The sequence below is a fragment of the Pseudomonas lini genome (assembly GCF_030812475.1).
In the GTDB taxonomy this organism is placed as follows: domain Bacteria; phylum Pseudomonadota; class Gammaproteobacteria; order Pseudomonadales; family Pseudomonadaceae; genus Aquipseudomonas; species Aquipseudomonas lini_A.
This window is the reverse complement of record NZ_JAUSSR010000019.1, coordinates 54,803-112,473: the sequence shown is the minus strand read 5'-3', so window position 1 is coordinate 112,473 and position 57,671 is coordinate 54,803. Positions and strand designations below refer to the sequence as shown.

Genomic DNA, 57,671 nt, shown 5'->3' with positions numbered 1-57,671 from the left:
CGCAGATTTTAACATCCATGAATACGTGCCGAGTGCCGCAAATTCGACTCAAAACAACGAGAATCATGGTTGCGGCCTCTGTATAGTTACGCCTTGGGAATTAATGCAGCATCTGCGCGTCAGAAAGAGGCACCCAAACTGTGAGACTTCGCACTAATCTATATAGACCACCGACCTCTGCACTGTCCGAATCAGGTGCCCCACAAAGCAATCAAGGAGAAGACCATGCTGATACTCACCCGCAAAGTCGGTGAAAGCATAAACATTGGTGATGACATTACGATCACCATCCTGGGCGTTAGCGGCCAGCAAGTCCGGATCGGCATCAACGCTCCGAAAGACGTTGCCGTACACCGCGAAGAAATTTACCAGCGCATCCAGGCTGGCCTGACCGCCCCGGACAAGCCGCAGTCCTGAATCCTGCTGTAGTCGGTAGCCAGCCCGTTCACCCCCGGAACCATGGCTGGCTAGAGATTCATGCATTGCATCGACTTTAATTTTTTCACACCCCTTCTCGATGACCATGGCACTTATGGGCGATGCAGTCGAGAACGTGAAGCCGACCTGCGGCCAAGCTTCACCCCTGAAATCCAGACGCCTTGGGATCAACCCGAACAAGAGCGCCCTGGCCTTCGCCTAACCAAAGGTCACGCCCCGCGCCATGCCCGTGGCCGCCACCACCATCAGCAACACCAGCATCGCTTCGATATGACTGATCCGTGCAAACAGCCGCGCACGCCCGGTATCAATCACCGCGCCCCGCGCTAACGCTCTCCGCCATTTGATCAGCGCCACCATCGGTGCGATCTCCAGCAACAGAATAACCACGAAAAGTGTCATTTTGAGGTGGAACAACGGCTGGTGAAGGTAATAATCAGTGCCCTTCTCGTAGCCGCCAAAGGCTCGCATCCCACCGGTAATCAACAGGATGGCGGCGGAGATACCCCACAGATTGTCCGCGACCAAGACACTGCGCGCCTCCACCGTCCCGCCAGCCAGGCGCCGAAGCGCCGTGCCCCGGGTGAGCACCGCCCAGAAGCCCAAGGCGAACGCCAAGAGATGAACCGCCGCCAAAATCCATTGAGCCAGCATCGAAATACTCCTGTCAGGACGAAATGAATCGACCTGTCAGTAGTAGCGCATGAAACGAGGGAGCGCATCGCGCAGCAATATATTCAAACACTCAAAGCGTCAATTTTCAGGCGGATCGCGGCTAGACTTCCCCCCCCAAACGCTGGCAGCCCGTCGCGGCACCAGCCTTGATAACAAAGTCGTTCCCACCCCAAACCCGAGTATTCAAAATCATGTGTGAATCATGTGATTCAAACGCCACGCAAAACGCGAATGGTCGCCGCAGGTTTCTTCAACTTGCCGGACTGGGCGCAGGCGCCCTGCTACTGGCCGGCGCACTGCCGGACAAGGTTGCCCAGGCTGCAGAGAAAACCGCCCCGCCTCCCAAACCGCAAAACTCGATCAGCCCCGACCATGCCCTGCAAAGACTGATGGAAGGCAATCAACGCTATGTTGCCGGCACTTCCACGACCCATGACTTCAAGGATGAACGAGAAGCCCTGGTTTCCGGCCAGAACCCGTTCGTGGCGGTATTGGGTTGTTCCGACTCCCGCATCGCCCCCGAGTACGCGTTCGACACCGCCCGAGGCGACCTTTTTGCCATACGTGTCGCAGGCAACTTTGTCACGGACGAGGGCCTGGCGAGTCTCGAATACGCCGTCGCGGTGCTCGGCGCACCCTTGATCCTCGTGCTCGGCCACGAAAGCTGCGGCGCCATCGGTGCAGGCATCAAAGCAGTCAAGGATCGCACCGTATTTCCCGGCCACATCCCGAAACTGACTGATGCACTTAAACCCTCCGTGGAGAAAGTGCTCACTCAACCCGGAAGCCTTATCGAAAACGCCACCGCGCAAAACGTCAAAGACTCGGTGGAGCGCCTGAAACATGCCTCGCCCTTGCTGACCGATGCGCTGAGCAAGGGCACGTTGAAGATAGTGGGCGGCGTCTATCGTCTGGCGACTGGCAAAGTAGACTTGATCACCTGAGCCGGACAGGCCAAACGGAACGAGCCCAGCGCGACGGCCGGGCTCCGGTTATTTTCGGTTTTCCATCATCTTGTCGGCGAGGGCTTTGGCCCTTTCAATCAACAGGTTCTGCCTGTCCTCGTGCGTAGCACCTCCGACAACGGGTGCCGTCAGGTTGCTTTCTGCTATCAACGCAGCGCAGAAGTACTGATCCCAGACAGTTCGGCTATCAGCGGCCTGTTTGTTCATTTGGTCGGCGGACATATGCGGCTCCTTTTGATGAGGTAGCCTGGGTAGTTTACGCCCGAATGACCGACAAACCGTGCTCCCATACAAGAATCCGACCGGTAAAAGGGTCGGCTTCGATAGCTTTATGAACGGCAATTACGCAACGCTGATAAATGATCGGTTTAATGCTCACCTCGGAAGTTTCTCACAGCCACTTCAGAACCGCCTGATTGCGACTCCACATCATCATCATCGCCATTGTCTGTCTCCTTTCGTTTTTGCTGAATAGGAAAGGTTATGTACGACAAACTCGGCGCCCGCCAGGGTGATGCGCTTCCTCATGAAAATTGAGCATCAGGAGCCTCCTGACGAAGCTTTTGCTGCCTGTACGAATCTCCAGTAACGCTTAAGTTGCGCAATGCACCTATTTTGGTACACTCATGATTGCAATCGAACCAGTGCTCAAAGTACGTTTCTTCCGTACGGACGCCGGGAACGAGCCGGTACGCGAATGGCTGTCAGACCTGCCCCGCGATCATAGGCGAATGATCGGGACCGACATCAAAACCGTTCAGCTTGGCTGGCCGGTAGGCATGCCAGTCGTTCGCAAGCTGGATACCGGGCTATGGGAGGTCAGGATTGAACTCGGAGACACTATCGCCCGTGTGCTCTTCACCGTAGTGGGCTCCGACATGGTTCTGCTCCACGGATTCGTCAAGAAGAGCCAAAAAACACCAGCGTCTGACATGGCCACTGCCAAGCAGCGCAAAGCAAGACTATGAGGCACAGCGCATGAATAAAAATATCGGTTCTGACTTTGACGACTTCCTCGCCGAGCAAGGCCTTGTCGAGGAAGTCTCCGCAGCCGCACTCAAGCGTGTCATCTCTTGGCAGATAGCCGAGGCGATGAAGCTGCAACGCGTCAGCAAGAAAACGCTCGCGGAGCGGATGCATACCAGTCGCACTGCGGTGGATCGAGCACTTGACCAGAATGACTCAGGCATGACGCTGGCCACATTGGCCAGCGCCGCCCGCGCATTGGGGCAGCGCGTAGAGGTTCGCCTCGTCCCTGAGCACAAAGAACATCACGCATAACTGGAAAGCGATTATGTAGAGATGACTAGCTAAAAAGGAGATGGATTTATTATTCCATTCCTTTTTAGAACATAAACCTGTCTCCTTTTTTCTCGCAACACCGCAGCATGTGTAACTAGCTGAAAGACCGGCATAGTGCTACCGTCCGCGATCCCTCCGTTACTTTTACAATCAAAAGGATTTGTCGAATGACCTACCTTCGCTTGTTTTTAGCGTCAGCCCTGATTGCTCTTTGCACGGGTTGTGCCTCGCCCGCTCAAATTTCCGGCATGTCAGTAACAACTGATCAAGCCAAGTCAAACACCTATGATTCCCGGCTGCGAAATAATGTCCAGCTTTCCGAGGTGAATGGTGGAGATAAAACCAACCCTTTGTGGACTTCGGAAATCGACGCCCCTGACTTCGGCGCCGCACTCAAACAATCCCTCGCCAATGCTGATTTGCTTGGCAACGAGTCCGCCCCTTATGCTCTGCGCGCCAACCTGCTGCGCGTTGACCAGCCGATATTCGGACTGGATTTTGAAGTGACCAGCGAAGTTGAATATACCTTGATCGAATCGAGCACCAACAAGGTGGTTTTGCGTGAAATTATCCGGACCCCTTTCACTGCTGGAATGGGTGATTCGGTGATAGGAATCAAACGACTACGCTTGGCCAATGAGGGATCCGCCCGAGTAAACATCACTGCAATGCTCAAGCGCCTCAGTGACCTAAAAATCGAAGCCAAACAAGTTTCGTTAAAGAACTGAGACTCTTTCCAATACCCTCTCCCGCGCAAATCTGAGAAGCATTGGGCAGCTCCCTCCTCTGTGAGAGAGGGGAGGCTGACCAGGTGATTCTCAGGTCTATTATTCCGTTCCTTTTCGGATAATAAACCCGTCTCCTTTTTTCGCAGGGAGCACGTGTTCATCAAGGTTCAGCCGATCCAGCACCAGCAACGGGGGCCCACCAAAGCGCGCCACCTCTCGCAAAAAATCTGCCGACGAACGGTCTTGAAAGTCCCCCTTCCAAGCCTAAGCTCACCTCATGTCGCAACGACTTTGGGGCCCTGGAAAAACCCCTTCCGGCTGGAAGGAGCCGATCTAAAAATAACAACTTCATAACTCATGCGTTATTGCTTTCTGTGGGCTGCGAGAAAGAGGACTTTTCCAGAGCTTCCTTGGGGTAATAAAAATGAAAAAAAATATTTTAGCTGCCGCACTTATCTCTTGTGCGGCACCGCTTGCACACGCTGATATTGGGGTTTTTGCTGGATTGACTTATGCCTTTGGCGCAAATACTGGTATAGGCTTTACACTTCAAGCCACGTCCACCCGGGATGAAAATAGCGGCATTGCATCGGCAGGTGTTAGTTACTATCCCTTTGCCGTAACCCCAATGTTTGGGCTCCCCGTGGGTGTAGGCTACCAAGGCAAAAATATGGCCGCTATCGTTAGTTATGACCTCCTGGTTAAAGAATTTGCCATTGCCGGCGGTTACGCCAACACCCGCGATGACGATGATTCTGATGGGGATGCTGCCAGCACATCGACCCTCGGTTCCACATCAGGAGCGTCCCAGGCAGGAACGGGATCGGGATCGGGAACAGGAACCGGCGGAGGATCTGGAGGCGGATCTGGAACTGTAGGTGGCGGTGGCGGTGGCGGTGGCGGTGGCGGTGGCACCATAGGCGGAGGTGGAGGATCAATAGCAATTATTCAATAGCGGGAAAGACGGGCTATCGAGGAAGAATCGCAGCCAGGGACAGGACGCTTCAGGCGTTCACATTGGCCAGCGTGAACCTACCCGATATTTTTTGAAGGCTCTGCATAAATTCAAGCCAACAAATAAGCACCCACCGAAAGGTGGGCAAAAACGACGAGACGGATTAATTTATCCGTTTCTTTTCTGGAAAATAACCCTCCCCTTTTTTCGTGGCCCCTTTTTCCGTGCGGGCACTGCAGAATGCTTACAATGACCAAGAAACAGCCCACAGACACCCGTACCGCAACCTCTGCTGAAATAGAGAGATCCATCCAGGCCCTGAACAAAATGGCTGAACGACTTTGGGGAGAGGGTCGGGAAACCGAGGCAAAAGCCCTCCTTGATGCCCTGGATTCTCTGAATCGGGCGCTGGACCGGATCAGGATCGGCGAAAGTCGCAGGGTCAAGACGCTTCATTGAAGCGGTACAGCGGTCTATCTCGCACACGGTAGTCCCGGCCGATCCGGAACGAGGGCTTATGGCATGGCACACTCACTTCAATACCAGATAACCGAATCCGTTCGCGTCATTGAAATCGAGGTAGGGAAGCTGCTCGATTTGGCAGCCATGTTGAAAGACGCCGGAAATGATCCGTTGGCAACTGCTGTCACGAGCCAGGCGAACAAGCTGCTTGAAGCTGCGGTAGCACTGAGAATCGCGATGGCCGGCTGAAGTGATGGACCAAACCGACAGCTTACGCAGTGAAGGCGGTGAGGGTCGTGCGGACTACAGATTGCATCGCCGCACAATCCGGCAACCTGTCATGAACTTGCCACACCTGCCATGCACAATGCACTCAGCCAAACGGATTTGGCCACGTGTATGGAAAGCCCGCCTTGTGCGGGCTTTCTTGTTCCTGACTTGCCCCTGTTCATTAAACGGAAAGCGTGGGGTGTTGATGTCACAAACTTCATTTGAAGCCGCTCACAAGCGGTTTTTTCGCCTGCTACGCTTTCCTCACGCAAAGGAGGAATCAGCCATGCCCACCCACGACCTCGTACCTTCGCTGATATTCACGCTCAGCGAAAACCAGCTCGCCATTGCGGAGTCCGTCGAAGCGCTCTCCATCTGGATCGAGCAGCTGCACGGCCCCACCGAGCATGCCGTCAGGATTCGAAACTCCCTGACCAAACTCGATGAGAACCTGGAATTCATCACGCGCGGGGTCGCCGAACTGCTGAATGATCGGTGACAGCCTGGTCCTCGATTGCTGAGTACGTGGACATATCAAGCAAGATCGTCCAAGCGACGCCTGAAGGCGAAAGGCACGGACTGACACGGTGCCCGCCCCCCGCGCCCCTCAATCGAATCAATCCTCAGCGCCGATGAGATTTTTGAATCGACCACAAAAAAGGGCCCACCTTTCGGTGAGCCCTTCTAGACCGCCCAGCAGAGCGGATTTTGTTTGGTAGGCGCGATTGGACTCGAACCAACGACCCCCACCATGTCAAGGTGGTGCTCTAACCAACTGAGCTACGTGCCTGCTGTGTGGCGGCATTCTACGGAATTCCGGAGGGGTGTCAACACCTTTTTTCGAGCTAACCCTATGAATATGCAAAATATTTAATTTTGCTGCTGCAAAGAAGCGTTTGCGGTGGCTGGCGGTCGATTTTTAACTCGGGTAGGATCGATGCACTCGTAAAATATATTAAACAGAGGCTGCAGGATGGCGCACACACCCTACCCCGAGTCTTACTATGCCGCTTCGGCCAATGCAGTTCCGCCGCGCCCGGCCCTGCAGGATGATGTGGAGACTGATGTCTGTGTGATCGGTGCCGGTTATACCGGTCTGTCCTCTGCCCTGTTTCTGCTGGAGAACGGTTTTCGGGTAACGGTCCTGGAAGCGGCCAAAGTAGGTTTTGGCGCGTCGGGGCGTAATGGCGGGCAGATCGTCAACAGTTATAGCCGTGACATCGATGTGATCGAGCGCAGTGTCGGGCCCAAGCAGGCTCAGTTACTGGGGCAGATGGCGTTCGAGGGCGGGCGGATCATTCGCGAGCGGGTTGCCAAATATAATATCCAGTGCGACCTGAAGGATGGCGGTGTGTTCGCGGCGATCACCGCCAAGCAGATGGACCACCTGGAATCCCAGAAGAGGCTGTGGGAGCGTTTCGGTCACACCCAGCTGGAGCTGATGGATCAACGCCGGATCCGTGAAGTGGTGGCCTGCGATCAATACATCGGCGGCATGCTCGACATGAGCGGCGGGCACATTCATCCGCTGAACCTGGCGCTGGGCGAAGCAGCGGCCGTCGAGTCGTTGGGCGGCACCCTTTATGAGCAGTCGCCGGCGGTGCGCATCGAGCGCGGGGCGAACCCGGTGGTGCATACGCCACAGGGCAAGGTCAGGGCGAAATTCATCATCGTTGCCGGCAATGCCTATCTGGGTAATCTGGTGCCGGAGCTGGCCGCCAAGTCGATGCCTTGCGGAACCCAGGTGATCACCACCGAGCCGTTGGGCGAGGAGTTGGCGAGAGCGCTGCTGCCTCAGGATTATTGCGTTGAAGACTGCAATTACCTGCTCGACTATTACCGCCTCAGTGGCGACAAGCGTCTGATTTTCGGTGGTGGCGTGGTGTATGGCGCGCGGGATCCGGCGAACATCGAAGCGATCATCCGGCCTAAAATGCTCAAGGCTTTCCCGCAGCTCAAGGACGTGAAGATCGATTACGCCTGGACCGGCAATTTCCTGCTGACGTTGTCGCGCCTGCCTCAGGTCGGGCGCCTGGGGGACAACATCTACTATTCCCAGGGCTGTAGCGGCCATGGCGTGACCTATACGCACCTGGCGGGCAAGGTCCTGGCCGAGGCGTTGCGTGGCCAGGCGGAGCGCTTCGACGCTTTTGCCGACCTGCCGCATTATCCGTTTCCCGGTGGGCAGATGCTGCGGACGCCGTTTGCGGCGTTGGGTGCGTGGTATTACGGGTTGCGCGACAAGTTCGGGTTCTGAGCGCCCGAGGTAAAAACGCTGCTCGATGCGACCCCGCCGAATTGTGACACGCCCCCCCTGTAGGAGCCGGCTTGCCGGCGAAGGCGTCTGCATGGGCGCTGCAAGGCTTGAGGCCGCTTTCGCTGCGGTGCGGCGATCCGACAAGCCAGCTCCTACAAGGGCAACGGCGATTTGCCGACTTATGCTGGACGGGCATGGAGGCGCTGCAGGAATTCAGCTCGGCGCTTCTGGTCCGTTTCCTCTTTGAGTAATAGCTCGGGCAGAAGCTCGGCGGCCCGGCCGGGATCGAGGATGAAGACACCGTCATCGTCACCGATGGCCAGGTCGCCCGGCTGTACTCGAGCGCCACCTACAGTGATCGTGTGATTGACTTCACCCTGTGCGCCAATGCCTCGGGTGGTGTAGGCACTGACGTCGCGGCAAAACACCGGCAAGCCATGGCGACGCAAGGCGCTGACGTCGGTGACGGCACCCGACACCACCACCCCGGCCAGGCCTTTGATCAATCCCGCCAAGGTGCGCAGCTCGCCCCAGCAACCACATTCCTCGTCGCCCACGCATTCGATCACCAGCACGTCGCCCGGCTCGCTCAACAACAGGGCCTCACGCAAGATGCTGCCATCGGGCGGGAAGACTTTGACGGTGACGACCTGGCCGACCATGCGGATGTCGTTGAACAACGGCTTGATCCCGCGCAGGAAGCCGCGGTCGGAAAAATGACCAATGGTGGACGACGGGATCGACCGGTAGGCGGCGAGTAGTTCCTGGCTGACGACTGGCTGGCGAGGACTGATTTGATAGCTCATCGGCATTCCCCGGGCTTGGCAATGGACGGGTCTGGCAGCTCCCGGCTGACGAGCTGCTGGCACGGGGTATCTGAACTCATCGGCATTTCTTCCCCGGACGCAGCAATGGGCAAGTCGAGCAATATTCAGCCGGCTCGGTGGCCAGGTAGTAGAAGCAGCAGGTGCGGCGAAAGCGAATGCTGCGCTGCCCTTCGTCCACCAGTGTCGGCGGTCGGCGGAAATGGCTCAGTGGGTTGTAGTCGAGGCCGAACAGTGAAGGCTCTGCCTCGGTCAGCAACCATGTGAAGTCCGCTTCATAGCGTTCACGCACCGACGGCTCGTCGATTTTCGCCATGCGTTTTTCATACAACGAATACACGCGCACGGCGCTGTTCTCCCAGAGGATGCGTCGGGAGACACCCGTGACCCGGTTGAAGGTTTGCCACAGTGGTTTCAACAGCCCGGCAAACAGCGCCTGCACCAGGGCTTCGCGCCAGGCCTCCCGCTCACCGGGTCCATAGGTCGAGGGCAAAGCGTGAGCCAGCGGCAGCGACGACGTCCACAACCCGTCATCGTGGCCGTACTCGATCACCGTGTTATCCAGTGACAGCAGCAACCCCTTGTCATACACCGACATCGCATACAAACAGGCACCCGTCGCCAGAAACGACAGGCGCTTGCCCAGCAACGAGGCAGTGATCGCCCGGGATGGCGAGCCGATCACCGGGCCCAAGGTATCCAGCAGTTGCTCGCACACCTCCTCCTGCAACAAGTCCCGGGCCATCAGCGAGCGTAACGGATCACGCTCGCCGAAGTCCTTAAGACGCAAGCCGCCGCCAAGCACGTTCCACTCTTGCGCACTGAAGTAGCCAGCCAGACTCATTGCGGCAGTTCCCGACCGAACGGGATGCACATCGGCGTACCAAAGAACGGGTCGGGAATGATTCGACAATTGAGGTCGAACACGGTCTTGACCAAGTCCTGGGTCAAGACGTCCTCGGGCCGGCCCTGGGCAAACGCCGTACGCTCATGCACCGCGACCATATGATCGGCATAACGACAGGCCAGGTTGAGATCGTGCAGCACCATGATGATGGTTTTGTTCTCGAGCCGGTTGAGGTCGCGCAGCAGGTCCAGGACTTCGATCTGGTGCGCCAGGTCGAGAAAGGTGGTCGGCTCGTCCAGCAACACGATGCCGGTGTCCTGGGCCAGGGTCATGGCGATCCACGCCCGCTGGCGCTGCCCGCCGGACAAGGCATCCACCGGTCGATCGGCCAGCGCCTGCAGGCTGGTCTGCTCCAGCGCGCGATTGACCATGGCTTCATCCTCCACCGACCACTGCTGCATCCAGCTCTGATACGGGTATCGACCCAGGGCCACGAGCTGGCGCACGGTAATGCCCTCCGGCGCCGTCGGGGTCTGGGGCAGGATGGCCAGTTCACGCGCCACCGCCGCCGTGGATTTTTGCTGGATATCCACGCCGTTGAGAATCACCGAGCCCTGCTGCGGTTTCAGCAGCCGGGCGAAGGATTTGAGCAGGGTGCTTTTGCCGCAGCCGTTACTGCCGATCAGCACCGAGATCTTGCCCTTGGGCAGTTGCATGTCCAGCGCGTCAATAATCACCTGGCGCTGATAGCTCAGGGTCAGGCCGCGACTTGCAATCGACGTCATGCGTTAAGTTCCTTAATGACGTTGTTTAATCAACAGATAGAGAAAAAAGGGCGTGCCCAGGACCGCGACAAAAATCCCCGCCGGCAGGTCCAGGGGCAGGAACAGCGTGCGCCCGGCCAGGTCCGCCAGCATCACCAGGTTGGCCCCGACCAGCGCCGCCATCACCGCCTGACCGGCGAAACCGGGGGCCACCAGGCGCTTGGCGATGTGCGGCGCAATCAGCCCGACAAAGGCGATCGCGCCACCCCAGGCAACGGCCGCACCGGCCAATGCCACACTCACCAGCAACAGACCCGCCCGCAGCCACTGCACGCGCACGCCGATGCCCTGGGCCAGGTTGTCGTCCAGCTGTTGCACCCTCACCTGCCGGGCCAGCAGCACCAGCAACGGGCAAATGCCCAACAGCCAGCCCGCCAGCGCCAGGGGTTCGGGCCAACTGGCGCCGTACACGCTGCCGGTCAACCAGACATAGGCCGACAGGGTGGTGGTCAGCGGACTGAACACCAGAATGAAGGTGGTCGCCGCCGTCAGCATCGCCGAGACGCCGACGCCGATCAGCACCAGCCGCAGCGGCGAGGCGCCCTGCTTCCAGGCCAGCAGATAAATGGTCAGAGTCGCCAGCGCCGCCCCGAGCATCGCGGCCAAGGGCAGAAATTGTTGCCCCAAGGTCACCGACAGGAATGACAGGTACAGCACCGCGGCGGCGCTGGCACCGCTGGTGATGCCCAGCAGGTCGGGCGACGCCAGCGGGTTGCGGATGATGCTTTGCAGGATCAGCCCGGACACCGATAACGCCGCCCCCACCAATGCTGCCAACACGATACGCGGAAAGCGCAGTTGCTCGACGATCAGGGTCAGGCTGGGGTCCTGGCTGGAGAACAGGATGCGCAGCACCTCGAAGGGCGACAGGATCACCTTGCCCAGCGCCAGCGAGCCAAGCATCACCAGCGAAGTGACCAGCAGCGCCGCCGCCAGGCGCCACCAGGTGCCGAGGTTGATCTGCCGGGAATAGCCACCCCAGCGCCAGGTCATGACTTTATCCATAACGACCTCCACGCCGCGCCAGCATGATGAAGAACGGCGCGCCGAACAGCGCCGTCATGACCCCTACCGGCACCTCCTGCGGCAGGATCAACACCCGCGACAGGGTATCCGCCAACAACAGCAGAATCGCCCCCAGCAGCGCACAACCGGGCAACAGCCAGCGATGGTCGATGGACAGGCCCTTGCGCACCATGTGCGGGACCAGCAGGCCGATGAAACCGATGCTGCCGGCCAGTGCCACGGCGCTGCCCGCCAGGCAGATCACCAGCACGCTCATCAGCAGTCGGATCAGGCCGGTGCGCTGGCCCAGCCCGGTGGCAATCTCTTCCCCGGCGTTCAGTACGTTGACCTGACCGCCCAGCAACAGCGCCCCCGACAAGCCGAGCACCGCGCACAGCAACAAGGGCGCCGCGGTCGACAGGCTGCGTTCGGTCAAGGAACCGGCCATCCAGAACAGCACCGTGTCCAGGCCATCCTGGTTGACCACCAGCAACGCCTGGCTGAAGGCGGAGAACAGCGCGGCCATCGCCGCCCCCGCCAGCACGATGCGTAGCGGACTGAGACTGCCCTGCCCCATGTTGCCGATCAGCCACACCAGGCAGCCCGCCACGGCAGCGCCAAGAAAGGCACACCACAGCCAGGCATCCGGCGACGCGAGGGAGAAGATCGAGGAAAACAGGATGATAAAAAAGGTCGCACCGGCATTGATCCCGAACAAGCCAGGGGACGCCAGCGGATTACGCGTCAGGGCCTGCATCAGCGCGCCCGCCACCGCCAGGCTGGCCCCGACGGAAATCGCCATCAGGGTCCGCGACAGGCGCGTGGTGGTCACCAGCACATGATCGATACTCAGCGGGTCGGGATGGACAAACGCCGCTGCAATCTGCGGCAGCGGAATCCAGGTCGCACCGACCGCCAGGCTCAACACGCAGCACAGCAACAACATGACACCGGCGCCGCACAGCTTTGCACCAGGACTCATGAGGCCACCTGCGCGGCAGCCACGCGAGCCACGTCGTCGAGCATCAGGTTCGCCCCCAGCATGCCGCCCGACAGACTCCAGGCGATGCCATCGACCTGCCACACCTGCCCTTGCTGCGGGGCACGCATCTGCTGCCACAGCGGGTGTCGCACCAGGCTCTCGTAGTTGCGTTGCACCGCCGCGTTCTGCGCCCGCAGAAACACAAAAAAGATGTCGGCATTCACCACCCCAAGGCTCTCTTTGCTGGTGAGCTTGATCGACACCCCGCTCGCCTCCCGGCTGCCGTCACTCCAGTTGAAGCCCAGTTCGCTGAGCACCGAACCGGGGAAGCTGGCAGGCAGATAGCTGCGGATGTGGTCTTCGCGGATATCCAGGATCGACACCGTCGGCGGCCAGCGCCCGGCAAAGGTCTGCTGCAATTGCTGACGCAGTTGCGCCACACGCTGCTGCCAGCGGTCGAGCATGTCGTCGGCCTGTTGTTGCCGCTGCAATGCAGCGCCCATCAGGGCCAGGGTCTTCTTGAATTCAAACACTTCCTCCAGCATCAGCACCGGGGCGATCTGTCTCAGCAAGGGTGCGATGCGTTCATGGCGAAAGCGCGAGGCCACGATCAGGTCCGGCTTGAGCAGCGCGATGTCCTCGAGGCTCGGTTGGGTTTCCAGCCCGACATGGGGCACATCGCCCAATGCTTCGCGCAGATAGCGATAGGTCGGTTTCTCGCTCCAGGAATCCACCACGCCACAGGGCGTCACGCCCAGGACCACGGCGCAGTCGGTGGCCCCCTGAAACAGGGTGATCACCCGCAACGGCGTGGCGCCGGTCTCGGCCCATGCCGGCGCGCAACACCTGAGGGCGAGCGCCCCCAGGGACAGGCGCAGCAGCGTGCGCCTGGAAGGATGATGTCGCAGTTCAGGCATCGTGATCGAGCCTGTGGAACGGGTTGACCACCTGGCCTTTGCCAAACGGCATGCTGCCAGGGCCGCCCGCCCGCTCGATCATCGGGGTCAGCAGCAACTTCTGTGGCCAGTGTGGCGCTTCGAACAACTGGTGCTTGATCATGGTTCGCGTCTCGGCATCAAACTCGATGGTGTCGATCAGCTCGTTGAGCACCTCGCCCATTGCTTTCCACAACCGGGTCGCAGGCAATGCGTAGACCTCAGCCAGCGTATCGATGATGGCGCGGAGGTTGACCTGAATACCCAGGGTCTGCAACCAGAACAGCAAGTCTTCGGGGCGATCGTGGTACAGGGTGTTGGCGTGGCCCTTCTTCAGCCGGTAGGCCGGGTCGGCCAGGTCGTTGCGTTCCAGCCACGGCACGTAGATGCGCAACGAATCGTGATCGCGCAACAGCAGACCCTGGGCGTAGCCGGCCTTCCACACCAGCACCGCGTTCTGGCCGTGGATTTCCCCGAGCATGCCGAGGCGCAGCATCCGCAGGTTGATGTCGAAGAAGCTGTGGCACAGTTCGCGGAACAGGGTCATCACCGATGCGGCACTGGCTGGCATTTGGCGGTAAGCCATCCAGTCATCGAAAAAGTGCCGGTTGCTGCCGGGCAGTGGCGTTCCGAGCGCCGCCATGGGCACCAGCCGGGTGTCCGGATCTGCCAGCAGCGCCGGTGGATAACCACGGACCATGGCCGAGAGGTGACGCGGCGCCTCGTCGAACAGCGTCGCGTCCGGCGGCATGAACGCCCACCACTTGGTTTCATCGCACAGGTGCAGCGACTCCTGCAGGACCTCATCCTTGCCCAGCGCCTGACGCAGCAACGCTTCGCTCAGGCCGCCATTGATCATCTTCACCGCAGGCAGGTAACGCGAAGCGCCCAGAGAATAGATCGCCATCGGCAGCTTGAGGTAGTCGGCGCTGTTGAAGCACGGCGTCATCGAGCGCAAGGATGAGGTGGCGAAAAAATCGCCGTCCTTGAAGTCCAGTCGCTGACAGTCGCCGCGGGCAAAAGCATCGCCCAGCTGCGCCTGCAGAACATGCTCGAACTGCCACGGATGCACCGGCAGCGCGACATGGCTCTGGGCAATGCCCCGCTGTTGCAACTCCTGTTGCAAGTCGGCCTGCAACAGCGGCGGCAACAGGTACTGCGCGGGATAGCTCTGCGCCAGGTCCGTCACTCCGTCGCCGCATTGCAGCAAGGTGCGATCGACCGCCACCCAGTGCAAGGCCACCGGTTGAGCGAACTCGGCCTGATACTGCTGGTATTCATAGTCGTTCAAACCCTGCTTGGCCTTGGCCAGCGGGTGATAAGGACGATCACGCAGCGACGCCCACTGCTCCATGGTCAGGAAGAAGTCGGCGTTGCCTTTTTCCAGCAAGCGTTCGCTGTCGACCCCATGGCTCAGGGACAACCCGGTTTGCCGCACGCTGGTGCGCAGCACATCGAGAAACAGGGCAAAGCCCTTTTCATTGTCCGGGTAGCGCTCGGTCATCCCGGCCAGCACCCGGGTCGTGAAGGCTTCGGGAGACAGCTCGGTCAGTTGCTCATCCTGTCGCGCCCATACCGGCGTGCCCGGTACTTTTTCCCATTGCTGGGTGATGCCGGGACGCAGGGCAATGACGATGCAGCCCTGGGGACCGCAGGGCCATTCCCAGATCCGTTGCCCGGCGCTTAATCCGGTAAATGGTTGCTCTACCGATGACGAAGGCGCTACCAGGTTCAGCGGTTCGGTGCCGAAAAAATGTTCGGCCAGCAGACAGTCGACCAGGTCCTGCATCACTTTGTCGGCGGCCATTGCGGTGAAATTCATCCGATTATTTTCCTTCTGCTGAAGTGGCGGCCAATCTGGCCTGGAGGGCACGAAAAGCGATGCCACGCTCATCACCCAAAACAAAACTGTTTACCCCGCGGGCCAGCCAGCGTTCGTGGTCGCCCGGCTGCCGGGGAATCGCGCAATACGGCACGCCGGCGGCACTGGCGGCCTGCCAGCTGGCGAGCAGCGCCTGCTGCACCTCGGGCCGGTCGATCTGCCAGGGCGTGCCCAGCGATTGCGACAAGTCCGCAGCGCCTTCGAGGATCATGTCCAGGCCAGGCACCGCGGCAATCTCGGCCGCCCGGCGCACGCCTGCGGCGCTTTCGATCATCGCCACCACCATGATTTGCTGGTTGGCCAGCCCGATGTATTCGGCCAGGCTGTGCTTGCCGAACGCCCCGGGGCGCCCGGCATTCAGGCTGCGAGTGCCCTGGGGGTGGTACTTGCAGGCCCGGATGCTGTCGGCCAGGGATTCGGCGCTTTCGATCATCGGCAGCACGATGCCCTGGGCGCCGCCATCGAGCAGGCGCAGCAAGGTTTTCGGGTTGAGGTCCGCCACCCGCACCAGGGGTGTCAGCGCGTAACTTTCGGCAGTGCGGATCATGTTCTCCACGGTTTCGGGATTGATCAGCACGTGCTCCATGTCGATGATCACGAAATCGAAACCGGCCTCGGCAATCAATTCGATGGCGGCCGGGGCCGGAATCGAACTGATCAGGCCATAGACCGGCTCTCCGGTCGCAAGCTTCTGCTTGAGCAGATTGGTCCTCAGCATGATTGCGGCCGGAAGGCGTGCAGCGGATTGGGCACCGATTTGAACCGACGCTCGCCGTCGCCCAGCAGGCGGCGCTTGGTCAGTTCCTCGACTTCATAGAATGACGCGAACACATCAAACGCCGCATAACGCGCACGGTGTTGCGGATGGTCGGCCTGGTAGCCACTGATCACTTCAGCGGTCATCTGCCAGAACAGGCTTTCTTCCAGCTGGTAGTGCTGGTGCAGGAAGATCGCCATCTCGGCCAGGGCAATGAAAAAGAACGAGTCACAGGAAAAGTCCCGCACCGCATCCAGGTCGTCGGTGAGGATGAACGAGTTGCGGTTGAGCCTGGCGTGGCTGGCGGGCAGCGGCACCAGGGTCGGGCACAGCTCGGGGCGGCCCAGGTGCTGCGGTGAATAGCGCACGCCGTCGTGGAAATCTTTCAGGGCAATGCGTTGCGGCCAACCCTGCTTGACGATCAGGACGATGTTCTGTCCATGGGATTCCATGCCGATGCCTTCGGCGTAGAGCATGTGGATGATCGGCAACACCGCCACCTGCAACAGTTGGCGCGTCCAGGCCTGCAGCCCGTGTTGCGCGATCCAGGCATCGATGAACGGTTTCTGCTGACCCGAGGCGTAGCGATTATCCACCGAACTCAAGCCATTGAACGGCACGGCCTGCTCGTCGTCTTGCAGGTACTGGTGAATGCTCTCCCGCCACAGGGTGCCCAAGGTGCCGTAGGCCTGGGACATCCGCGTGGCGGGCAGGTGATCGTAGTCAAAACTGACGCCGACCACCTCACCGAGAATCACAAAGCCAAGATCACGGGCAGTGCTGTCGCTGTCGATCAACTGTTGCAGCCAGTCGGTGATGATCGGGCCGTTCATCACCGTGTGCCGCGCCAGGATACGGGTGCTGGAGGTGTTGGTCATGCTCAGGGCGAGCTTGACGTACGGCCGCTGTTTTTGCGTGACGTTGGCCAGGGTGCGGATCGACTGCTGTGCCTGATAGCGATCATCCGTGGTGCCCAGATGGATCACTTCACCGCTGACCAGTTCCGGATAGAACACCGGCACGATGACGTTTTCCCACTGCCACGGGTGCACCGGCATCAGCCAGTAATCGTCCATGGACTTGCCTTGATCACGCAGATTCGCCGCGAGCTGCTGCCAGCGCTGCAGGCCGAATTCCTGCTGGATGAATGCGGGGTAATCCAGGTGCCGCGAGATGTTCATCGCCCCGCAGGTCTTGGCCACCGCCAGCCAGACAATGGCGATCGGCGCGGCAAATTCCGGCCCGAAACGGGCGTTGTCCTTGAGCGAGAAACCGATGCGCGACTTGTAGCAAGGGTGATAGCTGTGGGCGTCCATGAAGTGCTGTTCCAGCGCATCGACATCCAGCTGATGGCTGGGTTGGGCCGCTTGATAACCCTGGCTGCGCGATTGCAGGTCCTTGAGCAGGGTCTGTTCCAGCTCATGGGTGAAGCGTGGCAGGTGCGGGCTGTCCTGAAGTTCGCCCAGCAGTTCCGCCAAGGCCTGATGCAGATGCGGCCGGTGGTGCTCGCCCGCGGCATCCACACGTTCGAGGCTGGCATAGTCGAGGCGGATCAGCGCGAAGCTGGCGCTGAGCAATCCGTTGCAGCGGTATTCCACCGGCTGTTGCCGGGCATCGAGGCCGCTGACGACGAAACGCTGCTGGCCGTCCTTCAGGGGCGACTGGCGAAATGGCAGGACGTTTTCATACAGCAGCGTTTGCAGCAGTTGACCGACCACGCGCTGTTCCACTTGTCGATAGTGGCGGGGATCGGCCGTCGCCAGCCAGACGCCTGGCACTGCGTCCGTCGCCTGGTGTGTTGCCTGTGCAGAAGTCGTCATAGTCACGAACCTTGTAGGTAAAAAGAATTAACGCTGTTCGAGGGCCGAAGGCAGTGCCTCGGCCGGCTCGTCGGGTACGGGAAGCGGGAACCGCCAGGCACAGGGCAGTGCCAGCAGGATGAGGATGCCGGTGGCCATGAACACTTCGCTGATCGCCCCGGGACTGGCCATCGAAACCACTCCGCCCCCGGCCTCGCCCGCCAGGCGGAATTCCAGCCACAGCGAAGCGACCACGATGGCCAGCGACGACACGAGGCGCCGGGAAATGTTGTTCATCGCCGCGCCCTGGGTGACCATCGGTTCCGGCAGCGCATCGAGCCCGGCGGTGGTGATGGGGAGATAGGACAGGCCCAGCCCGGCGCCGCGGACCATCATCAAGAAAAACACCACGGCGATTGAGGCACTGGCGTCGAGCAGGCCCAGGCCCAACGTGGCGCCACCGGTCAACAGCAACCCCCAGAACACCACGCCGCGGGGGCCGTGACGGTCCAGCCATTTGCCGCCGAGATGACCGAACAGGCTGGCGAACAGGGCCGTGCACAGCAGCGAGAGGCCGGTCCAGATCGCGCTGTAGCCCATCACCATTTGCACCAGCAGGGGCAGCAGCACCAGGCACTCGAACATGCCCACCGACTGCACCACGGCGATGATCACGCTCAGGCGATAACCGCGCAGGGCAAAGATGCGCAGATTGAGCAGCGGCGCGGCGCGGTTCAGTTCCAGGCGCACGAAGGCCACGAGGCACAGGATCGCGACCAGTAACAGACCGAGGTTGAAAGGATCGGCCAGGGCCTCGGCGTGACGCAGGCGGCCCACGGCGACCATCAGCAGGCCGATGCCCGTCGCGATCAGCAGGTAGCCCGCCAGGTCGAAGGGCTTGCGTTCCGACGCGGCGGAAGCCGGCAGCACGCCGACACCAAGGATCAAGGCCAGCAGGCCGATGGGCACATTCATCAGGAACAGCGACCGCCAGCTGAACCACTCCAGCATCAGGCTGCCGCACAACGGCCCCAAGGCCGGCGCCAGCATCACCGCCGCGCCCCACAGACCGGTGACCCGGCCCCGCTCGCCCTTGGCGTACACAGAGAAAATGATCGCCAGGGACAGTGGAATCATCAGCCCGCTGGCGACGCCTTGCACCACCCGTGCGGTGATCACCAGCGCGATGGAGTTGGCCAGCGCCCCCAACAGCGAACCGCAGACAAATAACGCCACACCCCACAAATACAGGGATTTGCGGCCCACGCGCTGGCTGAGAAAACTGGTGAGGGGCATGGTCATGCCCATGCTCACCATGAACGCGGCGACGATCCAGGTGGCCAACAACGGACCGATGTCGAAGGCCTCCATGAACGCCGGCAACGCCGGATTCAGCGAGCTGTTGTTCAGGCTGACCGTCAGCGTACCCAACAGCACATTGACCACCACCAGCCAGCGCGGCACGGCAAAGGTCAATCCCACGATGCGACTCCGGCCTCTTGCACGAACACCTGCGACGGTCGCGGATGGCAGAGGAAATCGGCATGGGAAATGTTGTAGCCATAAGCGCCCGCCAGCGGCAGCACCAGCATGTCGCCGATCTCCACCCCGGTCAGCGGGCAGTCACGGCTGAGCACATCCTTGGGCGTACAGAGCTGCCCGACGACGGTCCATTCCTGCTGTGTCGCCGCCGATGTCAGGCGCTGCCGGGGCAGGTGAATGACCGGGTGATCGTGCCCCTGGGCCACCGGCAGACGGAACTGATGGGTGCCGCCGCGACAGACCAGGAAGTGTTTGCCGTGACTGGTTTTGCTGTCCAGCACTTCGATGGCGTAATAGCCGCAGAAGGCGCTGATGAAACGACCGGGTTCGAAGCGCACGACGGGCGCATCGGCACAGGCCGCCAGGCTTCGTCCCAGGTGCGCGCACAGGCGCTGCCAGTCGAATTGCTGCGGGCCGAGGTAATTGACCCCCAGGCCTCCGCCCACATTGAGATGGGTGATGGTCGCCGGTTGCGCCGACAAGGCCTTCCATTGCGGCCAGCGCTGCAGGTACAGGTCGAGCAATTGCTCATGGCGCTCCACCTGCGACTGGTGGGACATCGCGTGCACGTGGAAACCCTTGAGCCGCAGATGGCTGGCGTTATCGACCCAGCTCACCGCCCGGGCCAGTTCCGACTCATCGATCCCGAATGGCGTGGCGGTGCCGGCCATTGCCAGCTTGCTCGACAGCGGCGACGGCAGCTCGGGATTGATCCGCAACAACACGTCCTGCACCCGCCCCGCTTCCAGTGCCAACCGTTGCAGACGGACGATTTCATTGAGGCTTTCGATGTGAATCGCTTCGACCTGATGCAGAAGCGCAGCACGCAGATCGGAATCCAGTTTACCGGGGCCGGAGAAGATGAACGGCTTGCGCGTCGGGCAGGCCTGGAGGCGATCGATCTCGCCGCCGGAGGAAATCTCGAACCCGTGCACCAGCGGCGCCACGGTGGCAAGGATCTGTGGTTCGCTGTTGGCCTTGATCGCGTAGTAAAGCTCCACGCCCGCAGGCAGTGCCGCCATCACCTGCGCCACGTGCTGGCGCAGCGCATCGAGGTCATAGAGGAACAGGGCCAGGGGATCTTCCTGCCGGGCGCGGGCTTGATCGATGGCGGCCACGACCGTTGCGGGCAGCTTATCCATGCTGGACCTCCTTGCCCCACGGGGACACCAGGTTGACGTAACTGGCCTGGCGATCGGCCTTGGCGGCCAGGCGCACTTTCAGATTGGTCTTGCAGGCGATCGGCTGGCCGGCGATCAACGCGTCCAGCTCCGGCGCGGCACGGGTCAATTCGGCGCGGATGCTGATCAATTGCTGCTCGACGCTTTGCCACATCAGCGGCGCCAGGTGCGGCCGCTCCCAGCTCAAGGCCAGCACCGCTTCGGACAGGTTGTTGACGAACAGGCAGTAAACGATGCGGTTCCAGCCTTGCTGACGGGTATAGAGCAGCGACTCACGCACCCGGGGATGAACCTCGGCGTCGATCCGCGAGGCGCCCAGCTCACCGGTCAGCTTGACCCCTTCGAAGTCCCGCAGCAGCAGGCGTTGCGGACAACCGTTGTCATGCACCAGCACGCTGTTCTGCAGATGCGGCTCCATCACGATGCCGTGGTTGAAGAACAGCGCCAGCACCGGCCGCAGCAACAGCGCCTGATAGTCGTCGAACCAGCTCAACAGCTGTTGGTCGAGAATGTCGTCGCCGTTGAACCGGCTCAGGAACTCATGCACCAGTGGCCGCAGATGCAGGCCCCGGGCAAACAGGGTCCCGGCCATGATGCTGCAGTCGGTGCCGGTGTCGAGGCAGAAGTTCTCCCGCAGGATCGCCCCGGTCTGTTCGCGGAACCAGTGGCTGTCGGCTTCGCTGGCCTGGAGCGGCGCCCAGCTCAGCAGGCCCGGTTCGGCCACCACCGACAGCCCACCGAGCGTCTCGGGTTGGGTCAGTTGCAGGTTGCGGAAGATCCGGTCGATCATCAGCGCGCTTTCCAGTTCATACCAGGCGTTTTTCCTCACGCAATTGGTGATGCGCACGTTCAGTGAGCCCTTGATGAAAAACCCGTGGCCCTCGATGTACCAGGTGCGGATGGACGCGGTGGGATTGGCCATCAGGCCCGTGGCTCCAAGATCGACGATCGCCGCGGATTTCAGCAGGCGCTGCACCCGGGCGTCCTGCATGAACAACTGCGCCTGGACCGGGTGCATGCAGATCACCGCGTGACCTGGCCGCGCCTGGGCCTGATCGGCAAAACCGGCCAGCACCTGGGCCTTGCTCAGGCCGTTGGCGCCGACGCTGAGCCCTTCCAGCGGCACCTCGAACAGGTGCAAGGGTGTGCGGGCCTGGAATTCCGGCGCATAGGTTTCCTGGGACAGATGCGCGGGCCACAGGCGCGCCTTGGGTGCCGGGTGATTCGGATGGCCGAACCACAAGCCCTGCTCGCTGGCCAGATAGCCGCTGAGCGGGTCGGCGTCCATCGGCGAGTTGTGGCCGACGATGGCCGCGGTCAGCAATTGGCTTTGCAGCACCTGGTCCAGCAATTCGTCGTTGCTGGCGCGGGTCATGTGTTCGCACGCCGCGAGCATCTGCTCGACGAATTCGGCAAACCTCAGGCTCGACCAATCGCCGTCACCGCGCCGGGCATAGACGTCCGACAGGTAGCGATGGCTGCCCAGACCGTCACGACGGTCCACCATGACGAAAAACTGCTGCCGGTTGGGCAGCGTGATGGTCAGGGGAATGCCCTTCCATTCCAGGCCCTCGAGATAACTGCCCGGGGCGATGCCTTGCATCTGCATCGGCCAGCTGTAACTGAGGCAGTTTTCCGGCAAGGCAAACTCTTTGATCAAGCAATTAAGCAACGCGCAGGTCGTCGCCAATTCACTGACCATGTTTGATAAAACTTTGCGATCTGGATGATTCATGGGTGCTCCACAGTAGCCCTGCGAGGTCACTGGATACGTTATAGGGCGAAAAAAACAAGTGAATGTTCGACAGATTAAACAGCCGACAAAACCCCACGTAACGAGATCACTTCACTGAACCTTTCATATAATCAGGCGACGATCAAAGTGACTGGCGCCACTGTCATTAATCTTCAATATGACTGGGGACTGATGCAACTTCGATTAGTTCATTCAAGTGCGTAACTTCACCACCGCTGCAGCCACGGCGTTATCGAAACGCCGAATGACTTGCCGGCATTGTTCGTCGTCGATAATCAACGGCGGCAACAAGCGGATGACATTGCCCTTGCGCCCCCCGCGTTCCAGTAACAGGCCTTGTTTGAAGCACTGTTGCTGGATCGCCGCGGCCAGCGCCGGGTCCATCGGGAAATGCCCAAGGCGATCGGCCGGCTGGCGCTCGTCGACGATCTCGATGCCCAGCATCAGGCCGCGCCCGCGCACCTGGCCCAAGGCCGGGTAATGCGCCTGCAACTCGATCAACCGGTCCTTGATCCACCGACCTTGGCGCTCGGCCTGGACGGCGAGGTTTTGCTGTTGCAGCACTTGTAACGTCGCCAGCCCGGCGGCCATGGCCATCTGGTTGCCCCGGAAGGTGCCGGCATGGTTGCCGGGCTCCCAGGCGTCGAATTCCCGGCGGATGCCTAGCACGGCCATGGGCAAACCGCCACCGACCGCCTTGGACATGACGATCAGGTCCGGCTCGATGTCGGCGTGCTCGAAGGCAAACATCTTGCCGGTGCGGCCGAAGCCGGTCTGCACTTCGTCGAGGATCAGCAGGATCCCGTGCTTGCGCGTCACCTCGCGGATCGCCCGCAGCCAGCTGGCCGGAGCACAGTTGACCCCGCCCTCGCCCTGCACCGCTTCCAGGATCACCGCCGCCGGCAGTGATACGCCGCTTTCCACGTCCTCGATGAACTGGGTGAAATAGTGGGTCAGGGCCTCGACCCCGGTCTCACCGCCAATGCCCAGCGGGCAACGATATTCGTGGGGGTACGGCATGAACTGCACCCCGGGCATCAGGCTGGCGATGGCATTTTTCGGCGCGGTGTTGCCGGTCAGGGCCAGGGCGCCGTGGGTCATGCCATGGTAGGCCCCGCAGAAGCTGATGATGTTGTTGCGACCGGTAAAGGTCTTGGCCAGTTTCAGCGCGGCCTCCACCGCATCCGCCCCGGACGGCCCGCAAAATTGCAGGCAATAATCACGACCCTGGTTCGGCAGCAGGCTGAGCAGGGTTTCGCTGAAAGCGTCCTTGACCGCGGTGGTCAGGTCCAGCGTGTGCATCGGCAGGCCTGAAGCGAGGAAGCTGTCGAGGCTGGCCATGACGGCCGGGTGATTGTGGCCCAGGGCCAGGGTGCCGGCACCGGCCAGGCAATCGAGATAAGTATGGCCCTCGACATCGGTGACCCAGAGCCCGTGTGCCTTGGCGATCGCCAACGGCAACTTGCGTGGGTAACTGCGCACATTGGATTCGAACTTGCTTTGTCGAGCCAGATAGTCGGCATTGGTTTTTTGCAGTGGATTAGAGTGCAATACGCCATCATTCAACATCGGTTCACCCTCGTTAAATTCGATATGCAACTTATTCTCATTAACAAGTTGTTGCAACTAATTCTTAGTAATTATTTGGATATTGATCTATAGCGACGGGAACTACTTTTAAAAACTATCAGGCACGCCAAAGACCAAGTTAATGAACCTGGTATTAACTCTGGAAAGTGCCATGGTCTAGCCATGATCTTGTCATGCAATAACAGCTTCGATAGAGGTCGCCAACAGACAGCAACTTATTCGCAAGTGTCTTGATCGTTGTTTAACTGACGGTGTGCATATGATCTTCCTCTATACGAATCCGTCCAACAAAGCGCCCCGCTCCCTGGGGCGCATGACGGGGCAAATCAGAAGTCGACAGTGGCCGAAAGCAGGTAGGTGCGCGGGGTCGACAGCGTCAAGCCAGGCTCGCTGTCATCCGAGGCGCCGGCCGAACTCCAGTAGCGCTTGTCCGCCACGTTCTCGATGTTGGCCCGCAGGGTGATGTTCTTCTGCTCGACCTTGAACGCGTAGCGTGCGCCCACGTCGAAACGCTCCCAGGCATCGATCTCCTTGTTGTTGGACTGGTCCAGGTACTGCGAGCTGGAATAGATGCCACGGCTGGTCAGGGTCAGGCCCTGGACGGTCGGTACGTCCCACTCGGCGCCCAGGTTGACGTTGTATTTGGGCGTGGCCGGCGCCCGGTTGCCGTCGAAGGTGCCATCGGTGGTCTCCTTCAACTCGCTGTCGATGTACATGACACCGCCGAGCAGGCGGAAACCGTCAAGCGGTTCGCCGAAAACGCTCAGCTCCACACCCGTATTCTCACGCTTGCCGTTGGGGCCGAAGACCCGCGTGGTGGCGTTGGTCTCGTAGGCCGGCTGCTTGATCCGGAACACCGCGGCGGTCACGGCGAAGGCACCGGCGTCATACTTGGCACCGACCTCGACCTGGCGGCTGATGAATGGCGGGAAGATCTCGTCCTCGTTCACCGAAGTGGACGGCGCGATCTTGCCCTGGCTCAGGCCTTCCATGTAGTTGGCATACAGTGACAGCTTGTCGGTCGCCTTGAACAGGACGCCGCCCGACGGCGAGACCTTTTCCTCATCGTAGGCGGTGTCGCCTTTGACATCATCCGCCCAGTCGTCAACCTGCACCCGCTGCCAGCGAGCACCGAGGGTCAGCAGCAGCCGGTCATCGAAGAAGCCGAGGGTGTCGGACAACGCCACGCCGCTGAAGCGGTTCTCGGTGTAGACCTTCGAGTCCAGCCGGGTCGGGGTGTTCGGGGTCGGCGTTTCCACCGGGTTGTAGATGTTGCTTGGGGCCGCGCCATAACGGGCACCGCCGTTTTCAAAGTCCATGTAGAAGTAGCTGGCGGCCAGGTTGACTTCGTGGCTCACCGGCCCGGTATGGAACCAGTTGCGCACCCCTGCCGTGGCCGTGCGCACATTTTCGTCGCGGGTGAAATCACGGGGCTGCACGCTGAAATCGCCGGCGTCGTTGGTAACCGCAACGGCATGGCGCAGGAAGTCATGATTACTTTTGCGCGCACCCGCACCGCCGTACAGCATCACGGAATCGTTGACGTCGTATTCGGCGTTCACGGTGCCGAAGGTGTCGTTGGTGCTCGCCTGGCTCCAGGGCTGCGCATAGTTGCGACGCACATCGCTGGCACGGGGGACCTGCGCGTTGGGACCGACCTGCACCCGCTCCTGCGGGGCATCGGTGTCACGCTCGGTGCGGCCGATGTCCGTCGACAGTCGCAGGCGTTCGCCGCGAAAATCCAGGCCGAGCACGGCCATCTCGCGGTCGACATTCTGGTGATCCCATTCGGTATCGCCGGACTGCTTCACGCCGTTGAAACGCAGACCGAACTTGTTGTCTTCGCCAAAGCGGCGGCCGACATCCACGGCACCACCGACCTGGCTGTCGGATGCGTACATGCCGGTAAACGAGGTGATGGGCTTGTCGGTCGCGCGCTTGGGCACCACGTTGATCCCGCCCCCCACGCTGCCCCGCGGCGAGATGCCGTTGATCAGCTGGCTCGGGCCCTTGATGACATCGACGCGGTCCGCCATCTCCATGTCGATGGTATAGGTCGGCAGGATGCCGTAGAGGCCGTTGTAGGCGACGTCACTGTTGAACAGGCTCAACCCGCGAATGGTGAACTGCTCATAGCGCCCGCCCGCCGGGTTGGTGGCGCGAACCGAAGGATCGCTGGCGATCAGTTCGCCCAGGGTTCGAGCCTGCTGGTTCTTGACCGCCTCACTGGTGTAGGTGGTCACGCTGAAAGGCGTTTCCATGAAGTCCCTGGAGCCGAGCAAGCCTTGGGAACTGCGGCGCGCGACCTGCCCGCCCGGATAGACATCGCCGCCCTCGCCGCCCGTGGCCCCGAGAATCGAGGTGGGGGCCAGTTGCAGGCTGCCGCCTTCTGGCGCCGGGGTCAGGATGTAAGCCTGTTCGCCCACCGACTGCAGTTGCAGCCCGGAACCCTGCAGCAACCGGGCAAAGCCCTCCTCCAGCGCGTAGTCCCCCGACAATCCTGGGCTGTTGCGACCGTTGACCAGGGCCGGGTCCACCGACAGGTTGACCCCGGCCAATCCGGCGAAGCGGGTCAATGCGGCGCCGAGGCTGCCGGCGGGCACCTGGTAACTGCGACGCGGGCTGTCTTCGGCATGGCTGACCGCGACGAATAACGGACAGGCACCCAGACTCAACAGCAGACTCAGGTGCAACAACGGGCGCAGCCTGGAAGGAGCCAGACGCGTACTGCAGGGCATCACTGCGGGCATTGAGAATCTCTCTGATTTCGTTTCACTTGCCTTGAATGACAAACGGAGCGAAAAAAGGGGACACGCCTCATGCAATATTTTCGCGCGGCACCAAGGTCACCCAGTACCGGGTGCGCCTATGCACCTCCAGCGGCAAGCTGGCGGCCAGCAACGACAGGATGCGATCGGTGTCTTCAAGGCGGAAACTGCCGGTGACGCGCAGGGATTCGAGCGCCGGTTCCCAGCGCAACACGCCCGGGCGATAGCTGCTGAGTTCGCGCAGAAAATCCCCCAGGGGCTGGTTCTGCGCCATCAATACACCGTCTCGCCAACCGGGGGCCAGCACGTCGAAAGGCTCCACCGCACCGGCACCCGCCGCCAGCAGGCTGACTTGCTGGCCGGCGCGCAACGAAAAGACCGGGCCGCGCAACGGCTGCAACTGCACCGCGCCTTTAAGCACCGACACCCGGCACCCCGTCTGCCGCTGACGAACGCACACCTGCCCCTGACTGACGACCACTTGCCCGAACTGCGTCTGGACCGTCAGCGGCGAGGTTCCGGGTACGTTCAGCGCGATTTCGCCTTCGACCAGGGTCAGTCGCCGGTTCTGCAAATCGATGTCGACGGCACTCGCGGTGTTCAGCTGCAACGAACTGCCATCGGCCAGCTGGACCGTTTTGCCCTCCCCGGTCGCGGTTCGCAGGTCGGCGCGCCAGACATCCACCGGAAGCTGCCGGCTGATCAGCCAGGCGGCCGGCACCAACGCCACCGCCCCCACGGCGCGCTTGAGCACCTTGCGCCGGCTGGTCTGAGGTCGATCGAGGCTGGCCATGGCCAGTGTCGGCGGCAGGTCGGCAAAGCGTTGGCGCAACAGTTGGGCCTTCTGCCAGGCGTGTTCGTGACTGGGGTGGCTGTCACGCCAGTGCTGCAGATTGGCACGGTCACGGTCACTGGCGGCGCCTGATTCCATGAGTGCCAGCCATTGAGCGGCGGCTCGCACGACCTGGCGAGCTTCGGCCGAAGGGGGCGAACCTGTCACCATTCCACCAGCAGGCAATGTTCGTAGGCTTGGGCCATATAGCGCTTGATCGTGCGCTCGGAGACTTGCAGGCGCTCGCCGATCTCGGCATAACCCAGGCCTTCCAGCTGGCTCCAGAGAAAGGCCCGGCGCACCGCGACCGGCAAACCATCGAGCAATTCGTCCAGGGCTTGCAGCGCTTCCAGGAGCAACCAGCGCTGCTCCGGCGACGGCACACACTCCTCCGGCATCAGCATCAGGGCATCGAGGTAGGCCTGCTCGAGACTGCGACGCTTGTAGAAGTTGGCGAGCAGCCGCTTGCCGACGGTCGCCAGATAGGCGCGGGGTTCCTGCAGGTCGGCAATGCGCTGGGAGCTGGCAAGCACCCGCAGGAAGGTATCCTGGCTCAGGTCCGCCGCGTCGCTGCCGTTGCTCATGCGTCGCCTCAACCAGCTTTCGAGCCAGCCACGATGGTCGCGGTACAAGTCGTGGAAATGTTGCGCCGCCGGCATCGCTGCTTCACTCATGTCAAGGAACCCTGCGCAGAAAATATTTTAAATGCGACTCATTCTAATTAGTGTTGTGACCTCAATCCAAGCGTTTTATACGGTTTAGAGAAGGTGTTCATTGGATTACATGAACAAAAGACAGGCGCTTTAAGCTCGCAGCCCCCGACCGGGCAGGTCTGGGCACAGTTGAGCGCCGGCATGGAGAAAGACAGGATCATCGTGCCTAACGGATCAACGGGCACTAAGAGGTGAGGCGCCAGGAGGCGAATGCAGGAAAAAGCCAAATCGCAGATACAAAAAACCCCGGTCTTTCGACCAGGGTCTTTGCTATCGACTCGAATCAGACGCTGGCTTGCCAGCAATCTCCTTCGTAGCACCAAGGCGTTCAGTGGGCCTTGGAGCAGATATGGCGCAGCGGACGGGACTCGAACCCGCGACCCCCGGCGTGACAGGCCGGTATTCTAACCGACTGAACTACCGCTGCGTATCGCTTTGGACTTTCGCCCAAGTAACTCGTCTGACTGGAAAGCTTCGAGGCTTTTCAATCTCGGGCCAGGTGAAACCTGACTCGGAAATATGGCGCAGCGGACGGGACTCGAACCCGCGACCCCCGGCGTGACAGGCCGGTATTCTAACCGACTGAACTACCGCTGCGCGTCGGTGGAGGCATTTCAGCTTCCTTCCTGCTTTCGCAAGACTCTCAAGAAGTGGTGGGTGATGACGGGATCGAACCGCCGACATTCTGCTTGTAAGGCAGACGCTCTCCCAGCTGAGCTAATCACCCTTTGCTTCTCTGAGGCCGCGAAATTTACGCACCTAACGAAGCTAAGTCAATAGCCTGCTTGAAGTTTTTCTGAAAAAGTCCAAATCGTGTCATTTCGCAAGGTGATGGCATTACCCACAATCATCCTTTTGCAGACAGACCGCCTTCGCGAGCAAGCCCGCTCCCACAGTAGACCGCGCTTCTTCAGGCATACGCGGTCTACTGTGGGAGCGGGCTTGCTCGCGAAGGCGACGGCACATTCAACATCAATGCTGGGGACAACTCCCCCGCCCTACTACTCGCTATAAATCATCTTCTTGGTCATCCCGCCATCCACCACGAACTCCTGCCCCGTGACAAACCCGGCATTCCTCGACAGCAACCAAGCCACCATCGCCGCCACATCCTCGACCGTCCCTACCCTGCCCGCCGGATGCTGGGCATGGTCGGCGTCGGTCAAAGGCTGGGCACGACGCACCGACGGGTCCCGCGCATCGATCCAGCCCGGGCTGACCGCGTTGACGCGGATTTCCGGCCCGAGGCTGATCGCCAGGGCGTGCGTCAGGGCCAACAGGCCGCCCTTGCTCGCCGCGTAGGCCTCGGTGTCGGGTTCCGATTGCCCGGCGCGGGTCGAGGCCAGGTTGACGATCGCACCGCTGTGAGCGCGCAGGTACGGCGCACAGTGCTTGGCCAACAGCATCGGCCCGCTGAGGTTCACCGCCAGCACCCGGTTCCAGTACGCCAGGTCGAGGCTCTCGAGGGTGATGTTATGCGGATCGGCCACGGCCGCGTTGCACACCAGCGCGTCCAGGCGCCCGAACTGCCCCAGCACCTCGGCGACGCCCAGCGCCACCTGCCCTTCGTTGGAAACGTCCATGGCGATGAACCAGGCGTGGTCGCCCAGCACCTTCGCCACTTTCGAGCCCCGCACCCGGTCCAGGTCGGTCAGCACCACCTGCCAGCCTTCGCTGATCAGCCAGGCGGCGATGCCCAGGCCGATGCCGCGCGCCGCCCCGGTGACCAGGGCGACGCGGCCGTTGGTGCCCGTGCCCGGCGTCGACAATTGGATCACAGCGCAGCCAGGCCGCGCGCCAGATCGGCTTGCAGGTCTGCCACGTCTTCCAGGCCGACCGCGATGCGGATCAGGCTGTCACGGATGCCCGCGGCTTCACGCTCCTGCGGCGCCAGACGACCGTGGGAGGTGGTGCTCGGGTGAGTGATGGTGGTCTTGGTGTCGCCGAGGTTGGCGGTGATGGAAATCAGGCGCGTCGCATCGATAAAGCGCCAGGCGCCCTCTTTGCCGCCCTTGACCTCGAAGCTCACCACCGCGCCGAAGCCTTTCTGCTGACGCAAGGCCAGTTCGTGCTGCGGGTGGCTCTGGAGCCCGGCGTAATGGACTTTCTCGATACCGTCCTGCTGCTCCAGCCATTCGGCCAGTTGCTGGGCGTTGGCACAATGGGCCTTCATCCGCAGGCCGAGGGTTTCCAGGCCCTTGAGGAAAATCCAGGCGTTGAACGGGCTCAGGGTCGGCCCGGCAGTGCGCAGGAAACCGACCACTTCTTTCATCTGCTCGCTGCGACCGGCGACCACACCGCCCATGCAACGGCCCTGGCCGTCGATGAACTTGGTCGCCGAGTGCACGACGATGTCCGCCCCCAGCTTCAGCGGCTGCTGCAACGCCGGGGTACAGAAGCAGTTGTCCACCACCAGCATCGCGCCTTTGGCGTGAGCGATGTTCGACAGTTCAGCGATGTCCACCAGCTCCGCCAGCGGATTGGAGGGCGATTCGACGAACAGCAATCGGGTATTGGCCTTGATCGCCGCATCCCAACCGGACAGGTCCGCCAGGGGCACGTAATCGACTTCGATGCCGAAGCGCTTGAAGTACTTTTCGAACAGGCTGATGGTCGAGCCGAATACGCTGCGCGACACCAGCACATGATCGCCGGCGCTGCACAGGCTCATCACCACGGCCATGATCGCGGCCATGCCGGTCGCCGTGGCCACCGCCTGCTCGGCGCTTTCCAGCGCGGCGATGCGCTCTTCGAACGCGCGCACGGTCGGGTTGGTGTAGCGCGAGTAGACGTTGCCCGGCACTTCCCCGGCAAAGCGTGCCGCCGCATCGGCAGCGGTACGGAACACGTAGCTGGACGTGAAGAACATCGGATCACCGTGTTCCGCTTCCGGCGTGCGGTGCTGACCGGCGCGGACGGCCAGGGTATCGAACGCTACGCCTTCGAGGTCGCTGTCCAGCCGACCGGCATCCCAATCCTGACTCATGCCGCCACTCCTTGATTCATTACTCTAATAAAGACACGCAGCATCTGTAGGAGCGAGCTTGCTCGCGAAGAACTCAAGGGCGGCGCGTTGATTCAGGCTAGCCGCGTTATCGTTGACGTCCATCGCGAGCAAGCTCGCTCCTACAGTGGCCAGCCACGAGGTTGTTTGTTAATCAGTTGTTGTACAGATCGATGATCGCACTGACCGCCTGGGTCTTGACCTTGGAGGCATCGTTACGGGCCTGCTCGATCTTGTCCAGGTAAGCCTCGTCGACGTCACCGGTCACGTACTGGCCGTCGAACACCGCGCAATCGAACTTCTCGATCTTGATCTTGCCGCCACCGACCGCTTCGATCAAGTCAGGCAGATCCTGATAGATCAACCAGTCGGCGCCGATCAGGTCAGCCACGTCCTGGGTCGAACGGTTGTGGGCGATCAGCTCGTGAGCGCTCGGCATGTCGATACCGTAGACGTTCGGATAGCGCACAGCCGGTGCCGCGGAGCAGAAGTAGACGTTCTTGGCGCCGGCTTCGCGCGCCATCTGGATGATCTGCTTGCAGGTGGTGCCGCGAACGATCGAGTCGTCCACCAGCATCACGTTCTTGCCGCGGAATTCCAGCTCGATGGCGTTGAGCTTCTGGCGTACGGATTTTTTCCGTGCCGCCTGGCCCGGCATGATGAAGGTCCGGCCGATGTAGCGGTTCTTCACGAAGCCTTCGCGGAATTTCACGCCCAGGTGGTTCGCCAGCTCCAGGGCCGCGGTGCGGCTGGTGTCGGGGATCGGGATGACCACATCGATGTCGTGATCCGGACGCTCGCGCAGGATTTTGTCGGCGAGTTTCTCGCCCATGCGCAGGCGCGCCTTGTACACCGAGACGCCGTCGATGATCGAGTCCGGACGCGCCAGGTAGACGTGTTCGAAGATGCACGGGGTCAGGGACGGGTTGGTCGCGCACTGACGGGTGTGCAGCTTGCCGTCTTCAGTGATGTAGACCGCTTCGCCCGGCGCGAGGTCGCGAATCAGGGTGAAACCGAGCACGTCCAGGGACACGCTTTCGGAGGCGATCATGTACTCGACGCCTTCGTCGGTGTGACGCTGGCCGAAGACGATCGGGCGGATGCCGTGCGGGTCGCGGAAACCGACGATGCCGTAGCCGGTGATCATCGCCACGACCGCGTAGCCGCCGACGCAACGGTTGTGCACGTCAGTGACCGCAGCGAAGACGTCTTCTTCGGTCGGCTGCAGCTTGCCGCGCTGGGCCAGCTCGTGGGCGAACACGTTGAGCAGCACTTCCGAATCGGAATTGGTGTTGACGTGGCGCAGGTCAGATTCGTAAATCTCCTTGGCCAGCTGTTCAACGTTGGTCAGGTTACCGTTATGCGCCAGGGTGATGCCGTAAGGCGAGTTGACGTAAAACGGTTGGGCTTCGGCCGAAGTCGAGCTGCCCGCGGTCGGGTAACGCACATGGCCAATGCCCATGTGGCCGACCAGGCGCTGCATGTGACGCTGATGAAACACGTCACGTACCAGGCCATTGTCCTTGCGCAGGAATAACCGGCCATCATGGCTGGTCACGATACCGGCAGCGTCCTGGCCGCGGTGCTGGAGGACGGTTAGCGCGTCATACAGCGCCTGATTGACGTTCGACTTACCGACGATACCGACGATGCCACACATGCGACGCAACCCCTACTTAATGGATCTGAACTGAACACCACTCACTGAGGCGTTTTGGCCGTCGGCAAGAGGTGCTCCTTGAACGGTATCTCAGCGGGTACGCTGATACCGCTGGCCAGCCACTGACTGCTCCACCCGAGAATCAGGTTTTTGGACCAGTCCGCGACCAATAAAAACTTTGGCACGAGTTGCGATTGCTTCCACCACTCGTCCTGCTGTACCGGCCCCAGGCTCAACAGCCCGACCGCCACGACCACCAGCAACACGCCACGCGCGGCGCCGAAGGCCATGCCGAGGAATCGATCGGTCCCGGACAACCCGGTGACGCGAACCAACTCGCCGATAAGATAATTGATCATTGCGCCTACGATCAGCGTGGCGACAAACATGATGGCACAGCCCGTGATCACACGAGCCGATGGCGTTTCGATGTACCCGACGAGGTATTCGGACAGTGCACCACCGAACAACCAGGCGACGACTCCTGCGATGATCCAGGTCACCAGCGATAATGCTTCCTTGACGAAGCCGCGGCTCAGACTGATCAATGCGGAGATGGCGACGATTGCAACGATCGCCCAATCAACCCAGGTAAATGGCACAGTGCAGCCTACAGACGGATAAGGCGGCGCATTTTAGCAGAGCCCATGCTTATCGGTAAGCTGCGATTGTCCGTGCATTTCAAATCGGCGCGATAGTTTTAACCCCGTTCCGGCTGGAAACGCACCACGAAGCCCTTGAGGTTCTGCTGGCGACCCAACAAGTCACGCAGGCGATCGGCTTCCGCGCGCTCGATCAGCGGCCCGACAAACACCCGATTCTTGCCGTCGGCCGTGCGGATATAGGCGTTGTAGCCCTGGCTGCGGAGTTTTTTCTGCAGGCTTTCCGCGCTGGCCCGGTTCGCCAGGCTGGCCACTTGAACCGACCAGCTGACCGACAGGCCGTTGGCATCGACCCGGCTCTGGGTGGTATCGGGTTTGCCCGAGGCACCCGGCCCGGCCGTAATCGGCTGGGACGGGGCAGTGGTCGGCCGGGTCATCGGCACCGGGGCTGGAGGCGGCGTGACCGGCTTGGCGGCCGGTGCCGGCGCCACGGGCGCACTCGGTGCAATCGGCGTCGACGGCTGTTCCTGCCGGGCGATTTCTTCGTCGCTCGGCACCGGCTCCTGCGGCAAGGCTTGCGGCTCGGGCACCACCACCGGCTCGACCTGCACTTGCGGCACCGCAGGGGCTTGCGGGGCCGCCGGCGCTTCGACCGTCACCTGACGCTGTTCATCCTGGCGGGAGAACAGCATCGGCAGGAAAATCACCGCCAGGGCCACCAGGACCAGGGCGCCCACCATGCGCTGTTTGTATGCCTTATCCAGCAATGCCATTTGCCGCGTCCTCCGTGGATCGCCGGGCCAGCCACTGCAAGGCCTCGGCGACACAATAAAATGATCCGAACAACAGAATCTCGTCGTCGCTCGTCGCCAGTGCACACTGCCCTTCCAGGGCGGCGGCCACACTGTCATAAGACGTTACCGACGCACCGAGGTTCTGTAACGCCTGTTGCAATTCGCCGACCGGTCGCGCACGCGGCGAATCCAGCGGGGCGACGGCCCAATGCTCGACACTGGCATTCAATTCGCCGACGACACCCTGCAGATCCTTGTCCGCCAGCAAGCCGAACACCGCCAGGCGCTTGCCCACCGGCGGCTGGCTGGCCAGGCGCCGGGCCAGATACTCGGCCGCATGCGGATTGTGCCCCACATCCAGCAACAGGTTCAGGCGCTTGCCCTGCCAGTCGAACTGGCGGCGATCGAGACGACCGACCACCCGCGTCGTTTTCAGGGCCGCCTTGATCTGCGCATCCACCCAGGGCAGACCGAGCAGCAGATAGGCTTGCAACGCCAGTGCGGCGTTTTCCATCGGCAGATCGAGCAGCGGCAGATCACGCAGTTCGACCACCTGCCCTTGCGCGTCAAGACCGCGCCATTGCCAGGCGTGATCGGTCACGCCCAGGTCAAAATCGCGGCCACGCAGGAAAAACGGGCAATTGAGCTCGCGCGCCTTGTCCAGCAGGATTTGTGGAGGATTCAGGTCGCCACAGAGCGCAGGCGCGCCCTGGCGGAAGATACCGGCCTTTTCAAAGGCCACGGACTCACGGGTGTCCCCCAGATAGTCCGCATGATCGACGCCAATGCTGGTCACCAGCGCCATGTCGGCATCCACCACATTGACCGTGTCCAGACGCCCGCCCAGCCCGACTTCCAGCACCACCGCATCGAGCCCGGCCTGTTGAAACAGCCAGAATGCCGCCAGGGTGCCCATTTCGAAGTAGGTCAGGGAGGTGTCGCCACGACCGGCCTCGACGGCCGCGAAGGCCTGGCACAGCTCGGCGTCGGTGGCTTCGACGCCATTGACCTGCACCCGCTCGTTGTATCGCAGCAGGTGTGGCGAATTGTAGACGCCGACGTTCAGGCCCTGCGCCCGCAGCAACGACGCCACGAATGCACAGGTGGAACCCTTGCCGTTGGTGCCGGTGACCGTGATCACCCGAGGCGCCGGCTTGCCCAGTCCCATGCGGGACGCTACCTGTTGCGAGCGCGCAAGGCCCATGTCGATGGCCGAAGGGTGCAATTGCTCGAGGTAGGCGAGCCATTCGCCAAGGGTACGTTGGGTCATATGTTGGCAGGCACCGGTGGAATAACGATCGGTTCAACAGGCGCGGCGACGAATTCAGGCGTCGGCAGGCCCATCATTTGTGCCAGCAGGTTGCCCAGGCGCGGACGCAGCTCCTGGCGGTGGATGATCATGTCGATCGCGCCGTGCTCCAGCAGGAACTCGCTGCGCTGGAAGCCTTCCGGCAGTTTTTCCCGCACGGTCTGCTCGATCACGCGCGGGCCGGCAAAGCCGATCAGGGCTTTCGGCTCGCCGACGATCACGTCGCCGAGCATCGCCAGGCTGGCGGACACGCCGCCGTAGACCGGGTCGGTCAATACGGAGATGAACGGAATGCCTTCTTCGCGCAGACGCGCCAGTACCGCGGAGGTCTTGGCCATTTGCATCAGCGAGATCAGGGCTTCCTGCATCCGCGCACCACCGGAGGCGGCGAAGCAGATCATCGGGCAACGGTGTTCCAGCGCATAGTTGGCGGCGCGAACGAAGCGCTCACCGACGATCGCGCCCATCGAACCGCCCATGAAGGAGAATTCGAAGGCCGAGACCACCACCGGCATGCCCAGCAGGGTGCCGCTCATGGAGATCAGTGCGTCTTTTTCGCCGGTCTGCTTCTGGGCAGCGGTCAGGCGATCCTTGTACTTCTTGCCGTCGCGGAATTTCAGACGGTCGACCGGTTCCAGGTCCGCACCCAGTTCGGCACGGCCTTCAACGTCGAGGAAAATGTCGATGCGCGCGCGGGCGCTGATACGCATGTGGTGGTTGCACTTGGGGCAAACGTCCAGGGTCTTTTCCAGCTCCGGACGATACAGCACAGCCTCGCAAGACGGGCATTTGTGCCACAGACCTTCAGGCACCGAGCTCTTCTTGACCTCGGAACGCATGATCGAAGGGATCAGTTTGTCTACTAACCAGTTGCTCATGCTTTCTTTCTCCAGTACCGGCGGCCCGAACGCTTTGGTTCGCAGCCCCGCGTATGCCCTTGAGCTAAATTCATATGTGCGGCGATGATCGATGGATTGCCACGGTCAGTGCGAGACAAGACCTGCGCGCAACCCAAAACATCCTCAGCCATGCCTGCTTTGTGCAAGTGCAGTTATGGACGGCGGCAGTCTGCCAGCCGTCACATCAACGGGCTACCGCGTACAGCCTTGATGAACGCTTGAATCTTCGTGTGATCCTTGATTCCCTTGCTCGCTTCGACCCCGCCGCTGACATCCACGGCATAAGGCCGAACCCGGGCGATGGCCTCGGCGACGTTGTCCGGCGTCAAGCCGCCCGCCAGGATAATCGGTTTGCTCAAGCCTTGCGGTATCAGAGACCAGTCGAACGCTTCCCCGGTTCCGCCCGGTACGCCTTCGACGTAGGCATCCAGCAGGATCCCGCTGGCGCCCGGGAATGCATCGCAAGCCGCCGCGATGTCATCCCCGGCCTTGACCCGCAGCGCCTTGATATACGGACGATGCCAGCCTTCGCAATCGGCCGCGGTTTCGTCGCCATGGAACTGCAACAGATCCAGCGGCACGGCGTCGAGGATTTCCCCCAACTCGCAGCGGCTGGCGTTGACGAACAGGCCTACGGTGGTCACGAACGGCGGCAGCGCCTTGATGATCGAACGCGCCTGCTCGAACGTCACAGCCCGCGGGCTTTTGGCGTAGAACACAAACCCGAGGGCATCGGCTCCAGCCTCGACCGCGGCCAACGCATCTTCCATGCGGGTAATCCCGCAAATCTTGCTGCGAACGGACGACATGTCGATACAACCCCACGGTAAATCCGAGAAAGTCCCGGATGGTAACAAAAGCGTTCGCAGGCGTCAGCCGTCAAGTTCCGAGAAGCCGGTCAAGAAGTGCGGCCCGATGTAACGCTCGGGCAATTGGAACTCGTCGCGGTACTCGACCTGCACCAGGTATAAGCCGAACGGATGCGCCGTGACCCCGCCAGAGCGGCGAATGCGGCTTTCCAGGACTTCTTTCATCCACTCCACCGGGCGCTCGCCGGCACCGATGGTCATCAGTACGCCGGCGATGTTGCGCACCATATGGTGCAGGAAAGCACTGGCGCGGATGTCCAGCACGATCATCTTGCCGTGACGGGTGACACGCAAGTGATGCAATTCCTTGATCGGCGACTTGGCCTGGCACTGACCGGCGCGGAAAGCGCTGAAGTCGTGGGTGCCGACCAGGTATCGGGCCGCCTCGGCCATGCGCTCGACGTCGAGCGGACGGTGGTTCCAGGTGATTTCATCGTTCAGGTGCGCCGGACGGATCTGATCGTTGTAGATCACGTAGCGATAGCGTCGGGCGATGGCCTTGAAGCGCGCATGGAAATGCGCCGGCATGACCTTGGCCCAGCTGACGCTGACGTCATGGGGCAAGTTGATGTTGGCGCCCATGACCCAGGCTTTCATCGAGCGCTCGACCTGCGTGTCGAAGTGCACCACCTGACCGCAGGCATGCACGCCGGCATCGGTGCGCCCGGCGCAGAGCAGCGACACCGGGGAGTCGGCGACTTTGGAGAGAGCCTTTTCGAGGGTTTCCTGCACGGTGAGCACGCCGGAAGCCTGGCGCTGCCAGCCGCGATAGCGCGAGCCCTTGTATTCAACGCCCAACGCGATCCGGAAAAAGCCGTCGGCCGCCATTTCGGCGGCCGGATTATCTATATTTGCCAAGGAGTGACAGCCTGCTGATGTGCGCAAAGGCGGGCATTATAAGGCGGCGGCTCCGGGACGCCAGTGCGACCGTTGATACTGTGTTGGATGTACCGGCCCCTTCGCGAGCAGGCTCGCTCCCACATTGGATCGGGGTACCGCATTATTTGTGTCCGGCCCCAATCCCTGTGGGAGCGAGCCTGCTCGCGAAAGCGGTCTGACAGACGCCATCGCATCACTTGCCATAAACAAAAACGGCAGCCCCAATAGGCTGCCGCTCTGTTCAAGCCTTATCGATCAATCAAGCCAGACGCGAAAGCAGTTCCTTGGCTTCTACCTTCTGGCCCGCATCACCCTCGGTCACCACCTCATTGAGGATGTCCCGCGCGCCATCGGCATCGCCCATGTCGATGTAGGCCTGGGCCAGATCGAGCTTGGTGGCGACTTCGTCGGTGCCGGACAGGAAGTCGAATTCCGGTTCGTCATCCGCCGAGGCCAAGGCATCTTCCGCGGTGAAGGTCGGCTCGCCCAGGCTCCGGGACAGAGGATCCAGTTCGGCATCGACATCATCGAGCTCGGTTGCAAAGGCGTCCGGAGCGGCAGCAGTGTCCATTTCATCGGCCAGCGACAGGTCGAAGTCGGCCGGCAACTCGAGATCGTCCGGCACCATTTGCGCAGCGGACGGCGTTGAAGCAACAGAGGGATCCTTGCCCTCGTCATCCAGATTCAGAAGGAAATCGTCTTCGGCCAGAATCGCCGGCGAAGTCTCGCCACCGAGGTCCATATCCAGATCGAAGTCCGACAGGTCGTCGAGGTTTTCCCTGGCTTCAGTCTGCTGTTGCAACACCGACTCAAAGCTCAGGTCATCATCCGCTGGAAAATCCTCCAGTTCGGCCACAGCCTCCGGTGCCGGTACAACCGGAGTCGCCGCAGGAGTTTGTGGTTCATCGAGGTTCAGATCGAAGGCACTGTCGAAGTCATCGGACGCCACTGGCGTCGCCGCAGGAGTTTGTGGTTCATCCAGGTTCAGATCGATGGCACTGTCGAAGTCATCGGACGCCACTGGCGTCGCCGCAGGAGTTTGTGGTTCATCCAGGTTCAGATCGAAGGCACTGTCGAAGTCATCGGGCACCGCTGCCGCCGCCGCAGGACTTTGTGGCTCATCCAGGCTCAGGTCGAAAGCACTGTCGAAGTCATCGGGCACCGCTGGCGCCGCCGCAGGACGTTGTGGTTCATCCAGGTTCAGATTGAAGGCATGGTCGAAATCATCGGGCACCACTGGCGCCTGCGGTTCGTCCAGCAACAACTCCCTGACATATTGCGCGTCCAGTTCGGCAGCCATGGAGGCAGCGGCGATACCGCCGGCGGCTGCGAGGGCCATGGCCGGGAAGCGGTGTTTCAACTGTTCGACCCGGGCAAAGTTTTCGCCATTGGCCACCAGCTGGCGTTCCTGGGCGACAAAGGCGGTACGGTTGCCCTGCTGGCCGTAGACTTCCATCAACTTCAGACGCAGGTCACTGCGTTGCGGTTCGAACTGGATGCTTTCTTCGAGCAGCGCGGCGGCCTGATTCAAGCGACCGGCGGCATAATGCGTATGCGCCTTGCGCAGCACATCGTCATCGTGGCGATCGACGGCGGGCGATACCAGCGGCGCGGCAATCGGCGGCGTGACCACGACTGGAGCAATCACCGGAGCGGGTGCACGGGCAGGTACCGGCGCTGAAACTTGCACAGGCGTTGGCGTTGGCGTTGAAACTTGCACAGGCGCTGGCGCGGTATCGAGCTTCACGCTCGGCGGTGGCACTTCCAGGCCTTCGAAGCTGTCTTCCGACAGGTCCTGTTCGGCAGGGTTTTGCTGCTCTTCGGCCAGTTCCCGGGCCATGCGCACGTGTTTCTCGGCTTCTTGCTGCGCTTTGCGACGGCGAGCCAGCAACAGCAGCAACAACAGAAACACCACGGCCCCGCCACCCACCAGCCCCAGCAGCACCGGATTGGTCAGTAGCTCGTTGAATTTTTGCTCGTCGGACGTTACCGGCGCTGGCTCCACTGGCGTTTCGGCCGGTGCCGCGGTGGTCTCGGTTGCCGCCGGCGCTGCTTCGGCTGCAGGCGCAGGTGTTGCCGCATCTGCTTGCCCGGGCGCTGTCGCATCCGCTTGCCCAGGCGCTGCCGCAGGATTGGCCGCCAGTTCGGCGGAGATTGCCCCAGCGACCGTTGTATCGGCCGGAGCGTCGGCGGCGCCTTCGGCCTGCAACTTGGCCAATTGATTGTTCTTCAACTCGATCAGGCGTTGCAGCTTGTCCAGCTGACTTTGCAGATCGGTCATGCGGCTTTTCAGTTCCTCGTTGTCACGACGGGTCGTGTCGAGGCTTTCCTGGGTCACTGCCAGCTTGTTGTTCAAGGCCTTGGCGTCGCCTGCGGCACCTTTGCCACCGGCCTTGCCGGTCTCGGCGGACACCAGGCTCAAATTGTCCCTGGCGGCCTGCCCGGTCGCGCCATCGCCACGGGGGCGGTTAGTGGCATCGAGCTGCTGCTGCCCTGCCCCGGTCTTTGGCACATAACGCCGACCCTGACGCCACGCCGTATTCTGCGCGGCCACTTCGGCAATGGCTTTGTGCTGCGGCAGATTGGTGCTTTGGGCCTGATCCGGTAGCCGCAAGACCTGACCAGTCTTGAGTCGGTTTATGTTGCCGCCGATAAAGGCATCCGGGTTCAGTGCCTGGATGGCCAGCATGGTTTGCTGGACCGAGCCGCCGTTACGCGCCTTCGCCGCAATTTCCCACAGGGTATCCCGTGGCGTGGTGGTGTATTGGCCTGGCTCGGTGGCACCGGTCACGGGGGCGGTGACGGTGGACGTCGGCGCCGGCTGCGCAGCCGCATCGGCAGTTTGCGGCGAGAACTTGGATGGATCGAGCAGCACGCTGTAGTCGCGCAGCAGGCGACCGTTGGGCCACATGACCTGAACCAGGAATTTCACCATCGGTTCGGACAGGGGCTTGCTGGACGTCACACGCAGGACGCTTTTACCGCTGGGGTTGAGCACGGGGGTGAAGCTCAGGTCGTTGAGAAACGCCTGGCGGTCGACCCCGGCCTTGGCGAAATCTTCCGGCGAAGCCAGGCTCGGCACCACGTCGCCAGCGGTGAGTTCCTTGACGTCGAGCAATTCGATTTCCGCCACCAGCGGCTGGTCCGGCGTCGATTTCAGGGTCAGTTCCCCAAGCCCGAGCGCATGCGCCACACCGGAGGACAGCGCCGAGGCGGCCGCTATTGCTAACACCAGTTTGCGAACTTGAACCATAGCCTCATCCTTTGTTTGAACATTCCTCGGCCAGCGAGAAGGTGTTGATAGTCGCTGCCGCAAGGCATTGCGCGCGGCAACGAGGAGTCGTCGCGCGCGATCGTTTCATTCATGCAGGGGAAAGCCCCGCAGGGTGGCTCGCCTTCAGCATTCCGGACCAAGCATAGCGTTGGCTGGAACCCTTGGAAAAATTGTTGCCAAGTATCTTTTACACAAGTTGTTTTATCAACAATTCAGCCACCTGCACAGCGTTGAGCGCTGCGCCTTTGCGCACGTTATCTGACGTCAGCCACACATTTAGTTCCGACAGGTCGTCGATTCCATGGCGAACCCGACCAACGTAGACCACGTCCTGCCCTACCGCATCGCCGACCGCCGTCGGATAATCGCCCGCTTCCACCAGCTCGATGCCCGGGGCGTCTTCCAGGGCGGCGTTGACTTTCCCCAGGTCGATGTCGCTCGCCGACTGCAAGGTCACACTGAAGCTATCGCCAAAAAACACCGGGGCTTGAATGCACGTGACGGAAATCTTCAAGGCAGGCAGGGCCATGACCTGGCGCAGCTCGCGCACCAGGCGTTTTTCCAGCAGGGTATGACCTTGCTCATCCGGCTTGCCGACTTGCGCCAGCAGGTTGAAGGCCATTTGCCGATCAAAGAACGTCGGCTCCAGCGGACGTACGTTGAGCAGTTCGGCGGTCTGCCGGGCCAGCTCGGTCACGGCTTCGCGACCCTGGGCAGAAACCGCCAAGGCAGCAGTCAAGTGGATGCGTTGCAGGTCGAGCAAACCGAGCAACGGCGCCAGCACCACGGCCAGCGTGGTGGCCGACGGGCTGGGGCTGCTGACCTGGAAGGGTTTTTTCAAACCGGCCAGCACCTGGGCATTGGCTTCCGGCACCACCTGCGGAGCCTGATCGGCCGGCAAGGCGCCGGACAGGTCGATCAGCGAGCAACCGGCGGCGGTGGCGCGCGAGGCGAAACTGAGGGTAACCGCCGGGCCGGCGGCGAAGAACACCAGCTGGACCTTGCCGAAGTCGAACTCATCGACTTCCCGCACCCGCACGTTCTTGCCGCGAAACGGCACCGAATGCCCGGCGGATTCGCTGCTGGCCAGCAAGTGCAGGTTACCGACCGGGAAGTCGCGCTCTTCGAGAATCTGCACCAGCGTTTCGCCGACAGTACCGGTGGCGCCGATCACGGCAATATCAAAGGACTGGCTCATTGTTTTACCTCTGGCGAAACGGGGGGAGCGGCACTTTACCGGGTGGGTGGCGTGCAGGCAATTGGGCGAGGATATGCGGCGCCTGTCCCGGCCTCTTCGCTGGCAAGCCAGCTCCTACAGGGTTGTGTGCAATCTCAGAATTTGTGCATGACCTCTGGCCTCTTCGCTGGCAAGCCAGCTCCTACGGGGTTGTGTGCGGTTGCAAGGTTGGCGCATGACCTGTAGGAGCTGGCTTGCCAGCGAAGGGGCCCGCCCAGGCAACCCATCAACCCCAGTCTGCCAAAAACAAAAAAACCCGCACCTCTTTCAAGGCGCGGGTTTTTTGTTTATTTCAACCGATCAACGCTCGAGCAGAATCCGCAGCATGCGACGCAGCGGTTCGGCCGCGCCCCACAGCAGCTGGTCGCCGACGGTGAAAGCACCGACGAACTGCGAACCCATGTTCAGCTTGCGCAGACGGCCCACCGGAATGTTCAGGGTGCCGGTGACCTTGGTCGGGCTCAGCTCCTGCATGCTGATGTCACGGCTGTTCGGTACCAGCTTGACCCATGGGTTGTGCTGGCTGATCAGCCCTTCGATATCGGCGATCGGCACGTCTTTGTTCAGCTTGATGGTCAGCGCCTGGCTGTGGCAGCGCATGGCGCCGATGCGCACGCAGATGCCGTCCACCGGGATCGGGTTCTTGAAGCGACCGAGGATCTTGTTCGTCTCGGCCTGGGCCTTCCATTCTTCGCGGCTCTGGCCGTTCGGCAGTTCCTTGTCGATCCACGGGATCAGGCTGCCGGCCAGCGGTACGCCGAAGTTTTCTGTCGGGTACGCGTCGCTGCGCATGGCTTCGGCCACGCGACGGTCGATGTCGAGGATCGCGCTGGCCGGGTCGGCCAGTTGATCGGCGACAGCGCCGTGGGTCACACCCATCTGCTTGATCAGTTCACGCATGTGCTGCGCGCCGCCACCGGAGGCCGCCTGATAGGTCATGGCGCTCATCCACTCCACCAGACCGGCTTCGAACAGACCGCCCAGGCCCATCAGCATCAGACTGACGGTGCAATTGCCGCCGATGTAGTTCTTGGTGCCCGCGTCGAGCTGCTGGTCGATGACCTTGCGGTTCACCGGGTCCAGCACGATCACCGCGTCATCCTGCATGCGCAGGCTGGAAGCGGCGTCGATCCAGTAGCCCTGCCAGCCGGCTTCGCGCAGTTTCGGGAAGACTTCGCTGGTGTAGTCGCCACCCTGGCACGTCAGAATCACGTCGAGGGTCTTCAGCTCTTCAATGCTGTAAGCGTCCTTGAGCGGAGCAATGTCCTTGCCCACGGACGGGCCTTGGCCACCGACATTGGAAGTGGTGAAAAACACCGGCTCGATAAGATCGAAATCCTGCTCTTCCAGCATCCGCTGCATGAGCACGGAACCGACCATACCGCGCCAACCGATCAGACCTACACGTTTCATCGCAACTACACCTTCTTGAAAAGTGGGCCGCTGCTTTCAAGTGTGAAAGTTGCAGCGGGCCCGAGAGATTACAGATTCCGCAGCGCGGCGACTACTGCGTCGCCCATTTCCTGCGTCCCGACTTTAGTGCAACCGGCCGACCAGATGTCGCCGGTGCGCAGACCCTGGTCCAGAACCAGGCTCACCGCTTTTTCGATGGCATTGGCGGCATCCTGCTGATTGAAGCTGTAGCGCAGCATCATCGACACAGACAAAATGGTCGCCAGCGGGTTGGCAATGCCCTGGCCCGCGATGTCCGGCGCCGAACCATGGCACGGCTCGTACATGCCCTTGTTGTGGGTGTCCAGCGACGCCGACGGCAGCATGCCGATCGAGCCGGTGAGCATCGACGCCTGGTCGGACAGGATGTCGCCGAACATGTTGTCGGTGACGATCACGTCGAACTGCTTCGGTGCACGAACCAGCTGCATCGCGGCATTATCGACGTACATGTGGCTCAGTTCGACTTCAGGATAGTCCTTGGCCACTTCCTCGACGATTTCACGCCACAGCTGGCTGGACGCCAATACGTTGGCCTTGTCCACCGAGCACAGTTTCTTGCCACGGACCATGGCCATGTCGAAGCCGACACGGGCGATGCGGCGGATTTCGCTCTCGCTGTACGGCAGGGTGTCGTAGGACTGACGCTCGCCGTTTTCCAGGGTGCGGGTGCCACGTGGCGCGCCGAAGTAGATGCCGCCGGTCAGTTCGCGAACGATCAGGATGTCCAGACCGGAAACGATTTCCGCTTTCAGGCTGGAAGCCTCGGCCAGTTGCGGGTACAGGATCGCCGGGCGCAGGTTGCCGAACAGGCCCAGTTGCGCACGGATCTTCAGCAGGCCGCGCTCAGGGCGGATGTCACGTTCGATGGCATCCCATTTCGGACCGCCGACGGCGCCCAGCAGCACCGCGTCGGCCGCGCGGGCACGCTCCAGGGTTTCGTCGGCCAATGGCACGCCGTGTTTGTCGATGGCGGCGCCGCCGATCACGTCGTGGCTCAGCTCGAAGCCCAGACTGTACTTGTCGTTGGCCAGTTCCAGCACCTTGACCGCTTCGGCCATGATTTCCGGACCAATACCGTCGCCTGGGAGAATCAGAATCTGCTTGCTCATGCTTTCCTCATGTCATCAGTCGGTGCGCCCTTGGGCGCGCCCGGAAAAATTCTATCGCTTGGCGGCTATCGTTCCGCGGCTATTGTTCAGAGCTTATCGTTCAGCCATCAGCACCAGCACATCGGTACTGAACGAACCATCGGCCTCAATCTCGAAATATTCGCGTACTTCGTTGCCCATCGACTGCTGCAACTCGCGGATCGCCGCGCGCATCACCGGCGGCGTGCGCATGCGCTCGACCCAGCTGTGGTATTCCAGGCGCAAGCGTTGGCGCGTGGTGCTGCGGGTATGCAACCCCGCTTCGCTGACCTGGCGCAACCACTCGCCCGCAGAATAATCGCGCACGTGGCTGGTGTCGCGCAGCACTTCGACGCTTTGCAGGTAAGTGTCGAACAGCGGGCTGCCCGGTGACAACACGTCGACGAACGCCGCCACACCGCCCGGCTTCAGCACCCGACGCACCTCGCGCAGCGCCAGGCCGAGGTCGCTCCAATGGTGCGCCGAATAACGGCTGAACACGAAATCGAACTCGCCATCGGCGAACGGCAGGCGTTCGGCGGCGCCGTTGACCGTGGCGACGTTGCCCAGGCCGCGGTCGACAGCGGCGGCTGCGACCACGTCGAGCATCTGCTGGGACAGGTCGTAGGCCACCACTTCCTTGACCAGCGAGGCCACGTGGAAACTCACGTGACCGGCGCCGCAACCCAGGTCCAGCACCCGGGCATCACCACGCCCTGCCAGTTCAGCCTGCAGCAGGGCGAATTCGGTGCCTTGAGCGTGAACGGCGCTGCTCAGGTAGGCGGCGGCCTGTTCACCGAATTGCTTTTGGACTACCTGGCTGTGCTGGGCGGTGTTGGTCATGGGGACTTCCTTTGGGGGGTGAGTCTTGTGGTGTCTTCGCGGGCCTCTTCGCTGGCAAGCCAGCTCCTACAGGGTTTTGTGAACACCACAGAACCCCTGTAGGAGCTGGCTTGCCTGCGAAGGCGGCATCACGCCTTACGCAATATCACGCATCACGAAACAACCAAGGCTGGCTAGCCCGATGCCTGGCTTCAAACGTCGCAATCGCCTCATGGTCCATCAACGTCAGACCGATATCGTCCAGCCCATTGAGCAGGCAATGCTTGCGGAACGCGTCGATCTCAAAGCGCAACACCTTGCCATCCGGACGGGTCACGGTCTGGGCTTGCAGATCTATCTGCAACTGGTAGCCAGGATTCGCTTCAACCTGCTGGAACAGCTCATCGACTTCAGCGTCGCTCAGGATGATCGGCAACAAGCCGTTCTTGAAGCTGTTGTTGAAGAAGATGTCGGCATAGCTCGGCGCGATGATGCTGCGGAAACCGTACTCTTCCAGCGCCCACGGCGCGTGTTCACGGCTGGAACCGCAACCGAAGTTCTCACGGGCCAGCAACACGCTGGCGCCTTGGTAACGCTCGGCGTTGAGCACGAAGTCCTTGTTCAACGGGCGCTTGGAGTTGTCCTGATACGGCTGCCCCACATCCAGGTAGCGCCATTCATCGAACAGGTTCGGGCCGAAACCGGTGCGCTTGATCGACTTCAAGAACTGCTTCGGGATGATCTGGTCGGTATCGACGTTGGCACGATCCAAAGGCGCGACAAGACCCGTGTGCTGAGTAAAAGCTTTCATGCTGCGCTCCTTAGATCAATTCACGGACGTCGACAAAACGACCGTTCACAGCGGCGGCGGCGGCCATGGCCGGGCTCACCAGGTGGGTACGACCACCGGCACCCTGACGGCCTTCGAAGTTACGGTTGGAGGTCGAGGCGCAATGCTCGCCGGACTCCAGACGGTCCGGGTTCATCGCCAGGCACATCGAGCAGCCCGGCTCGCGCCATTCGAAACCGGCCTCGAGGAAAATCTTGTCCAGGCCTTCCGATTCGGCCTGCGCCTTGACCAGGCCCGAGCCCGGCACCACGATGGCCTGCTTGATGGTCGACGCCACTTTGCGGCCCTTGGCGATCACTGCCGCCGCACGCAGGTCTTCGATCCGCGAGTTGGTGCAGGAGCCGATGAAAACACGGTCCAGCTGGATGTCGGTGATCGCCTGATTGGCGGTCAAGCCCATGTACTTCAAGGCGCGTTCGATGGAACCGCGCTTGACCAGGTCCATTTCCTTGGCAGGATCCGGAACGTTCTGGTCGACCGCCAAGACCATCTCAGGCGAGGTGCCCCAGCTGACCTGCGGCTTGATCTGGGTTGCGTCGAGCTCGATCACCGTGTCGAACACGGCATCGGCGTCGGACACCAGGTCTTTCCAGGCTTCGACAGCCAGGTCCCATTCCGCGCCTTTCGGCGCAAATGGACGGCCCTTGACGTATTCCACGGTCTTTTCGTCCGCCGCCACCAGGCCGACGCGCGCACCGGCCTCGATCGACATGTTGCAGATGGTCATGCGGCCTTCGACGGACAGGTCGCGAATCGCGCTACCGGCGAACTCGATGGCATGGCCGTTACCGCCGGCGGTGCCGATCTTGCCGATCACGGCGAGGACGATGTCCTTGGCAGTCACGCCGAATGGCAGCTTGCCTTCGACCTCTACCCGCATGTTCTTCATTTTCTTTGCGACCAGGCACTGGGTGGCGAGCACGTGCTCGACCTCGGAGGTGCCGATACCGTGCGCCAACGCGCCAAACGCGCCATGGGTCGAGGTATGGGAGTCGCCGCAGACCACGGTCATGCCCGGCAAGGTCGCGCCCTGCTCCGGGCCGATGACGTGGACGATGCCCTGGCGCACGTCATTCATCTTGAATTCGACGATGCCGTACTCGTCACAGTTATCGTCGAGGGTCTGCACCTGCAGGCGCGAGACTTCGTCGGCGATGGCGTCGATGCCGCCCTTGCGCTCCGGTGTGGTCGGTACGTTGTGGTCCGGGGTCGCGATGTTGGCATCGATGCGCCAAGGCTTGCGCCCGGCCAGGCGCAGGCCTTCGAAGGCTTGCGGCGAGGTCACTTCATGGATGATGTGACGATCGATGTAGATCAGCGCAGAGCCATCGTCGCGCTGCTTGACCAAGTGCGAATCCCAGAGCTTGTCGTAGAGCGTTTTGCCGGCCATCAGACGGTTTCCTCATCAGCTTGTTTCTATGCCCCGGGCATCGAACGGTTCAATAACCCTTTGGCTTGTGAGGTCGATCCTAGGGGGTTACATTAAATAACTCAAATTCATATTTTTTATGCTTTGGATAACCAACTGGAATACGACAATGGATCTGGCCAACCTCAATGCTTTCATAGCGATTGCCGAAACCGGCAGCTTCTCCGGGGCCGGCGAGCGGCTGCACCTCACGCAACCGGCCATCAGCAAACGCATCGCCGGGCTGGAACAGCAATTGAAGGTGCGCCTGTTCGATCGCCTCGGTCGTGAAGTCGGCCTGACCGAGGCCGGCCGCGCCTTGCTGCCCCGGGCCTATCAGATCCTGAACGTGCTCGATGATACCCGCCGCGCCCTGACCAACCTGACCGGCGAAGTGAGCGGCCGCTTGACCCTGGCCACCAGTCACCACATCGGCCTGCACCGCCTGCCGCCGTTATTAAGGGAGTTCACCCGACGCTACCCGCAGGTGGCACTGGATATCCAGTTCCTCGACTCGGAAGTGGCCTACGAAGAAATCCTCCATGGCCGCGCCGAGCTGGCGGTCATCACCCTGGCGCCAGAGCCCCACGCCCTGGTCAAGGCCACGCCCGTATGGGACGACCCGCTGGATTTCGTGGTCGCCCCGGAGCATTCGCTGATCAGCAATGGCCCGGTCAGCCTGGCGGACATTGCCCTGCACCCGGCGGTCTTTCCCGGCGGCAACACCTTTACCCACCACATCGTCCAGCGCCTGTTCGAGGCCCGGGGGCTGACGCCGAACATTGCCATGAGCACCAATTATCTGGAAACGATCAAGATGATGGTCTCGATCGGCCTGGCCTGGAGCGTGCTGCCGCGCACCATGCTCGACGAGCAAGTTGCGCGAATACCTTTACCAGGCATACAACTGACTCGCCAGCTAGGCTATATCTTGCACACCGAACGGACGCTCTCGAATGCGGCACGGGCCTTCATGGCCCTGCTGGATGCACAAATCGATGGGCCAGGGATTCAGGGCTAAGCTGTGCTACGTCTATAGCGTCTTTTGCGCCGTGAACTCCTGTGCTTAACGCCCAATTCAGCCCAAGGCTTGAAAATGCCGAAATCTGTTGACCGAATTCCGCCGATGCCGCGCATTCAGGCGCTCGACCCGAAACGGTCCGAGCAGAGCTGGGAAAGCGCCCCGCAATTGCTGGCCGCCCTCAACGGCGCGCGCCTGGGCGCCTGGTACTGGGACATCGAGCGCGGGCAGATCAGTTGGTCCCGGGGCACCCAGGCGTTGTTCGGCTTCGATCCCCGGCAACCGCTGCCGGCCGATCTGGAATACTTGGACTTGCTACCACCCGAGGACCGGGCGAAAACCATTCGCGCCTTCCACGCGGTGATTGCCGGCGCCCCGTTGGAACAGGCGATGCACCACCGCATCCGCTGGCCCGACGGCAGCCTGCACTGGCTGGAGATCAACGGCAGCCTGCTGCCGGACAAGCACGGCCGGCCACGGATGATTGGCGTCATCCGCGAAATCACCCACCAGCGTCAGCGTGAACAAGCCCTGAGCAGTTCGGAAAAACGCTTCGCCACGCTGTTTCACCTGTGTCCGAACATGGTGTTGCTGACCCGCCAGGAAGACGGCCTGATCAGCGAAGCCAACCAGTATTTCGAAAGCCTGTTCGGCTGGCCGGTCCAGGATGCGATTGGCCGCACCACCCTCGAGCTGGGCCTGTGGGTGCACCCGGAACAACGGGCGCAACTGGTCAAGGCGACCAAGGCCAAGGGTGAATTGATCAACATGGAAGTGCAGCTTCGCGCCAGCAATGGCCTGGTCCACGACGGCATCCTCAGCGCGCAGAAAGTCGAGCTCGAAGGCCAGCCCTATCTGCTGAGCACTTTCCTGGATACCACCGAACGCAAAGCCGCCGAACACGCCCTCAAAGACAGCCAGGAACGCCTCGACCTGGCCCTGGATTCGGCGCAACTGGGCACCTGGGACTGGCACATACCCAGCGGCATGCTCTACGGTTCGGCGCGGGCCGCCCAACTGCACGGGCTGGAAGCCAAGCCTTTCCATGAAGCCTTCGACGATTTTTTCGAAGGCGTGCCCGACGAAGAGCGCAACAGCATGCGCGACGCCTACCGCAGCTTGCGCGAAGGCCCGGCCGGCAATTACCAGCTGACCTACCGCGTGCAACTGCCGGACGGCAATTCGCGCTACCTGGAAAGCCGCGCCCGGCTTTACCGCGATGACAACGGCGCGCCGCTGCGCATGGCCGGCACGCTGCTCGACATCACCGATCAGGTGGAGCGCGAACAGCGCCTGGTGGCCTCCGAAGAGAAATTCGCCACCCTGTTCCAGGTCAGCCCGGACCCGATCTGCGTGACCCACCAGGACACCGGCCTGTTCATCGAGATCAATTCGAGCTTCACCCAGACCTTCGGCTGGAGCACCGCCGAAGTGATCGGCCGCAGTGCCGACGAAATCGGCATGTGGGACGCTTCGGAGAAAAGCCTGCGGCGGATCGAACGGGTCATCCGCGAACAAGGCCTGAACAATGTCGCGATCCTGGTCCAGCACAAAGACGGGAAAACCCTGACCTGCGTGATTTCCAGCCGCCAGATCAGCGTCGGCGACCAGCCGTGCATCGTCACCACCCTGCGCGACATCACCCAGCAGCAACGCTCGGAAGCGGCGCTCAAGGCCAGCGAAGAGAAGTTCGCCAAGGCCTTCCACTCCAGCCCCGACGCCATCACCATCACCGAGCGCGACACCGGACGCTATCTGGAAGTCAACGATGGCTTCTGCCGCCTGACCGGCTATCGCGCCGACGAAGTGATCGGCCGCACGGTGTATCAGGTCGGCATCTGGGCCGAGGAAAAACAACGATCGATACTGCTCGCCGAGCTTCAGCTCAAGGGTCGGGTGCATCACCTGGAAATGCTCGGGCGCAACAAACGCGGCGAACTGCTGACCGTCGAAGTCTCGGTGGAACCCATCACCCTGAACGAAACCGCCTGCCTGCTGCTGACGGCGCGGGACGTCAGCCTGCTGAAAAACGCCGAAGCGCAGATCCGCCACCTGGCCTACCACGACCCCTTGACCAACCTGCCCAACCGCGCGCTGCTGATGGACCGCCTGAGCCAGCAGATCGCCCTGCTCAAGCGCCACAACCTGCGCGGCGCCCTGATGTTTCTCGACCTCGATCACTTCAAGCACATCAATGATTCGCTCGGCCATCCGGTGGGCGATACGGTGCTGAAAATCATCACGGCGCGCCTTGAAGCCAGCGTGCGCATGGAGGACACCGTTGCGCGGCTGGGGGGCGATGAGTTCGTGGTGCTGCTCAGCGGCCTGGAAGGTTCGCGCAACGACGTCAGCGATCAGGTCCTGGATCTGGCCGACACCCTGCGTGAACTGCTGTCCGAACCGATGTTCCTCGACGGACAGCGCCTGCAAGTAACCCCGAGCATCGGCATCGCGCTGATCCCCGATCACGGCTCGACCCCGACCGACCTGCTCAAGCGCGCCGACATCGCGCTGTATCGGGCCAAGGATTCGGGTCGCAATACCACGCAGATGTATCACAACACCATGCAGAAGGCCGCGAGCGAACGCCTGCGCCTGGAAACCGACCTGCGCCAGGCCCTGTCCCGCGGTGAGTTTAGCGTGCATTACCAACCGCAGGTGGACGCGCGCAACGGCCGCATCGTCGGCGCCGAGGCGCTGGTACGCTGGGACCATCCGGAATTCGGCGCGCAGTCGCCCACGGAGTTCATCAAGGTGCTGGAGGACAGCGGGATGATCCTCGAAGTGGGCACCTGGATCATCGAAGAGGTCTGCACCGCCTTCAAACGACTGATCGCCAACAACCTGATCGACCCGCACGACTTCAGCCTGTGCGTGAACATCAGCCCGCGACAATTCCGCCAGACCGACTTCGTCGAACGCATCGAACGCAGCCTCGCCAGCCACGGCCTGCCCTGCTCGTTGCTGAAGCTGGAAATCACTGAAGGCATCGTCATCCAGAACCTGGAAGACACCATCAGCAAAATGCGCCGCCTGAAAAAACTCGGCGTCAGCTTTGCCATGGACGACTTCGGCACCGGCTACTCCTCGCTGACCTACCTCAAGCGCCTGCCGGTCGACACCCTGAAAATCGACCAGTCCTTCATACGCGACGCCACCACCGATCCCAACAACGCCGAGATCATCCGCGCCATCGTCGCCATGGCCCGCAGCCTGGAGTTGAAGGTGATCGCCGAAGGGGTGGAAACCCAGGACCAGCTGGATTTCCTGCAGGGGCTGGGCTGTCATTTCTATCAGGGGTATTTGCACAGCCGGCCGTTGCCGGTGAAGGAGTTTAAAAAACTGCTGAAATAACCCGGATCTTGCAGGCCGCACCCTCCAGCCTACTGCCCCCCTGCGGGAGACCGGCTTGCCGGCGAAGCGTCTTGACAGTCAACCAACCTTCTCCAACCGTACCCGATCCCCCTGTAGGAGCCGGCTTGCCGGCGAAGGCGTCCTGACAGTCAACAACCTCTTCCAACCGTACCCGATCCCCCTGTAGGAGCCGGCTTGCCGGCGAAGACATCCTGACAGTCAACCAACCTTCTCCAACCGTACCCTATTCCCCTGTAGGAGCCGGCTGGTTCTGGATTCCCAATTTGGATTCGTAACCCCACTGGCCCGCTTTTTCGTGGACGATACTAGAGGCGGAAAAGCCTACTGGCATGCAGGCGACCAATACCAGGTGATGTTGGTGGTCAATCGGTTCAGGGACGATAAGCGACCGACAGAGGAACGCTATCTCATCACGCTGTCACTCGGCACGCCGTGGGTGAATCCTTGACTTCCCATCTTGGTGACGCACGAACGGTGGGCTTCAGCAATGATTACGTCGCCATCCTGGCCGACATCAATCAGCGCATGCCTTTCGCGCGCAAGGCTGCTGAGCAGTTTGATAACCTGCTACGGCGCTCCGATCGCCAGCTGATCGAACACGCAATTCTCGACATCGCCGCAGGTCGGGGGTGCGAAGAGTCTGCTACAACGCACAGATTGGCGACCTGCGCTCTGCAGCTTGCCACGCCTTGAGCGAAGCCATGATCCCGATCATTGATGACGCCCCCCGACATCTCCTCCGTCAACTAAACGTGCTCCCCCAAGAACCCACCTACACTGAAAAATCGCCCGGGCCGAAACTCGCCCTTACATTTTTCCCCGAGACCCAACCAACGTGCCCAGCATCTACCAGATCAAACCCGCGTTCCAAAACCTCCTGCGACCGCTGGTGCAACGACTGTTCAACAAGGGCACCACCGCCAATCAGATCACCCTGATAGCAGGCATCGGCTCGGTGCTGGTGGGCGCGGTGATCGCCGGTTTCGCGCAGCACCCATGGGTATTTTTACTCGTGCCGGCATGGATGATCCTGCGCATGGCGCTCAATGCCATCGATGGCATGCTCGCCCGGGAGTTCAACCAGCAGTCGCACCTGGGGGCCTATCTCAATGAACTGTGCGATATTGCCGCCGACTGTGCCCTGATACTGCCGTTTGCCCTGTTGCCGGACGTCAGCCTGTGGCTGGTCCTGATGGTCGCCCTGCTCGCTTTATTCAGCGAATACAGTGGCGTGCTGGGGCCCATGGTTGGCGCCTCGCGACGCTACGACGGGCCCATGGGCAAAAGTGATCGGGCGTTTGTGCTGGGGGTCGTGGCGATGGCGATCGCACTGGGCTGGATCAGCGCGTTTTGGATCAACGCCGTATTCGCGATCATCGCCGCGTTGTTGGTTTACACGCTGATCAACAGGGTCCGCCAGGGCCTCAAGGAAGTACAGGTAGACACCCCTTCAGCATAAGGACAGTGCAATGCGCGAAGCTCAACATCAGACATTCACCACCCATGACGGCGTGAAATTGTTTTACCGCTACTGGCCAGGCACCGCGGCCCCGGGCGAACCACGCCAGGCCGTGCTGTTGTTTCACCGCGGCCATGAACACTCCGGGCGCATTGCCCACTTGGTGGATGAACTGAATCTGCCCGACCATGACTTCTTTGCCTGGGACGCCCGGGGTCATGGCCTCTCGCCCGGCGCCCGCGGCGACAGCCCGGGTGTTTCCACCAGCGTGCGTGACGTGCAGACTTTCTGCGATCACCTGCGCGCGGCCTACGGTATCGACGAAGAAAATATTGCCGTGATCGCCCAGAGCGTGGGTGCAGTGATCGTGGCCACCTGGGTCCACGATTACGCGCCACGCATACGCTCCCTGGTGCTGGCGTCACCGGCGTTCAAGGTCAAGCTCTACGTGCCCTTCGCGCGTCAGGGGCTGGCGCTGATGCGCCGCTGGCGAGGCAACTTTTTCGTCAACAGCTACGTTAAAGCGCGGTTTCTCAGCCATGACCCGCAACGGATCACCAGCTACGACGACGATCCGCTGATCACCAAGGCGATTTCAGTCAATGTCCTGCTCGGCCTCTACGACGCTGCCGAGCGTGTGGTGGCCGACGCCCAGGCCATCCAGGTGCCGACGCAGCTGTTGATCTCCGGCGCCGATTTCGTTGTGCATCGCCGACCACAAGAACAGTTCTTCGAGCGTTTGGGCAGCCTGCACAAGGAAAAACATGTCCTGCCGGGATTCTTCCACGACACCCTGGGTGAGCAGCGTCGCGAGACCGCCGTCGTCAGCGTACGTCGTTTTATCCTGCACAACTTCGAACAACCGGCGGCTCGCCAGTCCCTGCTGGCCGCCGACCGCCTGGGCCTGACCTGCGCCGAATCGGAGTCATTGGCCGCGCCATTGCCGCGCAATTCCCTGCGCGACCTGTACTGGCGCATGACCCGTGCCGGCATGGGCCTCGGCAGCGGGCTGTCGTCCGGGCTCAAGCTGGGGTTCGACACCGGTTTCGATTCCGGCAGTACCCTGGACTACGTCTACCGCAACACGCCCACCGGCACGTCTGCCGTGGGTCGCCTGATCGACCGCAACTACCTGGACTCGATCGGCTGGCGCGGCATTCGCCAACGCAAGCTGCATGTCGAAGAACTGCTGCGCCTGGCCATGGCGCAACTGCGTGACCAGGGCCGCGAAGTGCGCATCGTCGACATCGCCGCCGGGCACGGGCGCTACATCCTTGAAGCCTTGCAGGGCATCGACCCGCTCCCCGAATCGATCCTGTTGCGCGACTACAGCGATATCAACGTGCGCGACGGCAGTACGCTGATCCGCGACAAAGGTCTGGAGAACATCGCCCGATTCGTCAAAGGCGATGCCTTCGACCGTGCCGACCTCGCCGCACTCGATCCCAAGCCGACGCTGGCGGTGGTGTCCGGCCTGTATGAGCTGTTCGCCGACAACCAGATGGTCAGTGGCTCCCTCGCCGGACTGGCCGACGCCGTGGAACCCGGTGGTTATCTGGTCTACACCGGACAGCCCTGGCACCCGCAACTGGAGCTGATCGCCCGCGCCTTGACCAGTCACCGCGAAGGCCAGGCCTGGGTCATGCGCCGGCGAACCCAGGCGGAAATGGACCAACTGGTAGCCGCCTCCGGCTTTCGCAAGATCGGCATGCGGGTCGATGAATGGGGCATTTTCAGCGTATCCCTGGCGCAACGAGTGCAATGATGCCCCTGACTGCCACGCCCGGACGCGAACCGGGCCTGTTCAAACCGGCACTGCTGTGGCTGTTGCTGTTGGCTCCGCTGTTCTTCACCACCTACGGCTTCGCCACCTGGGTCACCACTCAACGGGACGATATCGCCAGCCTGGTGTTCGACTGGGAAACCCGGATGCCGTTCTGGGCCTGGAGCATCGTGCCGTACTGGTCGATTGACCTGCTCTACGGCCTGTCGCTGTTGCTGCCCGCCAGTCGCCTGGAACTCGGGCGCCACGCCCTGCGCCTGATCACTGCCCAGTTGATCGCCGTCAGCTGTTTTCTGATCTGGCCGTTGCGCTTCACCTTTACCCGGCCCGAACTGGATGGGGTGTTCGGCTGGCTGTTCGATGTCCTGGCGGGGTTCGACAAGCCGTTCAATCAGGCGCCCTCCCTGCACATCGCGCTGCTGGTGGTGTTATGGAGCTGCTACCAGCGGCACTTGCGGGGCCTGTGGCGCGGGTTGATGCATGGCTGGTTCATCCTGATCGGGGTATCGGTGCTCACCACTTACCAGCACCATTTCGTCGACCTGCCCACCGGGGCGCTGCTCGGTTGGCTGTGCGTCTGGCTGTGGCCACTGGAAGGTCCTGGTCCCCTGCACGGTGCTCGCCCGGCGGTGGATAGGAAACGCTGGCAACTGGCGTTGTATTACAGCTTGGGTGCTGCAGCGTTCACCATCCCGGCCTTTGCTCTGAGAGGTGCATGGCTCTGGTTGTTCTGGCCAGCAGTTGCCTTGCTGCTGGTCGCGCTCAATTACGCCCTGCTGGACGCTCGCGGTTTTCAGAAACGCGCCGACGGTCGGCTGTCCCCCGCCGTACGCTGGCTGCTGGCACCTTACCTGATGGCGGCCTGGCTCAACTCGCGCCTGTGGACCCGCCACCACCCGCAGCCCGACCGGGTGATCGATGACGTCTGGCTCGGACGCCTGCCAGGTCGACAGGAACTGCGCCACTCGCCGTTTCGGGCGGTACTCGATCTGTGTGCCGAGCTGTCGCTGAATGCGGATTCGGTCAGTTACCACTCACTGCCGGTACTGGACCTGACGGTACCCACCGCCACGCAATGCCAGGCAGCGGCCGAGGCGATCGAAAGCCTGCGCCAGCAAGGTCCGCTGCTGGTCTGCTGCGCCCTGGGCTATTCGCGCAGCGCCATCGCTGTTGCCGCGTGGCTGCTGCACAGCGGCAGGGCCGCCAGTGTCGATGACGCCATCCTGTTGATTCAGCGTGCACGTCCGGGGATCGTGCTGAGCACTGCGCACCGGCAGGTGCTGCAGCAGTTACCCGTGATCACGGAGCACGCCTGTGTCCACTGAAATGCAGCTGCAAGCAACCGCCAGCCTGTTGCGACGAGGTGGTTCCCTGGACCGACTGTCCACCGGGCTCACACTGCTGGGGGCTTTGCTCGGCCTGTCCCAATACGTCGCGACCAGCCCGGGAACCTCGGGGCTGACCTGTAGTGGCGCGCTGCTGGTGCTGGGCCTGTGGCAAAAATACTGGGCACTGCGGGTCGCTTTCGATGCCGAACTGTTCCAGCACCTGGCCG

Annotated in this window: 51 protein-coding genes and 4 tRNA genes (1 of these 55 cut by a window edge); 17 read left to right on the top strand and 38 right to left on the bottom strand. The window is 61.6% G+C overall.

Annotated elements, in window-relative coordinates; all coding sequences use genetic code 11:
* The first annotated feature begins 225 nt into the window (after positions 1-225).
* A complete protein-coding gene (csrA, locus tag J2W17_RS28530; RefSeq protein ID WP_008028241.1) occupies positions 226-417 on the top strand; it encodes a carbon storage regulator CsrA in 192 nt (63 codons plus the stop codon).
* Positions 418-636: 219 nt separating this feature from the next.
* Here the strand turns inward: csrA and J2W17_RS28525 are convergent, their stop codons facing one another.
* Positions 637-1,092 (bottom strand): DUF2214 family protein, encoded by a 456-nt coding sequence (locus J2W17_RS28525; RefSeq protein WP_307342810.1) that lies wholly within the window; start codon positions 1,090-1,092, stop codon positions 637-639.
* 212 nt (positions 1,093-1,304) lie between these two features.
* Here J2W17_RS28525 and J2W17_RS28520 point away from each other — a divergent pair, with 212 nt between their 5' ends.
* Positions 1,305-2,057, top strand: coding sequence for a carbonic anhydrase (locus J2W17_RS28520; RefSeq protein ID WP_307342807.1), 753 nt, complete (start codon positions 1,305-1,307; stop codon positions 2,055-2,057).
* A 48-nt stretch (positions 2,058-2,105) separates the two neighbouring features.
* Here J2W17_RS28520 and J2W17_RS28515 read toward each other — a convergent pair whose 3' ends face one another.
* Positions 2,106-2,300, bottom strand: a complete 195-nt coding sequence (locus J2W17_RS28515; RefSeq protein ID WP_307342804.1) for a hypothetical protein — start codon at positions 2,298-2,300, stop codon at positions 2,106-2,108.
* A gap of 404 nt (positions 2,301-2,704) precedes the next feature.
* On the opposite strand from J2W17_RS28515, the gene J2W17_RS28510 reads away from it, so the two are divergent.
* From J2W17_RS28510 to J2W17_RS28480, 7 genes are all read left to right on the top strand, one after another.
* The gene (locus tag J2W17_RS28510) at positions 2,705-3,046 is read left to right on the top strand and encodes a type II toxin-antitoxin system RelE/ParE family toxin (protein ID WP_307342801.1); all 342 of its coding nucleotides are present in this window, start codon (positions 2,705-2,707) and stop codon (positions 3,044-3,046) included.
* 10 nt (positions 3,047-3,056) lie between these two features.
* Positions 3,057-3,359 (top strand): Fis family transcriptional regulator, encoded by a 303-nt coding sequence (locus J2W17_RS28505; protein ID WP_307342798.1) that lies wholly within the window; start codon positions 3,057-3,059, stop codon positions 3,357-3,359.
* 188 nt (positions 3,360-3,547) lie between these two features.
* Positions 3,548-4,108 carry a hypothetical protein gene (locus J2W17_RS28500; RefSeq protein ID WP_307342795.1) on the top strand — a complete coding sequence of 187 codons (561 nt, stop codon included), beginning with the start codon at positions 3,548-3,550 and terminating at the stop codon, positions 4,106-4,108.
* A 424-nt stretch (positions 4,109-4,532) separates the two neighbouring features.
* Entirely contained in the window at positions 4,533-5,063 is a 531-nt protein-coding gene (locus J2W17_RS28495) for a hypothetical protein (protein ID WP_307342792.1), read from the top strand.
* A 249-nt stretch (positions 5,064-5,312) separates the two neighbouring features.
* Entirely contained in the window at positions 5,313-5,522 is a 210-nt protein-coding gene (locus J2W17_RS28490; RefSeq protein WP_307342790.1) for a hypothetical protein, read from the top strand.
* A gap of 63 nt (positions 5,523-5,585) precedes the next feature.
* Positions 5,586-5,774: a hypothetical protein gene (locus J2W17_RS28485; RefSeq protein WP_307342787.1), complete on the top strand. Its 189-nt coding sequence runs from the start codon at positions 5,586-5,588 to the stop codon at positions 5,772-5,774.
* A gap of 307 nt (positions 5,775-6,081) precedes the next feature.
* Positions 6,082-6,294 (top strand): hypothetical protein, encoded by a 213-nt coding sequence (locus tag J2W17_RS28480; RefSeq protein ID WP_307342783.1) that lies wholly within the window; start codon positions 6,082-6,084, stop codon positions 6,292-6,294.
* Between the two features lie 214 nt (positions 6,295-6,508).
* Here the strand turns inward: J2W17_RS28480 and J2W17_RS28475 are convergent.
* Positions 6,509-6,585 (bottom strand) — tRNA-Val (locus J2W17_RS28475).
* Between the two features lie 183 nt (positions 6,586-6,768).
* On the opposite strand from J2W17_RS28475, the gene J2W17_RS28470 reads away from it, so the two are divergent.
* On the top strand, positions 6,769-8,052 hold the full coding sequence (locus tag J2W17_RS28470) for an NAD(P)/FAD-dependent oxidoreductase (RefSeq protein WP_307342781.1): 1,284 nt from the start codon (positions 6,769-6,771) through the stop codon (positions 8,050-8,052).
* A 179-nt stretch (positions 8,053-8,231) separates the two neighbouring features.
* Here the strand turns inward: J2W17_RS28470 and J2W17_RS28465 are convergent, their stop codons facing one another.
* The 35 genes from J2W17_RS28465 to leuC form a co-directional block, all read right to left on the bottom strand.
* Positions 8,232-8,864, bottom strand: a complete 633-nt coding sequence (locus J2W17_RS28465) for an RraA family protein (RefSeq protein ID WP_307342778.1) — start codon at positions 8,862-8,864, stop codon at positions 8,232-8,234.
* 70 nt (positions 8,865-8,934) lie between these two features.
* Positions 8,935-9,720: an IucA/IucC family C-terminal-domain containing protein gene (locus J2W17_RS28460; protein WP_307342775.1), complete on the bottom strand. Its 786-nt coding sequence runs from the start codon at positions 9,718-9,720 to the stop codon at positions 8,935-8,937.
* The gene (locus J2W17_RS28455; RefSeq protein WP_307342773.1) at positions 9,717-10,508 is read right to left on the bottom strand and encodes an ABC transporter ATP-binding protein; all 792 of its coding nucleotides are present in this window, start codon (positions 10,506-10,508) and stop codon (positions 9,717-9,719) included. The genes J2W17_RS28460 and J2W17_RS28455 overlap by 4 nt, the downstream gene beginning before the upstream one ends.
* A 12-nt stretch (positions 10,509-10,520) precedes the next feature.
* Complete coding sequence (locus tag J2W17_RS28450; RefSeq protein ID WP_307342771.1) at positions 10,521-11,552, bottom strand: FecCD family ABC transporter permease; 1,032 nt, start codon at positions 11,550-11,552, stop codon at positions 10,521-10,523.
* Positions 11,545-12,534, bottom strand: coding sequence for a FecCD family ABC transporter permease (locus tag J2W17_RS28445; RefSeq protein ID WP_307342768.1), 990 nt, complete (start codon positions 12,532-12,534; stop codon positions 11,545-11,547). Before J2W17_RS28445 ends, J2W17_RS28450 begins: the two co-directional genes overlap by 8 nt.
* Positions 12,531-13,451, bottom strand: coding sequence for an ABC transporter substrate-binding protein (locus tag J2W17_RS28440; protein ID WP_307342765.1), 921 nt, complete (start codon positions 13,449-13,451; stop codon positions 12,531-12,533). Before J2W17_RS28440 ends, J2W17_RS28445 begins: the two co-directional genes overlap by 4 nt.
* Positions 13,444-15,291 (bottom strand): IucA/IucC family protein, encoded by a 1,848-nt coding sequence (locus tag J2W17_RS28435; protein ID WP_307342762.1) that lies wholly within the window; start codon positions 15,289-15,291, stop codon positions 13,444-13,446. The genes J2W17_RS28440 and J2W17_RS28435 overlap by 8 nt, the downstream gene beginning before the upstream one ends.
* Positions 15,292-15,295: 4 nt before the next feature.
* The gene (locus J2W17_RS28430) at positions 15,296-16,069 is read right to left on the bottom strand and encodes an HpcH/HpaI aldolase family protein (protein WP_307342759.1); all 774 of its coding nucleotides are present in this window, start codon (positions 16,067-16,069) and stop codon (positions 15,296-15,298) included.
* The gene (locus tag J2W17_RS28425) at positions 16,063-17,928 is read right to left on the bottom strand and encodes an IucA/IucC family protein (protein ID WP_307342756.1); all 1,866 of its coding nucleotides are present in this window, start codon (positions 17,926-17,928) and stop codon (positions 16,063-16,065) included. The genes J2W17_RS28430 and J2W17_RS28425 overlap by 7 nt, the downstream gene beginning before the upstream one ends.
* A 27-nt stretch (positions 17,929-17,955) precedes the next feature.
* Positions 17,956-19,383 carry a DHA2 family efflux MFS transporter permease subunit gene (locus J2W17_RS28420; protein ID WP_307342823.1) on the bottom strand — a complete coding sequence of 476 codons (1,428 nt, stop codon included), beginning with the start codon at positions 19,381-19,383 and terminating at the stop codon, positions 17,956-17,958.
* On the bottom strand, positions 19,380-20,591 hold the full coding sequence (locus J2W17_RS28415; protein WP_307342753.1) for a type III PLP-dependent enzyme: 1,212 nt from the start codon (positions 20,589-20,591) through the stop codon (positions 19,380-19,382). Before J2W17_RS28415 ends, J2W17_RS28420 begins: the two co-directional genes overlap by 4 nt.
* Positions 20,584-22,365 carry an IucA/IucC family protein gene (locus J2W17_RS28410; RefSeq protein WP_307342751.1) on the bottom strand — a complete coding sequence of 594 codons (1,782 nt, stop codon included), beginning with the start codon at positions 22,363-22,365 and terminating at the stop codon, positions 20,584-20,586. The genes J2W17_RS28415 and J2W17_RS28410 overlap by 8 nt, the downstream gene beginning before the upstream one ends.
* A 213-nt stretch (positions 22,366-22,578) precedes the next feature.
* Complete coding sequence (locus J2W17_RS28405; protein WP_307342820.1) at positions 22,579-23,955, bottom strand: diaminobutyrate--2-oxoglutarate transaminase; 1,377 nt, start codon at positions 23,953-23,955, stop codon at positions 22,579-22,581.
* 347 nt (positions 23,956-24,302) lie between these two features.
* Positions 24,303-26,726 (bottom strand): TonB-dependent receptor, encoded by a 2,424-nt coding sequence (locus tag J2W17_RS28400; protein ID WP_307342748.1) that lies wholly within the window; start codon positions 26,724-26,726, stop codon positions 24,303-24,305.
* A 67-nt stretch (positions 26,727-26,793) separates the two neighbouring features.
* Complete coding sequence (locus tag J2W17_RS28395) at positions 26,794-27,747, bottom strand: FecR domain-containing protein (protein ID WP_307342745.1); 954 nt, start codon at positions 27,745-27,747, stop codon at positions 26,794-26,796.
* Positions 27,741-28,250 carry a sigma-70 family RNA polymerase sigma factor gene (locus tag J2W17_RS28390; RefSeq protein ID WP_307342741.1) on the bottom strand — a complete coding sequence of 170 codons (510 nt, stop codon included), beginning with the start codon at positions 28,248-28,250 and terminating at the stop codon, positions 27,741-27,743. The genes J2W17_RS28395 and J2W17_RS28390 overlap by 7 nt, the downstream gene beginning before the upstream one ends.
* 389 nt (positions 28,251-28,639) lie before the next feature.
* Positions 28,640-28,716, bottom strand: a tRNA-Asp gene (locus tag J2W17_RS28385).
* A gap of 93 nt (positions 28,717-28,809) precedes the next feature.
* Positions 28,810-28,886 (bottom strand) — tRNA-Asp (locus J2W17_RS28380).
* Positions 28,887-28,940: 54 nt separating this feature from the next.
* Positions 28,941-29,016: transfer RNA gene (locus J2W17_RS28375), tRNA-Val, on the bottom strand.
* 274 nt (positions 29,017-29,290) lie between these two features.
* Entirely contained in the window at positions 29,291-30,067 is a 777-nt protein-coding gene (locus J2W17_RS28370; protein ID WP_307342738.1) for an SDR family oxidoreductase, read from the bottom strand.
* Positions 30,064-31,275, bottom strand: a complete 1,212-nt coding sequence (locus J2W17_RS28365; protein WP_154993912.1) for an O-succinylhomoserine sulfhydrylase — start codon at positions 31,273-31,275, stop codon at positions 30,064-30,066. The genes J2W17_RS28370 and J2W17_RS28365 overlap by 4 nt, the downstream gene beginning before the upstream one ends.
* A 172-nt stretch (positions 31,276-31,447) precedes the next feature.
* The gene (gene purF, locus J2W17_RS28360; RefSeq protein ID WP_307342733.1) at positions 31,448-32,953 is read right to left on the bottom strand and encodes an amidophosphoribosyltransferase; all 1,506 of its coding nucleotides are present in this window, start codon (positions 32,951-32,953) and stop codon (positions 31,448-31,450) included.
* A gap of 41 nt (positions 32,954-32,994) precedes the next feature.
* On the bottom strand, positions 32,995-33,555 hold the full coding sequence (locus tag J2W17_RS28355) for a CvpA family protein (RefSeq protein ID WP_064676838.1): 561 nt from the start codon (positions 33,553-33,555) through the stop codon (positions 32,995-32,997).
* A gap of 98 nt (positions 33,556-33,653) precedes the next feature.
* On the bottom strand, positions 33,654-34,328 hold the full coding sequence (locus tag J2W17_RS28350; RefSeq protein WP_307342729.1) for an SPOR domain-containing protein: 675 nt from the start codon (positions 34,326-34,328) through the stop codon (positions 33,654-33,656).
* Entirely contained in the window at positions 34,312-35,619 is a 1,308-nt protein-coding gene (gene folC, locus J2W17_RS28345) for a bifunctional tetrahydrofolate synthase/dihydrofolate synthase (protein WP_307342724.1), read from the bottom strand. The genes J2W17_RS28350 and folC overlap by 17 nt, the downstream gene beginning before the upstream one ends.
* Positions 35,616-36,536: an acetyl-CoA carboxylase, carboxyltransferase subunit beta gene (gene accD, locus J2W17_RS28340; protein ID WP_307342721.1), complete on the bottom strand. Its 921-nt coding sequence runs from the start codon at positions 36,534-36,536 to the stop codon at positions 35,616-35,618. Before accD ends, folC begins: the two co-directional genes overlap by 4 nt.
* 200 nt (positions 36,537-36,736) lie before the next feature.
* Complete coding sequence (locus J2W17_RS28335; RefSeq protein ID WP_307342717.1) at positions 36,737-37,366, bottom strand: phosphoribosylanthranilate isomerase; 630 nt, start codon at positions 37,364-37,366, stop codon at positions 36,737-36,739.
* 63 nt (positions 37,367-37,429) lie between these two features.
* Positions 37,430-38,254: a tRNA pseudouridine(38-40) synthase TruA gene (gene truA / locus J2W17_RS28330; protein ID WP_307342816.1), complete on the bottom strand. Its 825-nt coding sequence runs from the start codon at positions 38,252-38,254 to the stop codon at positions 37,430-37,432.
* 310 nt (positions 38,255-38,564) lie between these two features.
* Positions 38,565-41,558: a FimV/HubP family polar landmark protein gene (locus tag J2W17_RS28325; RefSeq protein ID WP_307342714.1), complete on the bottom strand. Its 2,994-nt coding sequence runs from the start codon at positions 41,556-41,558 to the stop codon at positions 38,565-38,567.
* Positions 41,559-41,766: 208 nt separating this feature from the next.
* Entirely contained in the window at positions 41,767-42,777 is a 1,011-nt protein-coding gene (locus J2W17_RS28320) for an aspartate-semialdehyde dehydrogenase (protein WP_307342711.1), read from the bottom strand.
* 339 nt (positions 42,778-43,116) lie between these two features.
* Positions 43,117-44,229, bottom strand: a complete 1,113-nt coding sequence (gene asd / locus J2W17_RS28315; RefSeq protein ID WP_307342708.1) for an aspartate-semialdehyde dehydrogenase — start codon at positions 44,227-44,229, stop codon at positions 43,117-43,119.
* A 68-nt stretch (positions 44,230-44,297) separates the two neighbouring features.
* Complete coding sequence (leuB, locus tag J2W17_RS28310; protein ID WP_307342705.1) at positions 44,298-45,380, bottom strand: 3-isopropylmalate dehydrogenase; 1,083 nt, start codon at positions 45,378-45,380, stop codon at positions 44,298-44,300.
* Positions 45,381-45,473: 93 nt separating this feature from the next.
* Entirely contained in the window at positions 45,474-46,241 is a 768-nt protein-coding gene (locus J2W17_RS28305) for a class I SAM-dependent methyltransferase (RefSeq protein ID WP_307342703.1), read from the bottom strand.
* 145 nt (positions 46,242-46,386) lie between these two features.
* Complete coding sequence (leuD, locus tag J2W17_RS28300; RefSeq protein ID WP_307342700.1) at positions 46,387-47,031, bottom strand: 3-isopropylmalate dehydratase small subunit; 645 nt, start codon at positions 47,029-47,031, stop codon at positions 46,387-46,389.
* A gap of 10 nt (positions 47,032-47,041) precedes the next feature.
* Positions 47,042-48,460, bottom strand: a complete 1,419-nt coding sequence (gene leuC, locus J2W17_RS28295) for a 3-isopropylmalate dehydratase large subunit (RefSeq protein WP_307342697.1) — start codon at positions 48,458-48,460, stop codon at positions 47,042-47,044.
* A gap of 148 nt (positions 48,461-48,608) precedes the next feature.
* Between leuC and J2W17_RS28290 the strand changes: the two genes are divergently transcribed.
* The 7 genes from J2W17_RS28290 to J2W17_RS28260 all read left to right on the top strand — a co-directional run.
* Positions 48,609-49,499: a LysR family transcriptional regulator gene (locus J2W17_RS28290; protein ID WP_064676825.1), complete on the top strand. Its 891-nt coding sequence runs from the start codon at positions 48,609-48,611 to the stop codon at positions 49,497-49,499.
* A 75-nt stretch (positions 49,500-49,574) separates the two neighbouring features.
* A complete protein-coding gene (locus J2W17_RS28285; protein WP_307342692.1) occupies positions 49,575-52,853 on the top strand; it encodes an EAL domain-containing protein in 3,279 nt (1,092 codons plus the stop codon).
* A 495-nt stretch (positions 52,854-53,348) separates the two neighbouring features.
* Positions 53,349-53,567, top strand: coding sequence for a hypothetical protein (locus J2W17_RS28280; protein ID WP_307342689.1), 219 nt, complete (start codon positions 53,349-53,351; stop codon positions 53,565-53,567).
* Positions 53,568-53,709: 142 nt separating this feature from the next.
* On the top strand, positions 53,710-54,333 hold the full coding sequence (locus J2W17_RS28275; RefSeq protein ID WP_307342686.1) for a CDP-alcohol phosphatidyltransferase family protein: 624 nt from the start codon (positions 53,710-53,712) through the stop codon (positions 54,331-54,333).
* Positions 54,334-54,343: 10 nt separating this feature from the next.
* Positions 54,344-56,098 carry a bifunctional alpha/beta hydrolase/class I SAM-dependent methyltransferase gene (locus tag J2W17_RS28270; RefSeq protein ID WP_307342683.1) on the top strand — a complete coding sequence of 585 codons (1,755 nt, stop codon included), beginning with the start codon at positions 54,344-54,346 and terminating at the stop codon, positions 56,096-56,098.
* A complete protein-coding gene (locus J2W17_RS28265) occupies positions 56,098-57,441 on the top strand; it encodes a phosphatase PAP2/dual specificity phosphatase family protein (protein ID WP_307342678.1) in 1,344 nt (447 codons plus the stop codon). Before J2W17_RS28270 ends, J2W17_RS28265 begins: the two co-directional genes overlap by 1 nt.
* Positions 57,431-57,671: the 5' portion of a hypothetical protein gene (locus J2W17_RS28260; RefSeq protein ID WP_307342676.1), read on the top strand. 215 nt of this gene lie beyond the right edge of the window; only the first 241 of its 456 coding nucleotides appear in the window; its start codon is at positions 57,431-57,433; its stop codon lies beyond the right edge, outside the window. The genes J2W17_RS28265 and J2W17_RS28260 overlap by 11 nt, the downstream gene beginning before the upstream one ends.

Excerpts from the sequence above, each read along its gene's own strand:
- csrA (WP_008028241.1), top strand. The coding sequence starts at position 226 with ATGCTGATACTCACCCGCAAAGTCGGTGAAAGCATAAACATTGGTGAT.
- J2W17_RS28525 (WP_307342810.1), bottom strand. The coding sequence starts at position 1,092 with ATGCTGGCTCAATGGATTTTGGCGGCGGTTCATCTCTTGGCGTTCGCC.
- J2W17_RS28520 (WP_307342807.1), top strand. The coding sequence starts at position 1,305 with ATGTGTGAATCATGTGATTCAAACGCCACGCAAAACGCGAATGGTCGC.
- J2W17_RS28515 (WP_307342804.1), bottom strand. The coding sequence starts at position 2,300 with ATGTCCGCCGACCAAATGAACAAACAGGCCGCTGATAGCCGAACTGTC.
- J2W17_RS28510 (WP_307342801.1), top strand. The coding sequence starts at position 2,705 with ATGATTGCAATCGAACCAGTGCTCAAAGTACGTTTCTTCCGTACGGAC.
- J2W17_RS28505 (WP_307342798.1), top strand. The coding sequence starts at position 3,057 with ATGAATAAAAATATCGGTTCTGACTTTGACGACTTCCTCGCCGAGCAA.
- J2W17_RS28500 (WP_307342795.1), top strand. The coding sequence starts at position 3,548 with ATGACCTACCTTCGCTTGTTTTTAGCGTCAGCCCTGATTGCTCTTTGC.
- J2W17_RS28495 (WP_307342792.1), top strand. The coding sequence starts at position 4,533 with ATGAAAAAAAATATTTTAGCTGCCGCACTTATCTCTTGTGCGGCACCG.
- J2W17_RS28490 (WP_307342790.1), top strand. The coding sequence starts at position 5,313 with ATGACCAAGAAACAGCCCACAGACACCCGTACCGCAACCTCTGCTGAA.
- J2W17_RS28485 (WP_307342787.1), top strand. The coding sequence starts at position 5,586 with ATGGCACACTCACTTCAATACCAGATAACCGAATCCGTTCGCGTCATT.
- J2W17_RS28480 (WP_307342783.1), top strand. The coding sequence starts at position 6,082 with ATGCCCACCCACGACCTCGTACCTTCGCTGATATTCACGCTCAGCGAA.
- J2W17_RS28470 (WP_307342781.1), top strand. The coding sequence starts at position 6,769 with ATGGCGCACACACCCTACCCCGAGTCTTACTATGCCGCTTCGGCCAAT.
- J2W17_RS28465 (WP_307342778.1), bottom strand. The coding sequence starts at position 8,864 with ATGCCGATGAGCTATCAAATCAGTCCTCGCCAGCCAGTCGTCAGCCAG.
- J2W17_RS28460 (WP_307342775.1), bottom strand. The coding sequence starts at position 9,720 with ATGAGTCTGGCTGGCTACTTCAGTGCGCAAGAGTGGAACGTGCTTGGC.
- J2W17_RS28455 (WP_307342773.1), bottom strand. The coding sequence starts at position 10,508 with ATGACGTCGATTGCAAGTCGCGGCCTGACCCTGAGCTATCAGCGCCAG.
- J2W17_RS28450 (WP_307342771.1), bottom strand. The coding sequence starts at position 11,552 with ATGGATAAAGTCATGACCTGGCGCTGGGGTGGCTATTCCCGGCAGATC.
- J2W17_RS28445 (WP_307342768.1), bottom strand. The coding sequence starts at position 12,534 with ATGAGTCCTGGTGCAAAGCTGTGCGGCGCCGGTGTCATGTTGTTGCTG.
- J2W17_RS28440 (WP_307342765.1), bottom strand. The coding sequence starts at position 13,451 with ATGCCTGAACTGCGACATCATCCTTCCAGGCGCACGCTGCTGCGCCTG.
- J2W17_RS28435 (WP_307342762.1), bottom strand. The coding sequence starts at position 15,291 with ATGAATTTCACCGCAATGGCCGCCGACAAAGTGATGCAGGACCTGGTC.
- J2W17_RS28430 (WP_307342759.1), bottom strand. The coding sequence starts at position 16,069 with ATGCTGAGGACCAATCTGCTCAAGCAGAAGCTTGCGACCGGAGAGCCG.
- J2W17_RS28425 (WP_307342756.1), bottom strand. The coding sequence starts at position 17,928 with ATGACGACTTCTGCACAGGCAACACACCAGGCGACGGACGCAGTGCCA.
- J2W17_RS28415 (WP_307342753.1), bottom strand. The coding sequence starts at position 20,591 with ATGGATAAGCTGCCCGCAACGGTCGTGGCCGCCATCGATCAAGCCCGC.
- J2W17_RS28410 (WP_307342751.1), bottom strand. The coding sequence starts at position 22,365 with ATGAATCATCCAGATCGCAAAGTTTTATCAAACATGGTCAGTGAATTG.
- J2W17_RS28405 (WP_307342820.1), bottom strand. The coding sequence starts at position 23,955 with ATGTTGAATGATGGCGTATTGCACTCTAATCCACTGCAAAAAACCAAT.
- J2W17_RS28400 (WP_307342748.1), bottom strand. The coding sequence starts at position 26,726 with ATGCCCGCAGTGATGCCCTGCAGTACGCGTCTGGCTCCTTCCAGGCTG.
- J2W17_RS28395 (WP_307342745.1), bottom strand. The coding sequence starts at position 27,747 with ATGGTGACAGGTTCGCCCCCTTCGGCCGAAGCTCGCCAGGTCGTGCGA.
- J2W17_RS28390 (WP_307342741.1), bottom strand. The coding sequence starts at position 28,250 with ATGAGTGAAGCAGCGATGCCGGCGGCGCAACATTTCCACGACTTGTAC.
- J2W17_RS28365 (WP_154993912.1), bottom strand. The coding sequence starts at position 31,275 with ATGAGTCAGGATTGGGATGCCGGTCGGCTGGACAGCGACCTCGAAGGC.
- purF (WP_307342733.1), bottom strand. The coding sequence starts at position 32,953 with ATGTGTGGCATCGTCGGTATCGTCGGTAAGTCGAACGTCAATCAGGCG.
- J2W17_RS28350 (WP_307342729.1), bottom strand. The coding sequence starts at position 34,328 with ATGGCATTGCTGGATAAGGCATACAAACAGCGCATGGTGGGCGCCCTG.
- folC (WP_307342724.1), bottom strand. The coding sequence starts at position 35,619 with ATGACCCAACGTACCCTTGGCGAATGGCTCGCCTACCTCGAGCAATTG.
- accD (WP_307342721.1), bottom strand. The coding sequence starts at position 36,536 with ATGAGCAACTGGTTAGTAGACAAACTGATCCCTTCGATCATGCGTTCC.
- J2W17_RS28335 (WP_307342717.1), bottom strand. The coding sequence starts at position 37,366 with ATGTCGTCCGTTCGCAGCAAGATTTGCGGGATTACCCGCATGGAAGAT.
- truA (WP_307342816.1), bottom strand. The coding sequence starts at position 38,254 with ATGGCGGCCGACGGCTTTTTCCGGATCGCGTTGGGCGTTGAATACAAG.
- J2W17_RS28325 (WP_307342714.1), bottom strand. The coding sequence starts at position 41,558 with ATGGTTCAAGTTCGCAAACTGGTGTTAGCAATAGCGGCCGCCTCGGCG.
- J2W17_RS28320 (WP_307342711.1), bottom strand. The coding sequence starts at position 42,777 with ATGAGCCAGTCCTTTGATATTGCCGTGATCGGCGCCACCGGTACTGTC.
- asd (WP_307342708.1), bottom strand. The coding sequence starts at position 44,229 with ATGAAACGTGTAGGTCTGATCGGTTGGCGCGGTATGGTCGGTTCCGTG.
- leuB (WP_307342705.1), bottom strand. The coding sequence starts at position 45,380 with ATGAGCAAGCAGATTCTGATTCTCCCAGGCGACGGTATTGGTCCGGAA.
- J2W17_RS28305 (WP_307342703.1), bottom strand. The coding sequence starts at position 46,241 with ATGACCAACACCGCCCAGCACAGCCAGGTAGTCCAAAAGCAATTCGGT.
- leuD (WP_307342700.1), bottom strand. The coding sequence starts at position 47,031 with ATGAAAGCTTTTACTCAGCACACGGGTCTTGTCGCGCCTTTGGATCGT.
- leuC (WP_307342697.1), bottom strand. The coding sequence starts at position 48,460 with ATGGCCGGCAAAACGCTCTACGACAAGCTCTGGGATTCGCACTTGGTC.
- J2W17_RS28290 (WP_064676825.1), top strand. The coding sequence starts at position 48,609 with ATGGATCTGGCCAACCTCAATGCTTTCATAGCGATTGCCGAAACCGGC.
- J2W17_RS28285 (WP_307342692.1), top strand. The coding sequence starts at position 49,575 with ATGCCGAAATCTGTTGACCGAATTCCGCCGATGCCGCGCATTCAGGCG.
- J2W17_RS28270 (WP_307342683.1), top strand. The coding sequence starts at position 54,344 with ATGCGCGAAGCTCAACATCAGACATTCACCACCCATGACGGCGTGAAA.
- J2W17_RS28265 (WP_307342678.1), top strand. The coding sequence starts at position 56,098 with ATGCCCCTGACTGCCACGCCCGGACGCGAACCGGGCCTGTTCAAACCG.